General features: G+C 64.8%; 55 protein-coding genes, 4 tRNA genes and 9 pseudogenes (1 of these 68 cut by a window edge). 40 read left to right on the forward strand and 28 right to left on the reverse strand.

Features of this window, described 5'->3' with window-relative positions; translation table 11 throughout:
* The 3 genes in view from L6444_RS17720 to pcaH are tightly spaced (each overlapping or abutting the next) and all read right to left on the reverse strand, a layout consistent with a single transcriptional unit that may run on beyond the window.
* Positions 1–255, reverse strand: partial view of a lyase family protein gene (locus L6444_RS17720; RefSeq protein WP_236976233.1) — the 5' end (the start) only. Its footprint begins 957 nt before the window's first position; 255 of the gene's 1,212 nt are visible here — the first part of the coding sequence; the start codon lies at positions 253–255; the stop codon falls past the left edge of the window.
* On the reverse strand, positions 252–821 hold the full coding sequence (gene pcaG, locus L6444_RS17725) for a protocatechuate 3,4-dioxygenase subunit alpha (RefSeq protein ID WP_236984228.1): 570 nt from the start codon (positions 819–821) through the stop codon (positions 252–254). Before pcaG ends, L6444_RS17720 begins: the two co-directional genes overlap by 4 nt.
* Positions 808–1,578, reverse strand: coding sequence for a protocatechuate 3,4-dioxygenase subunit beta (gene pcaH, locus L6444_RS17730; RefSeq protein WP_236976239.1), 771 nt, complete (start codon positions 1,576–1,578; stop codon positions 808–810). The genes pcaG and pcaH overlap by 14 nt, the downstream gene beginning before the upstream one ends.
* A 385-nt stretch (positions 1,579–1,963) precedes the next feature.
* On the opposite strand from pcaH, the pseudogene L6444_RS30710 reads away from it, so the two are divergent.
* The 6 genes and pseudogenes from L6444_RS30710 to L6444_RS17760 all read left to right on the forward strand — a co-directional run bounded on the left by L6444_RS30710 (position 1,964) and on the right by L6444_RS17760 (position 7,283).
* Positions 1,964–3,644, forward strand: a pseudogene (locus L6444_RS30710) (PE family protein).
* A gap of 113 nt (positions 3,645–3,757) precedes the next feature.
* Positions 3,758–5,041 (forward strand): aromatic ring-hydroxylating dioxygenase subunit alpha, encoded by a 1,284-nt coding sequence (locus L6444_RS17740; RefSeq protein ID WP_236984230.1) that lies wholly within the window; start codon positions 3,758–3,760, stop codon positions 5,039–5,041.
* Positions 5,038–5,556, forward strand: coding sequence for a 3-phenylpropionate/cinnamic acid dioxygenase subunit beta (locus tag L6444_RS17745; RefSeq protein WP_236976241.1), 519 nt, complete (start codon positions 5,038–5,040; stop codon positions 5,554–5,556). Before L6444_RS17740 ends, L6444_RS17745 begins: the two co-directional genes overlap by 4 nt.
* Positions 5,553–5,786 (forward strand): dihydrodiol dehydrogenase, encoded by a 234-nt coding sequence (locus tag L6444_RS17750; protein WP_236976243.1) that lies wholly within the window; start codon positions 5,553–5,555, stop codon positions 5,784–5,786. The genes L6444_RS17745 and L6444_RS17750 overlap by 4 nt, the downstream gene beginning before the upstream one ends.
* Positions 5,783–6,568: a 3-(cis-5,6-dihydroxycyclohexa-1,3-dien-1-yl)propanoate dehydrogenase gene (hcaB, locus tag L6444_RS17755; protein ID WP_236976245.1), complete on the forward strand. Its 786-nt coding sequence runs from the start codon at positions 5,783–5,785 to the stop codon at positions 6,566–6,568. Before L6444_RS17750 ends, hcaB begins: the two co-directional genes overlap by 4 nt.
* Complete coding sequence (locus L6444_RS17760) at positions 6,561–7,283, forward strand: class II aldolase/adducin family protein (protein ID WP_255730666.1); 723 nt, start codon at positions 6,561–6,563, stop codon at positions 7,281–7,283. The genes hcaB and L6444_RS17760 overlap by 8 nt, the downstream gene beginning before the upstream one ends.
* Here L6444_RS17760 and L6444_RS17765 read toward each other — a convergent pair.
* A complete protein-coding gene (locus L6444_RS17765) occupies positions 7,271–8,035 on the reverse strand; it encodes an IclR family transcriptional regulator (protein WP_236976248.1) in 765 nt (254 codons plus the stop codon). The two genes, L6444_RS17760 and L6444_RS17765, sit on opposite strands and share 13 nt — an antisense overlap.
* 212 nt (positions 8,036–8,247) lie before the next feature.
* Between L6444_RS17765 and L6444_RS17770 the strand changes: the two are divergent.
* The 3 genes and pseudogenes from L6444_RS17770 to L6444_RS17775 form a co-directional block, all read left to right on the forward strand.
* Positions 8,248–9,516, forward strand: a pseudogene (locus tag L6444_RS17770) (PPE domain-containing protein); the annotation flags it as partial.
* Positions 9,517–9,660: 144 nt separating this feature from the next.
* A pseudogene (locus L6444_RS31205) lies at positions 9,661–10,086 on the forward strand (hypothetical protein); the annotation flags it as partial.
* Positions 10,087–10,206: 120 nt separating this feature from the next.
* Positions 10,207–10,998 carry a polysaccharide deacetylase family protein gene (locus L6444_RS17775; RefSeq protein WP_236976254.1) on the forward strand — a complete coding sequence of 264 codons (792 nt, stop codon included), beginning with the start codon at positions 10,207–10,209 and terminating at the stop codon, positions 10,996–10,998.
* On the opposite strand, the gene L6444_RS17780 is transcribed toward L6444_RS17775, so the two are convergent.
* A complete protein-coding gene (locus L6444_RS17780) occupies positions 10,982–12,634 on the reverse strand; it encodes an acyl-CoA synthetase (RefSeq protein ID WP_236976255.1) in 1,653 nt (550 codons plus the stop codon). The two genes, L6444_RS17775 and L6444_RS17780, sit on opposite strands and share 17 nt — an antisense overlap.
* Positions 12,635–12,742: 108 nt before the next feature.
* Between L6444_RS17780 and L6444_RS17785 the strand changes: the two genes are divergently transcribed.
* Positions 12,743–13,402 (forward strand): DedA family protein, encoded by a 660-nt coding sequence (locus L6444_RS17785; RefSeq protein WP_236976256.1) that lies wholly within the window; start codon positions 12,743–12,745, stop codon positions 13,400–13,402.
* A 1-nt stretch (position 13,403) separates the two neighbouring features.
* Here the strand turns inward: L6444_RS17785 and L6444_RS17790 are convergent, their stop codons facing one another.
* Positions 13,404–13,997: a TetR/AcrR family transcriptional regulator gene (locus L6444_RS17790; RefSeq protein WP_236976257.1), complete on the reverse strand. Its 594-nt coding sequence runs from the start codon at positions 13,995–13,997 to the stop codon at positions 13,404–13,406.
* A 159-nt stretch (positions 13,998–14,156) separates the two neighbouring features.
* Between L6444_RS17790 and L6444_RS17795 the strand changes: the two genes are divergently transcribed.
* On the forward strand, positions 14,157–14,582 hold the full coding sequence (locus tag L6444_RS17795) for an anti-sigma factor antagonist (RefSeq protein ID WP_236976259.1): 426 nt from the start codon (positions 14,157–14,159) through the stop codon (positions 14,580–14,582).
* A gap of 22 nt (positions 14,583–14,604) precedes the next feature.
* Here L6444_RS17795 and L6444_RS17800 read toward each other — a convergent pair whose 3' ends face one another.
* A complete protein-coding gene (locus L6444_RS17800; RefSeq protein ID WP_236976260.1) occupies positions 14,605–15,267 on the reverse strand; it encodes a TetR/AcrR family transcriptional regulator in 663 nt (220 codons plus the stop codon).
* 145 nt (positions 15,268–15,412) lie between these two features.
* On the opposite strand from L6444_RS17800, the gene L6444_RS17805 reads away from it, so the two are divergent.
* A complete protein-coding gene (locus tag L6444_RS17805) occupies positions 15,413–16,519 on the forward strand; it encodes a glutamate--cysteine ligase 2 (protein WP_236976261.1) in 1,107 nt (368 codons plus the stop codon).
* A 4-nt stretch (positions 16,520–16,523) separates the two neighbouring features.
* Here the strand turns inward: L6444_RS17805 and L6444_RS17810 are convergent, their stop codons facing one another.
* The 4 genes from L6444_RS17810 to L6444_RS17825 form a co-directional block, all read right to left on the reverse strand.
* Complete coding sequence (locus L6444_RS17810) at positions 16,524–17,306, reverse strand: sulfite exporter TauE/SafE family protein (protein WP_236976262.1); 783 nt, start codon at positions 17,304–17,306, stop codon at positions 16,524–16,526.
* Between the two features lie 36 nt (positions 17,307–17,342).
* The gene (locus L6444_RS17815) at positions 17,343–18,266 is read right to left on the reverse strand and encodes a hypothetical protein (protein ID WP_236976264.1); all 924 of its coding nucleotides are present in this window, start codon (positions 18,264–18,266) and stop codon (positions 17,343–17,345) included.
* Positions 18,267–18,588: 322 nt separating this feature from the next.
* Positions 18,589–18,879, reverse strand: coding sequence for a hypothetical protein (locus L6444_RS17820; protein WP_236976265.1), 291 nt, complete (start codon positions 18,877–18,879; stop codon positions 18,589–18,591).
* A 16-nt stretch (positions 18,880–18,895) separates the two neighbouring features.
* Positions 18,896–19,189, reverse strand: coding sequence for a putative quinol monooxygenase (locus L6444_RS17825; RefSeq protein ID WP_236976269.1), 294 nt, complete (start codon positions 19,187–19,189; stop codon positions 18,896–18,898).
* A gap of 200 nt (positions 19,190–19,389) precedes the next feature.
* On the opposite strand from L6444_RS17825, the gene L6444_RS17830 reads away from it, so the two are divergent.
* Both L6444_RS17830 and L6444_RS17835 read left to right on the forward strand, forming a co-directional pair.
* Positions 19,390–19,707 (forward strand): DUF732 domain-containing protein, encoded by a 318-nt coding sequence (locus L6444_RS17830; protein ID WP_236976271.1) that lies wholly within the window; start codon positions 19,390–19,392, stop codon positions 19,705–19,707.
* A 269-nt stretch (positions 19,708–19,976) separates the two neighbouring features.
* Positions 19,977–21,508, forward strand: a pseudogene (locus L6444_RS17835) (rolling circle replication-associated protein).
* A 602-nt stretch (positions 21,509–22,110) separates the two neighbouring features.
* Here L6444_RS17835 and L6444_RS17840 read toward each other — a convergent pair.
* Positions 22,111–22,623: a hypothetical protein gene (locus L6444_RS17840; RefSeq protein WP_236976275.1), complete on the reverse strand. Its 513-nt coding sequence runs from the start codon at positions 22,621–22,623 to the stop codon at positions 22,111–22,113.
* Positions 22,624–22,837: 214 nt separating this feature from the next.
* Complete coding sequence (locus L6444_RS17845; RefSeq protein ID WP_236976278.1) at positions 22,838–24,139, reverse strand: UBA domain-containing protein; 1,302 nt, start codon at positions 24,137–24,139, stop codon at positions 22,838–22,840.
* A 282-nt stretch (positions 24,140–24,421) separates the two neighbouring features.
* Between L6444_RS17845 and L6444_RS17850 the strand changes: the two genes are divergently transcribed.
* Together L6444_RS17850 and L6444_RS17855 are read left to right on the forward strand one after the other, a co-directional pair.
* Positions 24,422–25,075, forward strand: a complete 654-nt coding sequence (locus L6444_RS17850) for a CAAX protease (protein ID WP_236976280.1) — start codon at positions 24,422–24,424, stop codon at positions 25,073–25,075.
* A 162-nt stretch (positions 25,076–25,237) separates the two neighbouring features.
* Positions 25,238–25,985, forward strand: a pseudogene (locus L6444_RS17855) (DUF5131 family protein).
* Here L6444_RS17855 and tcmP read toward each other — a convergent pair.
* A complete protein-coding gene (gene tcmP / locus L6444_RS17860; protein ID WP_236976282.1) occupies positions 25,975–27,261 on the reverse strand; it encodes a three-Cys-motif partner protein TcmP in 1,287 nt (428 codons plus the stop codon). The pseudogene L6444_RS17855 and the gene tcmP overlap by 11 nt on opposite strands.
* 149 nt (positions 27,262–27,410) lie before the next feature.
* On the opposite strand from tcmP, the gene L6444_RS17865 reads away from it, so the two are divergent.
* From L6444_RS17865 to L6444_RS17895, 7 genes are all read left to right on the forward strand, one after another.
* Complete coding sequence (locus tag L6444_RS17865) at positions 27,411–29,243, forward strand: N-6 DNA methylase (protein ID WP_236976290.1); 1,833 nt, start codon at positions 27,411–27,413, stop codon at positions 29,241–29,243.
* A complete protein-coding gene (locus L6444_RS17870; protein ID WP_236976292.1) occupies positions 29,240–30,484 on the forward strand; it encodes a restriction endonuclease subunit S in 1,245 nt (414 codons plus the stop codon). Before L6444_RS17865 ends, L6444_RS17870 begins: the two co-directional genes overlap by 4 nt.
* Positions 30,481–33,117, forward strand: coding sequence for a type I restriction endonuclease subunit R (locus L6444_RS17875; RefSeq protein ID WP_236976294.1), 2,637 nt, complete (start codon positions 30,481–30,483; stop codon positions 33,115–33,117). The genes L6444_RS17870 and L6444_RS17875 overlap by 4 nt, the downstream gene beginning before the upstream one ends.
* On the forward strand, positions 33,029–33,430 hold the full coding sequence (locus L6444_RS17880; RefSeq protein WP_236976296.1) for a hypothetical protein: 402 nt from the start codon (positions 33,029–33,031) through the stop codon (positions 33,428–33,430). Before L6444_RS17875 ends, L6444_RS17880 begins: the two co-directional genes overlap by 89 nt.
* Before the next feature lie 14 nt (positions 33,431–33,444).
* Entirely contained in the window at positions 33,445–33,834 is a 390-nt protein-coding gene (locus L6444_RS17885) for a M48 metallopeptidase family protein (protein WP_236976298.1), read from the forward strand.
* A gap of 5 nt (positions 33,835–33,839) precedes the next feature.
* Positions 33,840–34,700 (forward strand): nucleotide-binding protein, encoded by an 861-nt coding sequence (locus L6444_RS17890; protein ID WP_255730669.1) that lies wholly within the window; start codon positions 33,840–33,842, stop codon positions 34,698–34,700.
* A 102-nt stretch (positions 34,701–34,802) separates the two neighbouring features.
* Positions 34,803–35,153: a hypothetical protein gene (locus tag L6444_RS17895; protein ID WP_236976308.1), complete on the forward strand. Its 351-nt coding sequence runs from the start codon at positions 34,803–34,805 to the stop codon at positions 35,151–35,153.
* Positions 35,154–35,167: 14 nt separating this feature from the next.
* Here the strand turns inward: L6444_RS17895 and L6444_RS17900 are convergent, their stop codons facing one another.
* Complete coding sequence (locus L6444_RS17900; RefSeq protein ID WP_236976310.1) at positions 35,168–35,590, reverse strand: NUDIX hydrolase; 423 nt, start codon at positions 35,588–35,590, stop codon at positions 35,168–35,170.
* 92 nt (positions 35,591–35,682) lie between these two features.
* Between L6444_RS17900 and L6444_RS17905 the strand changes: the two genes are divergently transcribed.
* From L6444_RS17905 to L6444_RS17945, 9 genes and pseudogenes are all read left to right on the forward strand, one after another.
* Positions 35,683–36,462 (forward strand): GntR family transcriptional regulator, encoded by a 780-nt coding sequence (locus L6444_RS17905; RefSeq protein WP_236976312.1) that lies wholly within the window; start codon positions 35,683–35,685, stop codon positions 36,460–36,462.
* A gap of 100 nt (positions 36,463–36,562) precedes the next feature.
* Positions 36,563–36,985, forward strand: coding sequence for a plasmid replication, integration and excision activator (locus L6444_RS17910; protein ID WP_236976313.1), 423 nt, complete (start codon positions 36,563–36,565; stop codon positions 36,983–36,985).
* Positions 36,982–38,304: an FtsK/SpoIIIE domain-containing protein gene (locus tag L6444_RS17915; RefSeq protein ID WP_236976315.1), complete on the forward strand. Its 1,323-nt coding sequence runs from the start codon at positions 36,982–36,984 to the stop codon at positions 38,302–38,304. Before L6444_RS17910 ends, L6444_RS17915 begins: the two co-directional genes overlap by 4 nt.
* Positions 38,297–38,617, forward strand: a complete 321-nt coding sequence (locus L6444_RS17920; RefSeq protein ID WP_236976317.1) for a hypothetical protein — start codon at positions 38,297–38,299, stop codon at positions 38,615–38,617. The genes L6444_RS17915 and L6444_RS17920 overlap by 8 nt, the downstream gene beginning before the upstream one ends.
* Positions 38,618–38,621: 4 nt before the next feature.
* Positions 38,622–38,858, forward strand: a complete 237-nt coding sequence (locus L6444_RS17925; RefSeq protein ID WP_065139020.1) for a helix-turn-helix transcriptional regulator — start codon at positions 38,622–38,624, stop codon at positions 38,856–38,858.
* Positions 38,858–39,841, forward strand: a pseudogene (locus tag L6444_RS17930) (site-specific integrase); the annotation flags it as partial. The gene L6444_RS17925 and the pseudogene L6444_RS17930, both read left to right, overlap by 1 nt.
* Before the next feature lie 145 nt (positions 39,842–39,986).
* Positions 39,987–41,615 (forward strand): annotated as a pseudogene (gene istA / locus L6444_RS17935) (IS21 family transposase); the annotation flags it as partial.
* Between the two features lie 40 nt (positions 41,616–41,655).
* Positions 41,656–42,544: pseudogene (gene istB, locus L6444_RS17940) on the forward strand (IS21-like element helper ATPase IstB).
* An 8-nt stretch (positions 42,545–42,552) separates the two neighbouring features.
* Positions 42,553–42,744, forward strand: a pseudogene (locus tag L6444_RS17945) (site-specific integrase); the annotation flags it as partial.
* A gap of 25 nt (positions 42,745–42,769) precedes the next feature.
* On the opposite strand, the gene L6444_RS17950 reads toward L6444_RS17945, so the two are convergent.
* Positions 42,770–42,841 (reverse strand) — tRNA-Val (locus L6444_RS17950).
* Positions 42,842–43,032: 191 nt separating this feature from the next.
* Between L6444_RS17950 and L6444_RS17955 the strand changes: the two genes are divergently transcribed.
* The 4 genes from L6444_RS17955 to L6444_RS17970 all read left to right on the forward strand — a co-directional run bounded on the left by L6444_RS17955 (position 43,033) and on the right by L6444_RS17970 (position 44,003).
* Positions 43,033–43,105, forward strand: a tRNA-Gly gene (locus L6444_RS17955).
* A gap of 25 nt (positions 43,106–43,130) precedes the next feature.
* A tRNA-Cys gene (locus L6444_RS17960) sits at positions 43,131–43,204 on the forward strand.
* A gap of 13 nt (positions 43,205–43,217) precedes the next feature.
* Positions 43,218–43,292 (forward strand) — tRNA-Val (locus tag L6444_RS17965).
* A 114-nt stretch (positions 43,293–43,406) separates the two neighbouring features.
* On the forward strand, positions 43,407–44,003 hold the full coding sequence (locus L6444_RS17970; protein ID WP_236976321.1) for a hypothetical protein: 597 nt from the start codon (positions 43,407–43,409) through the stop codon (positions 44,001–44,003).
* A 50-nt stretch (positions 44,004–44,053) separates the two neighbouring features.
* On the opposite strand, the gene L6444_RS17975 is transcribed toward L6444_RS17970, so the two are convergent.
* The 12 genes from L6444_RS17975 to L6444_RS18030 form a co-directional block, all read right to left on the reverse strand.
* On the reverse strand, positions 44,054–46,315 hold the full coding sequence (locus L6444_RS17975) for a hypothetical protein (protein ID WP_236976322.1): 2,262 nt from the start codon (positions 46,313–46,315) through the stop codon (positions 44,054–44,056).
* Between the two features lie 39 nt (positions 46,316–46,354).
* Positions 46,355–46,540 carry an HNH endonuclease signature motif containing protein gene (locus L6444_RS17980; RefSeq protein WP_309297853.1) on the reverse strand — a complete coding sequence of 62 codons (186 nt, stop codon included), beginning with the start codon at positions 46,538–46,540 and terminating at the stop codon, positions 46,355–46,357.
* 33 nt (positions 46,541–46,573) lie between these two features.
* Complete coding sequence (locus tag L6444_RS17985) at positions 46,574–47,665, reverse strand: phage major capsid protein (RefSeq protein ID WP_236976323.1); 1,092 nt, start codon at positions 47,663–47,665, stop codon at positions 46,574–46,576.
* A gap of 254 nt (positions 47,666–47,919) precedes the next feature.
* Positions 47,920–48,195, reverse strand: coding sequence for a hypothetical protein (locus tag L6444_RS17990; protein WP_236976324.1), 276 nt, complete (start codon positions 48,193–48,195; stop codon positions 47,920–47,922).
* Between the two features lie 332 nt (positions 48,196–48,527).
* Positions 48,528–48,839: a hypothetical protein gene (locus L6444_RS17995; protein WP_236976326.1), complete on the reverse strand. Its 312-nt coding sequence runs from the start codon at positions 48,837–48,839 to the stop codon at positions 48,528–48,530.
* A complete protein-coding gene (locus L6444_RS18000) occupies positions 48,836–49,297 on the reverse strand; it encodes a helix-turn-helix domain-containing protein (protein ID WP_236976327.1) in 462 nt (153 codons plus the stop codon). Before L6444_RS18000 ends, L6444_RS17995 begins: the two co-directional genes overlap by 4 nt.
* 68 nt (positions 49,298–49,365) lie before the next feature.
* Positions 49,366–49,926 carry a hypothetical protein gene (locus tag L6444_RS18005; protein ID WP_236976328.1) on the reverse strand — a complete coding sequence of 187 codons (561 nt, stop codon included), beginning with the start codon at positions 49,924–49,926 and terminating at the stop codon, positions 49,366–49,368.
* The gene (locus L6444_RS18010; protein ID WP_236976329.1) at positions 49,896–50,342 is read right to left on the reverse strand and encodes a helicase RepA family protein; all 447 of its coding nucleotides are present in this window, start codon (positions 50,340–50,342) and stop codon (positions 49,896–49,898) included. The genes L6444_RS18005 and L6444_RS18010 overlap by 31 nt, the downstream gene beginning before the upstream one ends.
* Before the next feature lie 276 nt (positions 50,343–50,618).
* Positions 50,619–50,777 (reverse strand): hypothetical protein, encoded by a 159-nt coding sequence (locus L6444_RS18015; protein WP_236976330.1) that lies wholly within the window; start codon positions 50,775–50,777, stop codon positions 50,619–50,621.
* 194 nt (positions 50,778–50,971) lie between these two features.
* On the reverse strand, positions 50,972–51,151 hold the full coding sequence (locus tag L6444_RS18020; protein ID WP_236976332.1) for a helix-turn-helix domain-containing protein: 180 nt from the start codon (positions 51,149–51,151) through the stop codon (positions 50,972–50,974).
* 85 nt (positions 51,152–51,236) lie between these two features.
* Positions 51,237–51,719, reverse strand: a complete 483-nt coding sequence (locus L6444_RS18025; protein ID WP_236976333.1) for a hypothetical protein — start codon at positions 51,717–51,719, stop codon at positions 51,237–51,239.
* Entirely contained in the window at positions 51,716–52,846 is a 1,131-nt protein-coding gene (locus L6444_RS18030; RefSeq protein ID WP_236976334.1) for a tyrosine-type recombinase/integrase, read from the reverse strand. The genes L6444_RS18025 and L6444_RS18030 overlap by 4 nt, the downstream gene beginning before the upstream one ends.
* Before the next feature lie 428 nt (positions 52,847–53,274).
* Between L6444_RS18030 and L6444_RS18035 the strand changes: the two genes are divergently transcribed.
* The 4 genes from L6444_RS18035 to L6444_RS18050 all read left to right on the forward strand — a co-directional run bounded on the left by L6444_RS18035 (position 53,275) and on the right by L6444_RS18050 (position 55,298).
* Positions 53,275–53,466, forward strand: a complete 192-nt coding sequence (locus tag L6444_RS18035; RefSeq protein WP_236976335.1) for a hypothetical protein — start codon at positions 53,275–53,277, stop codon at positions 53,464–53,466.
* The gene (locus L6444_RS18040) at positions 53,463–54,296 is read left to right on the forward strand and encodes a zinc finger domain-containing protein (protein WP_444980221.1); all 834 of its coding nucleotides are present in this window, start codon (positions 53,463–53,465) and stop codon (positions 54,294–54,296) included. Before L6444_RS18035 ends, L6444_RS18040 begins: the two co-directional genes overlap by 4 nt.
* A gap of 79 nt (positions 54,297–54,375) precedes the next feature.
* Positions 54,376–54,714: a helix-turn-helix domain-containing protein gene (locus tag L6444_RS18045; protein ID WP_236976337.1), complete on the forward strand. Its 339-nt coding sequence runs from the start codon at positions 54,376–54,378 to the stop codon at positions 54,712–54,714.
* A 248-nt stretch (positions 54,715–54,962) separates the two neighbouring features.
* Positions 54,963–55,298, forward strand: a complete 336-nt coding sequence (locus tag L6444_RS18050; RefSeq protein WP_236976339.1) for a hypothetical protein — start codon at positions 54,963–54,965, stop codon at positions 55,296–55,298.
* The last annotated feature ends 26 nt before the right edge of the window (positions 55,299–55,324 follow it).

A 55,324-nucleotide genomic window follows, 5' to 3' on the forward strand; every position in this document is an offset into this window, starting at 1 on the left:
GGGGTTGGCGCGTCGCCGCAGCAGGGCAACCAGGTCGAGCACCGGGTTTCCGCCGGCTTCGGCGCCGCGTGCCAACGGCTCGGTGTCGTCCTCCGCCAGTAGCTCGCCCAGGTCGGTCCTGCCGACCGGAGCCAGCCCGGCTTGGACCAGGGCGCCGAGCCAGGCGGACTCGACCGCCACCATCGCCCGAAGCAGCGCCGGATCGGTCATGAGCTCGCCGGCACGCTCGTCGCCGGGCCACAGCAGATTGGTCATCGCGACTCGTCGCAGTAGGCCAGGAACACCGTTTCGTCCGGCCCCTGTAGATGAATGTCGAAACGGAATATCGTTCGCCCCGAACAGCTTTCGTCGATGCACAGCAAGCCGGTGCGGCGCTGCGGGGGCACGGCGGACAACACCGGGTCGGTGTCCGGAGTCGCGCCGGGCAGGTAGGCGCGGGTGAACAGCCGATGCAGCAGCCCCCGAGCGAACACGGTAACGGCGAAATACGGCGACCGTCCGGCGGCCGTCGGGCCGGGAACTACCGTGCTGAACGCGTACCGGCCTTCGCCGTCGGTTGCCGCGCGGCCCCAACCGGTGAATGTCCAACCGTCGCGGCGCAGCGACCCCGAAGCCCGCGGGATGCGGCCGGCACTGTCCGGCTGCCAAAGCTCCACGAGCGCATCGGGCACCGCGACGCCTGCGCCGTCGAAGACCGTCCCGCGCAGCTCGACCGCGCCGGGAAACTCCGCGCACACCAGTTCGCTGTCGCGCGGGAACGGCAGTCCGATGCCGAAGAACGGACCTACCGTCTGGCCCGGCGTGCACTCATTCCTGGGCATCATGGGCGTCCCCGCGACCCAGCACGATGTCCCACCGGTAGCCCGTGGCATATTCGGGCTCGGTCACGTCGTGGTCGTAGCGCGCGATAAGCCGTTGCCGCGCAACGGGATCGACGACCGACGAGAGGATCGGGTCCAGGCCGGCCAGCGGGTCGCCGGGAAAGTACATCTGGGTCACCAGTCGTTGGGTGAAGGCGGTGCCGAAAACCGAGAAGTGGATGTGGGCGGGTCGCCAGGCGTTGTGATGGTTGCGCCACGGGTAGGGGCCGGGTTTGACGGTCTTGAATCGGTAGGAGCCGTCGGGTCCGGTCAGGCACCGGCCGGCGCCGGTGAAGTTCGGGTCCAGCGGGGCCGGGTGCTGGTCGCGCTGGTGACGGTATCGGCCCGCGGCGTTGGCCTGCCAGATCTCGACCAGCTGACCCACCACCGGACGGCCGGCTGAGTCGAGTACCCGTCCGGTGACGATGAGGCGCTCCCCGATCGGTTCACCCGGGTGCCCGGCGGTCAGGTCGGCGTCGAGGGGGTCGATGTCCTGGTGGCCGAAGCACGGTGCACAGCGTTCGATTTCGTCGGGATCGACGACGAGCAGGGGGTGGTCCGGGTGTCGCAGCACGCTGCTGCGGTAGGGCGGGTAATCCAGCCGCGGCTGAGTTTGCGGCACGCGCCCGCGCTCCTGCTGGGCGGCCAGTAGTTCGGCGGCAGCGATCTCCGCGCTGATGTCGGCTTGCGAAGCGACGCGCTGCGGTGCGGCGTTCACGAAGCGTGACGCTACTCGGGCCGGATCTCGCTTCGCGGCAGGCCGTCCTGCGCGCGCCGCGCTCAATCGGCGTGGCAAAGATCTCAGGCCCACGCCGGCGAAACCGACTCGGCAGCTCCCCGCAATCCGCTGCGACCCGTCGCCCGCCCCGCACCGCAGCGGCCGTCGGCGGCCTGCACGCCGACCCCGCCGAGGCGCTGAAGCCCTTGTCACACAACAACAGTGTGGTGACTGCGTTGACTGCTTCCGCGCATCCGGGGGCTGTTTGTACGGATTGCGACCGGAATTATCCGCATTCGGTAGCGACTGCGCCGAATGGCCGCTGCCGCGGGAGCGGCCGATGCTAAATTCCGCCTCGCCGGCAAACACAGGGATTGGAATCGCGATGTCATATGTAGTCGCCGCTCCGGAGTTGGTGAACGCGGCAGTCGGGGATTTGGGCAACATCGCCTCGTCGATCGACGCAGCCAGGTCGGCTGTAGGGGGTGCGACGACGTCGGTCGCCGCGGCCGGTGCCGACGAGATATCGGAGGCCATCGCGGCGCTGTTCAATGCCCACGCGCAGTCCTTCCAGGCGGTCAGCAGCCAGGCCGCGGCCTTCCACAACCAGTTCCTGCAGACCCTGTCGACGAGCGCGTCGTCCTACGCCAGCGCCGAGGCCACCAACCTGGCCGGCCTGATCGCCAACCCCCACTTCGAACTGTTCGGCGTCCTGCTCGTCGGTGACGGCACCAACGGCACCGCCGCCAATCCCAACGGCGGCAACGGCGGCCTGTTGTGGGGCAACGGCGGCACCGGCTACACCCAGACCGGCGCTTCCGGGCTGGCCGGCGGTCGCGGCGGCAACGCCGGGCTGATCGGCAACGGCGGCCGCGGGGGCAACGGCGGCTACGGCGCAGCCGGTGGCGCCGGGGGTACCGCCGGCTGGCTCTACGGCAACGGCGGCACCGGCGGAAACGGCGGCGCGGCGATGGCGGGCTTCAACGGTGGCTTGGCGGGAACCGGCGGAAGCGGGGGCGGCGGCCTGCTGTTCGGCAACGGCGGCGCGGGCGGCCAGGGCGGTACCGGGCTGGCCGGGACGGGCGTCACCACGCCCGGCGGCGGAACGGCGGCCGCCGGCACCGCGGGCACCAACGCCACCGGCACCACGGGTGTCACCGGCACCGGCGGCGGCACCGGCACAGACGGGACGCTGGGGCAGACCGGCGGCGCGGGGGGCAGCGGCGGCAGCGCCACCTCCTCCGGCAACAACGTCCAGAATTACTCCGGGACGGGCGGCCGCGGCGGCGACGGGGGCATGGGCGGCTCCGGCGCCGACGCCTCGGCGCTCAATGCGGGCGGTGTCGGCGGTCACGGCGGTTCCGGCGGGAATGCCGGCCTGCTGTTCGGCAACGGCGGCGCGGGCGGCCAGGGCGGCGCCGGCGGCGTCGGTGGGAGCGGTGGCACGGGCGCGGCGGGCGGCGGCGGCGGTGCGGGAGGCGCCGCGAGCGTCAGCTTCAACAACCAGTTCGCGAATGGGGTCGCGACCGGCGGCAACGGTGGCACCGGCGGCACCGGGGGACGGGCGGCGCTGGCGCGACCGGCGGTCTCGGCGGCGACGGCGGTAACGGTGGCCGCGGCGGGTTCCTCGTGGGTATCGGCGGCGACGCAGGAAACGGTGGCATCGGTGGTGTAGGCGGGGTCGGCGGCAGCGGCGGTACCGGCGGCGTTGGCGGTGCCGGTGGCGGCGCCGCCGTGACCGGCAATGCCACTCCTCTCATTGCCAACGGCGGCGTCGGCGGCGACGGTGGCACCGGAGGCGACGGCGGCACCGGCGGGGTCGGCGGCAACGGCGGCGCGGCCGGAAGCGCGGGAGCCGGCGGTCTGCTGGGCTACGCGGGCGCCAGTGGCTCCGGCGGGACGGGCGGGATCGGTGGTCACGGGGCGCGGCGGGGAGCCCGGGCGCAGCAGCCGCGGGTGGCGCCGCAACGGGTTCACTTAGCGCGGCCAAGACCCCCGGAGCGTCCGGCGATCCCGGCGATGTGGGCAGCTTCGGCGCCCAGGGCGCAACCGGAGCCAACGGCTGACCTGTCCGGCCAAGCGGCACGGTTCTCACTTCTCTACTGTTCGGAGATATTCTCTGTAGAGCAGACAGAAGGGGGTCGCGGTGACAGCCGTGTTCGAACATGTCCGCCGCGGCATGATCCCCGCGCACATCTACAACGACAAAGAGATCTTCGCGCTGGAGAAGGAACGGTTGTTCAGCCGTGCCTGGATGTTCGTCGGGCACGAATCGGAGATCCCGCACGACGGCGACTACGTGGTGCGCCGGGTACTTGACGATTCGTTCATCATCACCCGCGACTCGCACGGCCGGATCCGCGCCCTGTTCAATATGTGCCTGCACCGCGGCATGCAGGTGTGCCGTGCCGAAATGGGCAACGCCTCCAATTTCCGCTGCCCGTATCACGGTTGGACCTACCGCAACGACGGCCGGCTCACCGGTCTGCCGTTCCACCGCGAGGCCTACGGCGGCGACGCCGGCTTCGCTAAGGGCCAATCTCTATTGCCCGCACCGAGTTTCGCGACCTACAACGGGCTGATGTTCGTCAGCCTCGATGCGCAGGCCCCGCCGCTGACCGACTTCCTCGGCGACTTCGCGTTCTATCTGGATTTTTACAGCAAGCAGAGCGACCGGGGCCTGGAAGTGCGTGGGCCGCAACGGTGGCGGATCAAGGCGAACTGGAAGATCGGCGCCGAGAACTTCTCCGGCGACATGTACCACACCCCGCACACCCACGCCTCGATCGTCGAGATCGGGCTGTTCCGGGAACCCAAGGCGCAGAAACGCAAAGACGGCGCCACCTACTGGGCGCACCGCGGCGGCGGCACCACCTACAAGCTGCCGCCGGGCGGCTTCGAGGAACGCATGCGCTACGTCGGCTACCCCGACGAGATGATCGACCGGATCAAACAGGTCTGGTCGCCACGTCAGCAACAGGTGGTCGCCGACGACGGCTTCATGTTCTCGGCGGCCACCTGCTTTCCCAATCTGAGCTTCGTGCACAACTGGCCGAAACTGCCCGGCAGCGACCAGGTGCTGCCGTTCATCTCGATCCGGCAGTGGCAACCGATCAGCGAGAACGAAACCGAGGTGTACTCGTGGTTCGCGGTGGACGCCGCGGCACCCGAGCAGTTCAAAAAGGACTCCTACAAGGCGTATCTGATGTGCTTCGGGTCCACCGGCATGTTCGAGCAGGACGACGTGGAGAACTGGGTCTCGCTGACCACCACCGCGGGCGGCGCGATGGCCCGTCGGTTGCTGCTCAACAGCCGGATGGGCCTGCTCGAAGACGACAGCCCCGTCATCGCCGAACTGTCGCCGGAGTCCTTCCACGGGCCCGGACGCGCGCAGGTCGGCTACAACGAATACAACCAACGCGAGCTGCTCAAACTGTGGGCGCAGCAACTGGAGTCGGCATGAAGAAGCCGTTGCCGTTCAACGATATTCGCCACCTGGAGGCGCACCAGTTCCTGGTCGACGAGGCCTACCTGCTGGATGCCCAGCAGTACGAGGCGTGGCTGGACACCATGACCGACGACATCCGCTACGTGATGCCGGTGCGGGTCACCACCGCGCGCGGCGCCGGATTCGACACCTCGCCCGGGATGGACCATTTCGACGAAGACAAGTACTCGCTGAGTCACCGGGTGGCGCGGATGGGCACCGAGCACGCCTGGGCCGAGGACCCGCCGTCGCGGCTGCGGCACTTCATCACCAACGTGCGAACCTTCGAATGCGACGATCCCACCGAGTTGCTCGTCGAATCCGCCGAACTGCTGTTCCGCAGCCGCGGCGACGTCAACGAGAGCGCATTGTTGTCCTGCGGCCGCAAGGATGTGCTGCGGCGGTGCGATCACGGCTGGAAGCTGGCCCGCCGCAACATCTTTGCCGACGAGTCGGTGCTGCGGATGCAGAACCTGGCGGTGTTCCTGTGAACCCGGTCGGCGAGCCCATCACCGTCGCAAACGAATTCACCGAGGTGACGGTGCAGCGGGTGGACACCCGCAATGGGTCGCGGCTGCTGATCATCGCGCCGCGAAGTGGGCGGCAGATCACCCTGGACGCCCTAGAAGTCGAGGCATTGACCTGGCAAAATCCCCGTACGCTGGCGGCCATGGTGGGAAGCGCGCAGACCCCGTTGTTGCCGGACGACCCGCAACCATGACCGGCTGGCTCGAGGCAAAGCGCGCCCTGGTCGTGGGGGCGGGCTCCGGAATCGGCCGGGCGGTGCTCGACGCGTTCCTTGCCGAGGGCGCGGAAATTGCTGTGCTGGAACGTGATCGGGACAAGTGCGCACGGCTGCGCGAGGAGCTTCCCGACGTTGCGGTGATCGAGGGTGACGCCGTCACCCGCGAGGCCAACGAGCGTGCTGTTGCCGCGACGGTGGACCGCTACGGCGGCCTGGACACCCTGGTGAACTGCGTCGGGGTGTTCGACTTCTACCGCAAGCTCTCCGACATCGGCTCCGCGGCGCTGTCCCCCGCGTTCGACGAGATGTTCCGCACCAACGTGCTCAGCCACCTGCAGTCGGTCCAGGCGGCGCTGCCCCGGTTGCGCGAAGGAACGGGACCCTCGATCGTGCTGACCGAGTCCACGTCCGCCTACTATCCGGGTCGCGGCGGCGTGCTGTACGTGTCGTCCAAGTTCGCGGTGCGCGGGCTGGTGACGGCGCTGGCGTACGAACTGGCGCCGCAAGTGCGGGTCAATGGCGTCGCACCCGGCGGAACCTTGAACACCGACCTGCGCGGGCTGGCCAGTCTGGGCCTCGACGAGGTGCGCCTGGACGACTCTCCGGATCGCGCAACCGATCTGGCCGCCCGCACCCCGCTGCATGTCGCACTGTCCGGCGAGGATCACGCGTGGAGTTATGTGTTCCTGGCCTCCGACCGGTCCCGCGGCGTCACCGGCGAGACCGTGCACCCCGACGGGGGTTTCCGGCTTGCTTGAACAGCAGCGCTCGTTGCTCGCCCAGGCCTGCCGGGTCGCAGCGGCCCGCGGCCTGGTCGACGGCATGCTGGGGCATCTGAGCCTGCGGGTGGACGACGAGCGGCTGCTGATCCGGTGCCGCAGCGACACCGACACCGGAGTGGCCTACACCCGGCCCGACGACATCCGGCTGGTGACCTTCGACGGAAACCCCGGTGCCGCAGGCGAACTCGACGGCTACCGGGTGCCCAACGAACTGCCGATCCACACCGAGACGATGCGGGCCGACCCGCGGCATCGGGCCGTCGCGCACCTGCACCCGCCGGAGGTGGTGGCCGCGGACCTGGCCGGCATCACCCTGCGCCCCATCTACGGGGCGTACGACATCCCGGGCGCCCGACTGGCCCGTGGCGGCGTCCCCGTGTACGAACGCGCAGTACTGATCCGCAATGCGCGCCTGGGCCGGCAGATGGTGACGGCGATGGGCGACGCCTCGGTGGTGATCTGCCGCGGACACGGCATCACCAGCACCGCCGGCACCGTCGAAGAGGCCGTGCTGCAGGCGATCGGCCTCAACGAACTCGCCCGCATGTCGCTGCGGGTGCGCGCCGCCGGCGGAACCCTGCACGATATCGCCGACGAGGACTGGGACGACTTGCCGGACCTGGGCTCCGGTTTCAACGTCGAATCAGCCTGGCGGCACGAGGTCGCACGGTTGCGCGATCAACCGAGCTGATCGCCGATCTGCTTGGCGGCCTTGACAAGTGCGGCCGCCACTGCCGGATATTGCTTGGCCGGCAACCGGTTCTGCGGCGCCGCGGCATTCAGCGCCAGCAGCAGCCCCGGAGCCCGCGTCGGTATCGGCACCGCAACCGAGGCGACGCCTTCCTCGCTCTCCTCGCGGTTGGTGGCGTAACCCTGCGCGCGGATGCGGGACAGCTCGGCTTCCAGCCGGCTGCGGCTGCCGATCGACCGAGAAGTGATGGTGGCCAACGACTCGTCCGGAAGCAATTGGCGCAGTTCAGTTTCCGGTAGCTGAGCCAACAGCACCTTGCCCGTCGAGGTACAGTGCGCCGCCATGGTGCGGCCCAGCCGGGAGGCCACCCGCACCGCCCTGGGCCCCTCGATCGCCGCCACGAAACGCACCTCGGCACCATCGAGCATCCCGACGTGGATGGACTCCCCCAACCGCTCGCTTAGCTCCCGCATCACCGGCAGCGCGGCCCGCTGAATGTCGATCCGCCCGAAAATGGCGAAGGCCACGCTGGTCAGCGCCGGGCCGGGCAGGTACGCCTTGGTGGCTGGGTCCTGACGGACGAATCCGCGATATGCCAGCATCGCCAGCAGTCGGTGGGCGGTGGACGAGGCCACCCCCAGGTACCGGGTCGCCTCGCTGAGCCGGATCTGCGGTTGCTCACCCAGCAGCAACAGCAGCTTCAGCGCGTTGTCCACCGACTCGATCGGGTACTGCGGCGGCTCATTCCGCATTCGTCGAGCCTATCGCCCGAGCTGCGGGGTGCCCGACATGGTGGCCACTGCAACAGTTCTCGTCAAAACGGCATATTGTCCGCAAAACCCGGCTACCGTTTGCGCAGCGTCGCGTTGCCGGGTGGTCGGGGAATCATGACTGGTAGGCAACGCGGCGCGCTTTTGCGTCCGGCCGAACAGGCGGCTGATGGCAACCTCGAAAGGACTGAGCCATGAGTTTCTTCACGCTGCCTCCGGAAGTCAACTCGCTGCGGATGTTCGTGGGCGCCGGTTCAGCGCCGATGCTGGCTGCCGCCGCCGCCTGGTCGGGTCTGGCCGACGAGCTGGGCACCGCCGCCGAGTCCTTTGCGTCGGTGACCTCGGGACTGGGGCAGGCGTGGCAGGGGCAGGCAGCGGCCGCCATGTCCAACGCGGCGGCGCCGTACACGAGTTTTCTCAGTGCCGCGGCGGCTCGCGCGGCGGGAGCGGCCGGCCAGGCCGAGGCCGTGGCGAGCGCCTTCGAGGCGGCGCAGCAGGCGACGATTCATCCGCTGGCGGTGGCCGCCAACCGCAATGCGTTTGTGCAGCTGGTGGTGTCGAACCTGTTCGGCCAGAACGCACCGGCGATCGCCGCAGCGGAGAGCATCTACGAGCAGTTCTGGGCCGCCGACGTGGCGGCGCTGGTCGGCTATCACGGCGGGGCGTCGGCGGCGGCGACGGCCCTGACCTCCTGGCAGGACGCGCTGGCCGGCCTGGCCACCTTGAACACCAGCATCGGCAACACCGGCGCCTGGAATCTGGGCATCGGAAACCTCGGCAACCAGAATTTCGGCAGCGGCAACTGGGGCAATGCCAACTTCGGCAGCGGCAACGACGGCAACGCGAACCTGGGCAGCGGAAACCTCGGTAATGCCAACCTGGGCAGCGGCAACTGGGGCAACCTGAACTTCGGCAGCGGCAACGCCGGCTTCACCAACCTGGGCAACGGGAATGTCGGCAACCTCAACTTCGGCAGCGGCAACGGGCACTGGGACCAGTTCTCCGGTTCCTCCAACAACGGCAACCTCGGCAGCGGAAACTGGGGCGACAACAACCGAGGGTTCGGAAATCTCGGCAACACCAATTTCGGCAGCGGCAATACCGGCTCGTTCAACCTGGGTAGCGGCAACACCGGCGATAACAATGTCGGGTTCGGCAACAAAGGGCTGTGGAACGTCGGCTTCGGCAATCACGGCAACAACAACGTCGGCTTCGGGCTCACCGGCGACAACCAGGTAGGTATCGGTGCGCTCAATACGGGCGTAGGAAACTTCGGGTTCGGCAACACGGGCAACAACAACATTGGCTTCTTCAATTCGGGCGACAACAACGTTGGCTTCTTCAACTCCGGAAACGGCAACCACGGTTTCGGAAACGCCGGCAGCACCAACACCGGCTTCTGGAACGCGGGGTCGGTGAACACCGGCTTCAGCAACGGCGGTGACTACAACTTCGGCAGCGGTAACGCCGGCAGTCAAAATATGGGCGCCGGAAATGCGTTCTTCGGCAACGTCGGGTTCGGGAACTCCACATCCGGCAGCACCGGCGCGTTCAACAGTGGTTACTTCGGGGACTACTACTCCTACCTCGGCAACAACACCGGCTTCTTCAACTCGGGCTACTTCGACACGGGGATGTTCAATTCGGGCAGCGTCAATACCGGAATATTCAACTCCGGCAACTTCATTACCGGAATCGGCCACTCGGACACTCCGGTAGGGGCGGTCAGTTCGGGTTTCGGTACCTCCGGCACCTATGTGTCCGGTTTCTTCAACACGGGCAGCGCCACGTCCGGCTTCTACAATGTGTCGACGGCTTCGGACGGCCAGACATCGGGTTTCTTCAACACCGACGGCAGAGGCCTCGCGGGCTTCAACAACACCGGGCTCGGCAGCGCGGGTTTCTTCAACTCCGGCGACCACGTCGCCGGGATATCCAACCCTGGCGTCTACAGCTCGGGCGTGAACGTTTCGGGCAGCGGCAGCTCGGGCGGCTGGAACAACGGCGACGACCAGTCCGGATTCTTCAATTAGCCTGTGCCCGAACATCACAGCTTCATATAGAGTCCGGCGACACTGCACGAGCCTTCGCCGAGCGCCGCCGTACCGGCCTTAGCCTGATCAGCAATCTGCCGCAGATTCAGGAGAAGTCACGTGGGCGAGTTCGACCGGCGGCGACTCCTCATTGCGTTGGCGGCAACGGTGGCGGTCGGCGGACTCTCCCGGTACCCGCAGGCCCGTGCCGATCTGCGGCCGCTGTCACCGTCCCCGGACCCCGGATCGCGTGTCGAGTTGCCCGGCGGCGGCGCAGTGAAAACGTTGCCCGGCAACGGCAATCTGCTGGCGTGGACCGTCGATGACGGTTCCAACTCCGAGGTGGTGCGGCTCTACACCCAGTTCGCCAAAGACACCGGCGTGCGCCTGACCTATTTCGTCACCGCCAGCTACCGGTCGTGGACGGAGAACGCCGCGCTGCTGCGACCGCTCGTCGATTCGGGTCAGATCCAGCTGGGCAACCACACCTGGACACACCCTGACCTGACCACGCTGTCGAAAAGCCAGGTCGCAGAAGAACTCAAGAGCACCGATGCCTTCCTGCGGAATACCTACGGCGTGGACGCCACGCCGTACTACCGGCCTCCCTACGGCCGGCACAACGCGATGGTCGACGCGGTTGCCGCCGACCTGGGCTACCGGGCTCCGACGCTGTGGTCGGGCGACCTGCGGGATTCGGCACTGCTGCCCGAGGCCGACATCGTCAGGATGGCGTATCGGAGCTTCGTCGCCCAGAACATCGTGATCGGCCACCTCAATCATCCTCCGGTCACCCACGTTTACGGGCAACTGGTCGACATCATCCGGTCCCGCGGGTTGCACACCGTGACGCTCAACGACGTCTTCCTGCGACCCCAGAACCCGCGTCAGAACGTCAAAGGTTCTGCGTGACTTGCTGTTTAGCCCACCGGTAGTCGGCCTTACCGGACGGTGAGCGCTGCACCTCGGTGCAGAAGATCACCTCTTTGGGCAGCTTGTAGCGGGCGATATGCCGGGACGCCTCGGCGATGATGCTGTCGGCCAACGCTTTTCGGTCGGTCTGCGCGTCGGCTGCCGGCTGCACCAGTGCGACGACCTCGCTGCCCCACCGCTCGCTGGGGCGGCCGGTGACGACGACGTCATACACGGCCGGGTGCTCGTGAATCGCGGCCTCGACCTCCTCGGCGAAAATCTTCTCGCCGCCGGAGTTGATGGTGACCGAATCCCGGCCCAGCAGTTCGATTCCCCCGTCGGCTGCCCAGCGCGCCCGATCACCGGGCACCGAGTGCCGGATCCCCTCGATGACGGGAAAGGTGCGCGCCGTCTTCTGCGGGTCGCCGAGGTACCCCAGCGGGATCGGGCCCTGCTGGGCCAGCCAGCCGATCTCGTCGTCGCCGGGGGTCAGGATCCGCGTCAGATCCTCGCTGACGACCACCGCGCCCGGATTCGGCGCGAACCGTCCCGACCCGCTCTGGTTGCGACTGGAAACCTGGCCCATCTGTGCGCCGGACTCCGAGGACCCGCCCGCGTCCAGGATGGTCAACTGCGGTAGCAACTCCACGAACCGCTGCTTGAGGGGTGCGCTCAGCGCGGCCCCGCCGGTGACCAGCACCCACAGGCCGGACAGGTCGTAGGAACCGGCTTCGAGTTCGTCGAGCAGCGGCCGGCCGAAGGCGTCGCCGACGATCGACAACGACACCACCCGTTCGCGGCTCGCGATCGTCCAGACTTCGGCCGGATCGAGGTGGGTGGTCGTCGGGGCCATTACGAACGGCCGCCCGCCACACAGGTTGACGAATGCCGCCCACTGCGCCGCGCCGTGCATCAGCGGTGCCGCCGTCATCGAGCCGGGTCCGTCCGGCCGGGACCGCTCCACGATCTCGGCGAGACTGGCCACCGATTCGCCCGAACCGAAGGTGCGTCCGCCCATGGCATTCATGTAGATGTCGTGCTGACGCCACAGCACCGCCTTGGGCAGGCCGGTGGTTCCGCCGGTGTAGAGCATGTACAGGTCGTCCGGAGACGGCACCACGTCGGTCAGCGGCTCGTCGGAGACCGATGCCAGCAGTTCCTCGTAGCGCACCGCGCCCGGTAGCGGGTCGTGGCCGGATTCGTCGTCGACGTGGATCAGCCGCGGCCGTCGGTGCATCGCGGTCAGTGCGTCGGCGAGCGTCGGCGCAAAACGTGCCTGGTAAAGCAGGGCGTCGGCGCCCGCGTTGCCGATCAGGTAGACCAGTTCGTCGGCGACGTAGCGGTAGTTCACGTTGAACGGCGCCACCCGGGCCTGGTAGGCACCGATCATCGCCTCCAGGAACTCGTTGCAGTTGGCCAGGTAGATGCCGAGGTGGCTCTGGCCGGATTCGTGCGGGGCCAACTGGCGACGTTCCCGGTGTGCGCCCAATCCCCAGCCGTGCAGCGCCCGGGCGAAACGGCGGGCGCGTTCGTCGGTCTGGGCGAAGGTTAAACGCCGGTCGCCGAACACGATTGCCACGCGGTCCGGGTTGGCGGCCGCCACCGCCGAAAACACTTGGGCGAGGTTGAATTCCATGGCATCTCCTGCGCCGTGTGAGGTCGCGACGTCTGCGAGGGTATCGGCAGCACAAACTTTGATCCCGTTGCGCCGACGGAACTACCGCCGGTCAGGCATCCTTTACCCATGGATGCCCACGCCCTGCTGGATTCGATACCACCGCTCGCGGTCTATCTGGTGGTCGGTGGTGTGGTCGGGTTGGAGAGCCTGGGCATCCCGTTACCTGGGGAGATCGTCCTGGTCACCGCCGCGCTGATGTCGTCGCACCACGAACTGGCGGTCAACCCGATCGGTGTCGGCGCCGCCGCGGTGATCGGCGCGGTCATCGGCGACTCGATCGGCTATTCGATAGGCCGCCGGTTCGGGATGCCGCTGTTCGACCGGCTCGGGCGCCGCTTCCCCAAGCACTTCGGACCCGGGCACGTGATGTTGGCCGAACGCACCTTCAACCGGTGGGGGGTACGCGCGGTGTTCTTCGGCCGGTTCATCGCGCTGTTGCGCATCTTCGCCGGCCCGCTGGCCGGCGCGCTGAAAATGCCCTATCCCCGCTTCCTGGCGGCCAACGTCTCCGGCGGCATCTGCTGGGCCGGCGGCACCACCGCGCTGGTCTACTTCGCCGGCGAGGCCGCCGAGAAGTACATGTCGCGGTTTTCCTGGGTCGCGCTGGTTATCGCCCTGATCTGCGGCGTTACCGCCGCGATCCTGATGCGCGAGCGTACCTCGCGCGCCATCGCCGAACTCGAGGAAGAACACCAGCGCAAGACGGACGCTGCCGCGGCGTCCTGATTCACCGGTGCCGTTCGATCAGGTCGCTGGCCATCGCCTGGGCACGACGGGCCGCCTGTGCGTCGCCGACGGCGGCGAGGATGATGGCCCCCTTCATCAGGATCTGCCACGACCAGGCGAAATCCTCCAAATCCCGGAGTCCGGCGGCCGCCGCGCGCTCCCGTACGATCGCCCGGACGTTGTCGATGTGGGCGACGCTGGCCTGCCCGGCGGGGTGATCGGGGCCCAACTCCAGCAGCACGTTGATGAAGGAGCACCCCTCGTAGCCGTCGCGGTTCTGGAACCAGTCGTGCAGGACGTCGAAGATGGCCAGCAACTGATCTTCGGCCGTGCTGCCCCGCAGCGCCGACTGCTCCTCGACCAGGCCGTGGGTCCAGAGTTGTTCGCGACGCTCCAATACCGCCAGTACCAGCGCGTTCTTCGTCGCGAAGTGGCGGTAGAGGGTGGCTTTGGCGACCCCGGCACGCTCGATGACTTCGTCGGTGCCCACCGCGCGAATGCCGCGTCGGCTGAACAACTCGTAGGCGGCGCCCAGTATGCGTTCGCGGGCGGGGATGGCAGGCACGGAAGGACCCGTGGCGTCGAGGGATGGCATAACTTGTCTCAGCGTAATCACAGCTCCGACGTATAGACAGACCGCCCTGTCTTGTTATACAACTGAGATCCACAGGGCGATCTTCTGTCTGTCTTCAGACCGCAGGACGGGCAATCCATCGCGGCGCTAATTCCGGCGCCAGTCGATTAGGAGTGCACGATGAGCCTGGCTATTGCAGAAACCTTTTCCACTCACCTGACCTTGAGCACACGGCTGGTGTGCGAACTCGGAGATCCGCGCAGCACGCTGCGCGCGACCACCGACCGCAGCGGTCAGGCCGTAGTGATCCACGCCGGCGGCGAGATCGACGCCTGCAACGAGCGCACCTGGCACCGCCTGGTGACCGAAGCGGCCACCACCGCCACTGCGCCGGGTCCGTTCGTCGTCGACGTCACCGAGGTCGACTTCATGGCCTGTTGCGCGTACGCGGTGCTGGTCGAGGCCGCCGAACAGTGCCACGAGCGCGGTGTCGAGCTGCGCCTGGTGAGCCGCGCGCCGATCGTCGCGCGAATTGTGCAGGCCTGCGGGCTGGATTCGCTGCTACCGATCTACCCGTCGGTGGACGCCGCCCTGACTGGCCGCTAGCCAGTCCGGCTGCAGTAGGCGATCAAGCCGCCCCACCGCAGCGCGCGCCGTTCGCAACCAGTTCGTGGCCAGCCTCCGCCGGCGGCGGCCCCACCTCGAGCACGGATCGCACCGCCGCGCGCAGGTAGTTACGCACCACCGGCATGCCGTGTTGGTGCCCGCGCAGCCCGATCCACTTGGGCAGGTCGATGATGCAGGTGGCGATCAAGTCGACGGCGCTGACATCGCTTCGCCCCCAGAGGTTTTCGGCCAGCTTCGCCATCACGGCGGCGAGTTCGTTATCCAGCGCCCGCAACTGTTCGGCGACCGCAGGCGGCATCGGCTGACTCACCACGTCGGCGCGCCGAACGGTCATCAGGCAAGCAGAGGATCCCGGAAACATCTTCGGGTACAGCAGCGAAGTCTCCGCAGCGGCATGTACCGCATCGATCGGCGCACTGCCGGGTGCGTCCCTGGCCTCGTCGACCAGGCTCGTCAGCAGGTCCAGGAAGCGGCGTTCCGCGCGTATCCACACGCGGCCGAGCAATCCTCCACGCGACTCGAATGCCCGGTAGATCCCGCCGTTGGACACACCGGTGACTTTGGTGAGCGCGCGAATCGTCACGGCTTCGATACCGTCCTGGGCGACCAAGTCCTCGGCGGAATCCAGGACGTAGTCGTGGTGGTGCAGGCGGGGACTCGACACCGTCAGATCGCTCCTTCCTTGCGCATCCTGGCAATTGTCCCGAAGTGCACGGCTTCCTACAGGGAAATCGCAAAGATAGTCAAAGTAATTCGGCTCGGCGCTGCCCGGCAGGTTTGTGCCGCCGTTGCCCGGGTAGCTTGCGGGCATGAGCTCTGGACGCCCCTCGGACAACCTCCCGACTGTGGGTGTGGAGGAGGAATTCCTGCTCGTCGACCCGGACACCGGCGAGCCGGCGCCGCGGAACCGGGCGGTGGCCGTCGAGGCCGAACGCCGCGGAGTCGAATTGCAGCTCGAGCTGAGTAGCTGCCAGGTCGAGACCACCTCGCCCGTCGTCGACTCCGCCGGGGAACTGCGGGAGCAGCTCACCAGGTTGCGCCGCACCGCGGCTGAGGCAGCCGAAGCTGCCGGGGTCCGGTTGCTCGCACTGGGTCTGCCGCCGGTCACCCCGCACGAATTCCCGGTCACCGACACCCCGCGGTACCGGCGGATCGGCGAGCGATTCGGGATGGTCGCGCACGAGCAGGGTATCTGCGGGTGCCATGTGCACGTGCAGGTGCCCGACCGGGCGGCGGCCGTCCACGCCGGCAACTGGCTGCGACCGTGGTTGCCGACATTGCTTGCTTTGTCGGCGAATTCGGCGATCTACCGTAACGCCGACACCGGCTACGCGAGCTGGCGCAGCGTGCTGTGGCGGCGCTGGCCGGTGGCCGGTGCACCGCCGTACTTCGACTCGCCCGACGACTACGACCGCACGGTGCGGATGTTCGTCGACTCCGGGGTGCTGCTGGATGCCGGCATGGTCTATTGGGACGTACGACCGTCAGCGGACTTCCCGACCGTCGAGGTCCGCGTCGCCGACGTGCCGGCCACGGTCGCCGAGACGGTGTTGCTGGCCACCTTGATCCGGGCCGCGGTGATGACGGCCGTCGACGAGCGTGACCGCGCCGTCGTGCAACCGCCGCCGGGGGTGTTGCGGGCCGCGTACTGGAAGGCCGCACACGACGGATTGGACGGCAACACACTGGATTTGGTGGCCGGTCAGGGCGCCGTGCCGACCCGCGATCAGTTGGCCGCGCTGGTGCGACGCGTGCGTCCGGCGCTGGATGCGTTGGACGCTTACGGCCAGGTTGTCGACGAGCTCGACCGGCTGAGCAGGGACGGCAACGGGGCGATGCGGCAGCTGCGGGCCTGGCGCCGTCGCCAAGAGGTGATGGACGTCGTCGAGCAGGCCACCGCCACCACCGTCAGCTGAATCTTCACAGGGTGAGCAGCCGGTACAGGCCGATCAGCCCGACCACCACGATGCTGGCGCGCAACGCGTTTGGCGAGAGCCGACGTCCGTAGCGGGCCCCGAACAATCCGCCGATCAGCGAACCCACCGCGATCAAACCGGCGACCGGCCAGCTGATGCGATCCCAGGCGACCAGCGTGTAGCCAACCGCGGCAACGATATTCACCATCAGCGTGAGCAGGTTCTTGGCGGCGTTCATACGCTGTACGGATTCGGGGAGCAGCGCACCCATCACGCCGACCAGCAGAATGCCTTGCGCTGCAGTGAAATAGCCGCCGTAGACGCCGACCGCGAAGGTGCCCACCACCAGCGTCGCCATCCGCGCGGGGCTGACGTGATGCGCCGAACGTCCGGCCTGCTGGGCCCGTCGGCTCGACCAGGACTGGATCCGCGGGCCGAGCACCACCAGGATCAGCGCCGAGATCAGCAGCACTGGCACGATCCGGGTGAACACATTCTCGGGCAGGTGCAGCAGCAGGTAGGCGCCCAGCATGGCGCCGGTCAGCGATGCGGGGATCTGCCAGCGCAGCCGGTCCCCCTGGCCGCGCAGTTCGGCGCGGTATCCCCAGGTGCCCGACACTCCCCCGGCGACCAGACCGACGGCGTTGGACATGGTGGCCGTGACCGGCGGATAGCCGAGCGCGACCAGCGTCGGGAAGGTGATCAAGGTGCCTGAGCCAACGAGCGCGTTGATCGCACCGGCACCCAGACCGGCCAGCCCGATCAGCACCATGTGGGAAACCGACACCGGGAAACCCTAGACGAGCGGGCCGTAGAGCCGAAATCAGCGGCCGCTCAGGCGTTGTCGGCCCGAGCAGCCGCTGACTTGGTCGTTCAGCTGCCGGTGTAGGGGATCTGCGGCAGGTTGGGCAGGTTCTTCAAAGACGGCAGCGGGCCGCCCTGCTGGAAACAGCTGCACCGCGGCGTTCTGGCCGTTGGTGTCGGCGACCCAGTCGCGCACCTGGGTGTAGAGGGTGGTGCTGGCCTGGGTGGCCAGCTTGGCCGCGAGGTCATACATCGTCATGTTGGTGCCCGGGACCAGCTGGGCGCCGCGCGGGGTGTGTGGGCCGTCCTTGTTCAAAGTGCTGTGGCACTCCTGGAAGCCGGGCGGCGGCCCGCCGGCCGGGCAGCCCTCCAAGGGGAACTGCTGCGCGAAGTCGATGCTGTAGTAGCCGGTGTGCAGGTCGGCGGGGAAGTCGGCCGGGTTGCAGGTCGGGAAGATCTGCGGGGCGATCCGGTCCAGTTGGCCGATCGCGACATTCTCGTCGACCCAGTTGGAGTGCGCGTAGAAGTCCTGTTGGGTGTGCAGCAGGGCGCCGAACGCGGCCCGGGCGCCGGGCCCGTCGGCCTCGGTGTTGCCGTTGAGCACCGATCCGCTCAGGACTATGGGCGAGAAGGTGTCCCAGGCCTGCTTCGCCCGGTTGCAGATGTCGACCGGGTTGATCGAGTTGTCCAGGTGGCGGAACTCGTCGGTGGCGTAGGCGTCACTGCCCATCGCGCCACCGCCGGGCGGCGGGCCGATGAGGATCTGGTTGACCGCCAGCTGACTGACCTGGTCGCCGGGCAGAGCATTGCGCGTAATGGTCTCGTGGTACTTGACGTAGAAGGCCTGAGCCCGTGGTGCGAACACGCCGAGAGAAGTGACAGCGGCGAGGCCGGCCACAACCGCGACGAGGACGCCCAGCGGGTGCCTGCGGGTTAGCGTCATCAGAACTCCGTGCTAGTAGGGACCTTGAAAAACGCGTTACGTGCGTGTTTGTAGACGTTTCCTCAAGAACCCTACGAAATCAATAAGGATTCAGCGATATCAGCATGGGCGAATCCAACCAGAGGGTATTGGACAAGTGCCGAGTAAAGGTTCGGATTGCCGGCAACGCCAATCACCGACAAATCACAACCGCGCTAATACCCTTGTGCACCTTGATGATTCGATGTTTCGCGGCGAAAACCAGGAATCGCAACAATGGTCTTGGATAGGCGATTGATATGAACTCAATATGCGCGACCAGAGTGTGCACCTGCAATAGTTTCTAGAGGTACGGCAGTGTGGTGGTCCGATAGGTTTCGGAGACGTCGCCGAGGAGCTCGGTGAATTTGGCCTGCAGGGTCGCGGTGGCGTCGCCGACCGGCCGGTCGCAGAACCTGCAGTGCGCGACGAACTGCACGTGCTCGCCGTCGCCCGGCCAGAACCGGCGTGGCCCAACCGCAGCCCCGGGGTCGTACTGGACCGACTGATGCGCGCTCTCGCGCAGGATCCGGCCGACGGGATGGGTTTGCGGGCATTCGAGTTTCAGCGTTCCGATTCCTTCGGAGAAGCTCATCGCCGGCCGCCTTCCGCTACACGTCGCTGGCCGTGTACCGGGTCTTGACCGGCGGCGCCGCCAGCAGCGGAGGAAGCTGCGTCAGACGGCCCTCGCCGGCCCGGAAACGGCGGTACGCCTCGTCGTGATCCACCGACTCCCAGACTTCGTAGATCAGCCAGTGCGCCTCGTCGTCCTCGTCGATCCACACGTCGGTCTGCAGATTTCCTCCGAACGCGCGGGTGTCCTGCAGGGCGCGGCCCATCAGCTCGCGGCCCGCCGATACCGACTCGGGCTTGAATCGCAACTCGAGAATCACCGTGACCGACATCGTCGCCTCCCCTTCTGCCGCCGACGAGCGGCGCCGAGCGGGATCGTACTTCGCGCCAGGCCGGCATCGTCAACCGGCGTCGGCGCCACGTCATTCTTTGAATTTTGTTCGTCTGGATTTCGCCTTACGTCATGCGGATGCCGCTTCGAACACACAGACTGACGCCGTCAGCGACCACGCGCCGAAAGGAACCGCGTCAGATGCCACTACCGCGCTGGATGCTGGGACTGCCCATTCTGGTCGCGGCTGCCGTGTTCAGCGGCACCGCGACGGCCGGCGCCTCCCCGGTTGACGACGCGTACCTTGCTCAGCTTCGCGCTGCCGGTTTCGCGTGGGGACCCGAACACGACAATGCCGTCGTCGGGATGGGTCATTTGATCTGCGACGACCTGTACTGGGGCTGGTCGCCGGACCGGATCGCCCAAGAGGTGCACGCGAACCTGGACGGCAGGGGCGTCACGTTCGGCCAAGTCTCGTCGATGATCGACATTGCCCGGGCGAATTACTGCAACTGGTAACGCCGGGCGCGCTGCAACGGGTTACGAGGGTGGTCCCGGCTGGGATCGAACCAGCGACCTTCCGCGTGTGAAGCGGAAAGAATACCCACTGGCCTGCGGATTATCTGCGTCTGTGTGTCGTATGCGCCGCATTGAGCTGCGCTGACGTATCCAGTCCGTCCGGCGAACGGACATAAACCGGACACGGTGCTTGCACTCCCAACCAGGAGCTTCCGGGTTGCCGCGCGCGTTGTGGGCGGCCTTGGCGGCTCCGGGGAGCAGGCATCCCGATGCCCAGCATCGCGCCATCAGCCGCCGCACCGACGCCGTCGACGCCCGGCGTGGGATCGGCATCACAACAAGCGTCGTTACGGCACGGTTCTGCCGGTGCCCCGTTTGACGGGAGGTCGCGAGCGCCCGAGGCCGCCGAGGCCGCAGGGCGCGAGAGCGACAGTGGTCGGCCGGACGCCAACCGGGGCGCCGGCTTCAATTCAACCCGGTCACGACCGGCGGGCTTGTTATATGTGCCGAAAATGTCCGCGACCCGTTGCTGGACGGGATCGCGACCGGCGACCTACGGGCGGTCGACGCATTGGGGCTACGGTTCCCGAGCCCCGAGATGGTCACCGCGGCTGCGGCGCTGTTCGAACCGGCGGCACCGTGGGCTTGTGGTCCCGGGCGTCGCGGCACCGAACCTGAATCCGGACGGTTTCGCATCACCGTCGGTCCTGGCGTCGTACGACTCGGGTGGACCAATCCTGTCCGGGTCGAGAAAACAGCAGAACGGGCCGTCGGTCATCACCAACGTGACGTTGACGACGCGAAGCTGCACGTCAGAAATGACGTCGCACTCACAGCTGGGGACCGTGATCAGACCGTCGTGTCTTCGACACGACGGAGCATTTCGGCGGCCGATTACCGCGGCGCTGGCGCTGTCATCACTGAGTGGTCCCGCAAATCACGGTCGGCGATGTGCCGCACCTTCGCCGAACTCGACTACAGCCCACTCGTCGAGTGCGGCCGCATCCCGGCCATGATCACGCTTACCTACCCCGGCGACTGGGAGGTCGTCGCCCCGGACGGGGCGAGCGTGAAGCGCCATATGGTATTGTGGCGCAAACGATTTCAACGAGAGTATGGCGAACCGGCTCGCTACATCTGGAAATTGGAATTTCAGCGGCGCGGCGCACCCCACATTCACCTGTGGATGGCACCTCCGATGTCACCCGGTCGCTCTGGGCGTAGCTTCTCCCAGTGGCTGTCCGAAGCGTGGGCTCTGGTCGTTGACCACCCCGACCCGGTTCAGAAAGCTCGCCATCGGCTCGCCGGAACCGCCATCGACGTGCGCAACGGGCTGAAAGCCTGCGACCCCAAGCGGTTGGCCATCTACTTCACCAAGCATTCATCACCAAATCTACACGGCGACAAGGAATACCAGCACATCGTGCCCGAACTGTGGCGGCGTCCCGGACGCGGCCCCGGACGGTTCTGGGGTGTGTACGGACTCAAGAAGGCCATTGCTGTCGTCGAAGTCGCCCAGGATGCGTACCTGGCTGCTCGGCGGATTGTGCGGCGATGGTCACGCAGCCAGGCGGTGTACGGCGATTCGGCCAGCAGCTTCCCGACTGCCGTCGTGCCCCGCACAGCCACGCGCCTGGTTCCGCGCGTCGACCGTGAAACCGGCGTCGTGGCGCATCGTAGGGTGCGACGACGGCAAGCCTTCTGCAACCAAGGCGGCCTCGCCGGCGGATACGCGCTAGTGAATGACGGTCCGGCCTTTGCCTCTAATCTTGCCGCGGCATTGTCGGCGGCCCGCCCGTGAGTGAAAGCCTGGCAACCTCAACACTTCCCACGACTTCCACCTTAATTTCTTCGCCCGGCAGATTATTTCGCTTGGCCGTCGCATAAGCCAGTTCCGCGTCTTACAGTTGCGACCATGGTCACTCCTCCGGTCCTGCTCCGGACATCATCGCGACGCCCACCGGCCTGGCAACGCTGGTTGCTCAACGCGATGTACAACTTCGATCGATACACGATCGATGACTGGCTGGGTCTCATGAGAGACCATCTCCAGCGGCCCGGGGGTGCCACCACGATGCAGACCGCTCGTTACACCGTTGATGTCTTGCGCCACGTTAGGGCGCTCACATCGGCCACCGCGAGCCTTGCTTCACACGGCGATCCCGCATCCCGCTCCCAATTGGCCGACGCCGCTCTGGACCTAAAGAGCGCTCTGGATAGGCTCCATGAAGCACGAGATGAGCTGCTGAAATCCGCTGGGGCCGAACGCGTTACTGATGCTGATTAAGGACGGCATCCGCGAACCTGCCAAACGATCCGGACGCAACGCGTCGAGGATGTCGATGCGCGACAGTCCCGTGCCAGCGCTTTCCCAACGTCCGAATCAACCGGGCGTAGATGAGTTCAGCGTGGAGCAGGGATGTTGAGGTTGATCGAGTCGTCCCCATGCTCAAGAGGTGAGTCCATTCTTGCAATGGAGACGAGAGATACCTGGCCGTTGAGGGTGAATGTCCCACCGCGCCGGTGTTTGCGTCGGAACCGATTCCACTTGGGCCAGACGGACGAGTGCGCCGCCATCACCGCGTCGACACACGTCACCCATCCCGGCTGCCTGAGCGCGTTCGCCAATGCGCTGATGACCTCGTCTGGCACACCCGTCGTGGGCTTGTGTGCCGCCAGCCCAGCTTCTTGCCGGGTGTAAAAGTCGTTAAGCGCCTCGCACGAATATCCGATGAGGATGCGTGTACCGTCCTCGGCCGCCGCGTTGTTCAGGATGCTGAGGCGATCGAGGAGGTAGGCGCCGAGGGCGTCGGCTTCGGCGGCTGCCGATGCCTCCGCGGAGTGCATGTCTGCCCGCGTTCGCGCGTAGTGATGAAACGCTGCCGGGTCTGTGAGTATGTCGGCGACCATCAGCATGTCCGTGAGGGATAAGACCCAGGTCGGGTGTTTGACGTCGCCGGCCACTGCCAGCCCGCCAGAAGCAAACGGGTCAATGCGCTCGAACGTGACGATGACCGCGGTGCCGCCGGATATGTCGCCCGGAAGCCGCTCGACCGCCCGCCCGTTTTCAGTGGGTGCGAACGACCGGCCGCTCTCATCGAGGATGTAAGTCAGGGCGCGATCGGTCTGGTCAAGTGCCTTGCCGAGGATCTCCTTGACCTTTGTGTCGACTCGGCCGGGGGGCGCCGCGCCGACCAGATTCGGTCAGTGCGATCGCCTTCGCCTCGACTACCAGCGGCCACTCGGCGGAGACGAGGGAATCGATCTCTCCCCGGTCTCCGGAAGCGAGTGCGTAGTGCTGTGTCGAGTGGACGTTCCCAGTCCCGAACACCCTCTCTAACGCGCCGGCGACCAAGCGTTCGTGCGCGTCCTGGCGGTGCTTGTAGTACTTCTGCGGGTCGAAGCCGTCGCGCTTGGGTTCCACGGCGAGACGCTGGTGGATTGCGTCCGACAGCGACCATGGGTCCGGAACGAAGTATTTCCCGTCGTCGAGCTTGATGCAGGGATGGGTGCGCGCCCGGTTCTGGTCTCCGGGCTCGCGGAACTCCGGTTGGCAGCCGTACTCCGTTGAGAAGAAGTCCAGCATCGCGGTGATCTGCTCCACGGCAATGCCGGTGCTGGCCGCTACTTCGTTGGGGTCCCACAGCGTTATCCCGTCGAATGCCTTCCGCATCGCTTCCCCGACCGCGGGGTTTCGCGCGCCGCTGTTCAGTGCGGCGGTCACTGCGTCGAGCGCCGACCTGAACGCCTGGTTCTCCGATCGGATGTGCCGCCGAGTAGCCCGAATCACGTCCGCGGGGTCGAAGCCGAGTCCGGTTATGTAGTAGTCGCGATGTCGTCCGAATACCTCGGCGTCGATCTGTTCGAGATGTACCGCGTAGCCGGGCATCCTGTCTGCCTGGTACTCCAACCTCAGCTGCTGCAGTAGAAGTTCACGGTCTCCGTCGTCGGCGTCGGCGTTCGCGAGGGACGCGGTGATCATGCGTGCTTGGTCGGCATCGAAGATGTCGCTGATCAGTTGCCCCACACGTTGCGTTACCTCGTGCGGGGTGTCCGCGTCGCCGGCGGGATCCACGGACAGTGCGACACCCACCAGGTACTCAACCTTGGCCGCCCACGTCGATGTGGCATCCCCGTCGGCGAGGCTCTCCGCACCGGTAAAGGCGACCATCATGGCCGGTACTACCACCGAGTTGACGAGCTGGGTGAGGTCCCGACCAGCCATCAGGTCGCGGAGCTCGTCGATTAGCGCGGTCAGGGCATCAGCCTGTGCCCGGAGCGCTTCCAGCATCTCGTTGATGACCGCGTCACGTTCGGGTCCCGGCGGCAGCGACGTCCGCGCTACTCCGAAGCCAGAAGTACTCGTCGTGGATTCGTACAAGGCGTCGGGATCGAACGGTCGATTCTGCGGGAATCCACCAAGCCTGGCCACATCCTGATCGTAGATGCGGCACTTCGTTACCAGCTCTTAGCTGTGGGTTTGCCCCGGTAATCATCCGAGTATCGGACGATTACGGTGAAGTCTCGTAACCGCTCGCCGGCGACACCTGATCACCGCATTAGAAACAAAGAACCCGGGTCGACCGCGAGGGTCGAATACCGGGCTCTTCTGGAATCTCAACCAGAACATCCGAGGGATGCCACTCTGGCCTTTGTATAGAACAGTCTACATGGCGGCCGTGTCGACCACCAACGCCGTGATATGACTGCCTGCGTGGCGGTGCCGTACGGGCCTTGGGTCGAGAACTGGTTGAGCTCCGAGCGGTTCGCAACGTACTTGAGAATGGCCGGCCACCACAGGCCACGCGCCCTGGCGCTGTACGAATGGAGCACCAGCCTGAACGCTGCCCTGCTCCACGATTTCGCCCACTTGGAGGTCGGACTGCGAAACATGTACGACGCCGCGCTGATGGGGGCGGTCGCGGCCGGCGACAGCCACTGGCTCGACAGCGCTTCGGCAGCTCAGCTATTCCCGAGGAATGTAGCGGGGAACGCGCGAACACATCAGGACATCGCCATCGCACGTGATAATGCTGGCGGGACCGGAGCGCCGGCAGGCAAGGTGATCGCCGAGCTAATGTTCGGGTTTTGGGTCTTCCTGACCGCACGTCGGCACGAACCTCTCGTCTGGCTACCGCACCTGGCACACGCTTACCCCAGCGGAACTCGCCGCGCGCAACTACACAACGGCTTGAGCGACCTGTTGAAGGCTCGCAATCGGGTAGCGCACCACGAGCCGGCGACTGTGCGTTCCGGGCGCGAGATCGTCCGCCGAATTCGCGGTCACGCCAGATATGTCTCGCCGGAGCTCGCTCGGCACATCGATGCGACAAGCACCGTCGAACAAATCATCCGGAACCGGCCGTAGCCCTTACCGATGTGCAACGCAGTACCACCAAAGCGAAGAACAATCCCCACTTGCAGCCCTGGACGCAAGCGACGCGCAGCGAATTACATCGATGTAATTTTCTGTCGGTACCCGACCATAGGGTGACGGTGTACGAAAACATGGCTAGCTGAGGAGGCCACGATGGCGGACCGTTCGGCGATCGAGTGGACCGAGGCCACCTGGAACCCCGTCACCGGCTGCGATCGCATCTCCGACGGATGCGACCACTGCTACGCGATGACACTGGCCAAGCGGCTCAAGGCGATGGGCTCGGCGAAGTATCAGGTGGACGGAAACCCGCGCACCTCGGGCCCCGGCTTCGGGCTGACGGTACATCCGCAAGCGCTCGACGAGCCGCGGCGGTGGCGCAACTCCCGGGTGGTGTTCGTGAACTCGATGTCCGACCTCTTCCACGCCCGGGTGCCGATTGAATTCGTTCGCGACGTGTTCGACGTCTGTCGCGACACTCCACAGCACACCTACCAGGTGCTGACCAAGCGCAGCCTGCGCCTGCGCCGCGTAGCCGACAAGCTCGATTGGCCGGAGAACCTCTGGATGGGCGTGTCTGTGGAGAACGCTGACGCTCTGCCCCGCATCGACCACCTCCGCGAGGTGCCGGCCGCGGTGCGGTTCCTATCCTGCGAGCCGCTGATCGGACCGCTCGACGGCATCGATCTCACCGGCATTGGATGGGTAATCGCCGGTGGCGAATCCGGTCCTCGGTACCGGCCGATCCAGCTGTCGTGGGCACGGGGGGATCCGGGACGCCTGCACCGAGGCCGAGGTGCCGTTCTTCTTCAAGCAGTGGGGCGGCCGCACCCCGAAAGCGGCGGGACGTGAACTTGACGGTCAGCTGTGGGACGAGATGCCCGAGGCCGCTACGGGTTAGGAGCCGTCGTCTTGCGGATAACGTGCTGGTGCGGCTTCGACACCTTGGTCACGTGTTCGATCTCGCCCGACTTCACCAGAGCGCGAACCGCCGCCGTGTACGCCGTCTCCTTGGCCTCACCGTAGAGGTCTCCGTACACCTCCTTCACGTGCCGGACCACCTCCTTCGGTTGCCCGTCGGCAGTCACCCGCCGCAAGTTTTCGGTGATGTGCGCAATCGCTTGAGTGTGTTCCCTCTCAAACTGATCTGCCACGGCGTCCCACAGTGTTCCCTGCGGTTCATCGGGGTCCGGCCCCAAGAACTCAATCCATCTCTGTCGCGCCTTTGCGCCGGCGGCTCCGAAGACCCAGAACCCGTGTGGGTCCTGGGTGAGGAATATCAAGTAATAGACGGGCTGGTGATGGACCTGGCGCCGTACCGGTGCGACGACGTATCCGTACCCGGTTCCGTCGATCAGATGCTTGGCGTACTCGATCGCGACGTTCTCCGCGGCTGACTCCCAATCGCGCCCGCCAGATGCCTCATGCGACCTCAGCGCCACACCTCGCCACCACTCACCGCCGCACACGGCGTCTGCCTTCGCGACACCGCCGAGGTCGAGTTGGCCCTTCTTCAACTGACCGCCTGCTCGCCGGATCAGGTCGGCGTTGAAGTTCAACAACAACTCGGTCCGCGGCCACTTGCCCCGTGTACGGAGGATGTCCCTAATGGAACTCATCGGGAGCACGGCTCCGCAAGGATCAAGGAAGACGAACAGACTGGCTCCGGCGGCCAACTGCAACGCCTCGTCAATGTAATCCCCGCATTCGCCGTGGTGGCTGTCGATGCGGATACCTCGGGCGCGGTACTCGTCGGCCACCGCGTCGAGGGACTCGTAGTCCTCACGGTTTTTCTCAATCAGGAGAAGGTCGATCTGGGTGGTGTTCCTGGCCTTCTGCGCGGCGAGCATCATGTGCTCAGCGGATCCTGCTTCACCGGTGTCGAAGCGACCTCGGCCGGCGAACCCGTCGAAGAGCACCGCTCGCTTCGGCTTGAGCTTGCTCGCTGTCATCGTCGCGAATCTGACGACGTACTGCTCGAGGATCGCGTGCTTGTAGACCGATTGCGGCCTGGGGCTTTCCAGCAACCCTGCGTCTGTACCGGTGGGCATCGGCTTTGCATCCCGGCCGATCAGCGCCGCATCGACCAAGCCATCGACCCCGATGATCGAGTCGATGCGGTCAACATGCGAAGTCTCCCAATCTTCTTCATGCGTCCAATCGAGCAGCTCTCGCACATCTCATCGGTGCCCATCGCTTCATCCATCATTTGATCCACATCCATCACGTCCGCCTCGAACGCTCCAACATCCACTGCCATGGTCGGCCCTGGCGACCCCCAGGCCAATGATTGCATTTGTCATATCACTATGCAAATATAACATACATGACGGATCCACAGTCCATTCCGGCGCTCCTCCAGGCCATCCGTGCTGCACTCGACCTCACGCAGGCCGAGTTGGCCGAGCGGCTCGGTGTCTCCTTCGCCACGGTGAACAGGTGGGAAGCCGGTTCCAGCAAGCCACAGAGAGCCCAGCTCGCCAAGATCAACGCTCTGGCCGAGGATGCTGACGTCGACGCCAGCGATTCCCCACTCGCCGGTGGAGCGATAGTCACCCGTCGCCGTGGCCGCCAAGCTAAGCCAGCGACTCCGACCACAAAGCCAATGGAGCAGATGCTGTGGGACGCCGCTTGCTCGATCCGAGGCGAGAAGGACGCGCCGAAATTCAAGGACTACCTGCTGCCGCTGCTATTCCTTAAGCGCCTTTCCGATGTCTTTGACGACGAGATCGACCGACTCGCCGAGGAGTACGGCGACCGTGACGTCGCCCTGGAGATCGCGGACAACGACCACGACCTGCTCCGCTTCTATCTCCCGCCCGAGGCGCGTTGGGCCGTCATTAGCGGACGCGCGCAGTACGACTGGCCTGACGACGAGCGCGGTCGGTCTACACGACCACGCGACATCGGTGAGCACCTCACCAAGGCAGTGCGAGCCGTCGTCCGATTCAACCCGAGTCTCGCCGGAGTCATCGACGTCGTGGACTTCGCGGCTGAGCGCAACGGTGAGCGGGATATCAACCCCGCCAAACTCAATGGCGTCGTCGAGACCTTTTCCGACCCGCGTTATCGCCTAGGCCTCGCCGACGTGCAGCCCGACTTCCTTGGCCGCGCATACGAATATCTCCTCCGGAAGTTCGCAGAGGGCTCGGGCCAGAGTGCGGGCGAGTTCTTTACTCCAACCGAGGTCGGATTCCTCATAGCGCGCATCCTGAGGCCGAAGCCAGGACAGACCTGCCATGACTACGCTTGCGGTTCCGCCGGCCTGCTCATCAAGCTCCAGCTCATCGCGCGCGAGCTCGACCTGACCGCCAAGATCCCACTCAAACTGTTTGGCCAGGAGCTACAGGCCGAGAGTTACGCCGTCGCCCGGATGAACGCAATCATCCACGACATGGACGTCGACTTACGCCGCGGCGACACCATGATCAATCCCAAGTTCCGGACATCGTCGGGATCGCTCGACCAATTCGATCTTGTCGTCGCAAACCCGATGTGGAACCAGCCTTTTGACCCGAGCATTTTCGAGGACGACCCGTACGACCGTTTCATCAAACACGGTGGCGCAACGTCAGGCAAGGGTGACTGGGCCTGGCTCCAGCAGACGCTCTCGGTGCTCAAGGACACCGGCCGTGCGGCGGTCGTCCTCGACACCGGTGCCGTAACGCGCGGCTCGGGCTCGAAGAACGAAGACAAGGAACGCAACATCCGCAAGTGGTTCGTCGACCGCGATCTCGTCGAGGGCGTCATCCTGTTGCCCGACAACCTCTTCTACAACACGACGGCCGCTGGCGTCATCGTGGTGCTCAACAAGCGCAAGCCCGAGTCTAAGAAGGGCACGATCACCCTGCTCAACGCGAGCAAGCGGTTCACCAAGGGCAAACCCAAGAACCACCTCGCCGACGAGGACGTCTTGGATCTCGCGAGGCTCTACAACGCAGGCGATCCTGCCGAGGGGGAAGTTGCGGTCATCGACCTCACCCAGATCGCCGACGCCGATTACAACCTCAGCCCTAGCCGGTGGGTTTCCGCTGTCGCCACCGATGAGACAGGCGACCTCGGTGATTTGCTGACGGAGTTCGAGCAGTGCATGAGCGCAGAAGCGGATCTCGAGGGCAAACTCCATGGAGCACTCGCGAGTTTGAGGAAGCTGGCATGACCGAGTCGGCTGCCCTCCTCAGTGACCTCTGTGACTTGATCAGTATCCAGGTCGACCCGGCGACGATGCCGGAGTCCCCTTATCTGGGCTTAGAGCACCTTGAACCTGGCCGTCTTCGAGCGACCGGCTTCGGGAGAGCAAGTGATGCCACGAGCCAGAAGGCCGCATTCGAGCCGGGTGATGTGCTCTACGGAAAGCTGCGGCCGTACCTCGACAAGGCGGTGCTCGCGGATCGCGCTGGAGTTGCCACCACGGAGTTGTTAGTCCTCCGACCCAAGTTGGGCGTGAGCCCGGAGTACCTCGCATGTGTTGTTCACTCACCTGCTTTCGTCGAGTTCGCTATGCAAGGTGTGACCGGAGCCCAACATCCCCGAACTTCTTGGGCGCACGTCAGGGCGTTCGAGCTGTCCGCCCACGACCGATCAGAGCAAGCATCCATCGCGAAGCTCCTGTGGAGCTTGTTCGAGCTAAGGATGAGAACGGAACAGGGCATCGCTAGTGCTTCCTCCTTGAAGCGGGCCGCGATGCAGCAGTTGTTCTCGCGGGGCCTGCGCGGGGAGGCGCAGAAGGAAACCGAGATCGGCCAAATCCCTGAGAGCTGGGAACTTGTTCCTTTGGGCGACCTCGGTCGAATCGGGAATGGTTCGACCCCGAAACGATCGACTAGTGCTTACTGGGACGGTGGGACTTTCCCATGGCTCAACAGCGCCAAGGTCTACGACCGTGACATCCAGGATGCAGACCAGTTCGTGACTGACGTCGCCCTGAAGGAGTGTCATCTGCCCGTGCTTGAGCCGGGAGCGGTTCTGGTGGCTATCACTGGACAAGGCAAAACCCTGGGTAATGCGGCCGTCCTCGGTATCCGCGCAACGATCAACCAACACCTCGCCTATCTTCAGACGGACCTTGAGAAGGCTGAACCAAAGTTCGTCCGCGCATACCTTGAGACTCAGTACGACCACTTGCGTGCGGTCGCTTCCGGCGGAGGTAGCACGAAGGGGGCGCTGACGTGCGGCTTCCTCCGTGGGATGACGGTGCCGCGGCCGCCAACCATCATCGAGCAGCAGGAGATTGCCGACGTGCTGGACGTTCTCGACCGCAAGATCGAGCTGCTCGGCAGTAAGCGCGACGTGCTGGACCGGCTCTTCAAGGCGTTGCTGCACAAATTGATGACCGGCGAGATTTCGGTCGACGACCTCGACCTGAGCACATTGCCGTCAATCGACGGGACTGCAGCATGAGCCAGATCAAGATCTCCGAGGCCAAGTCGGTGCAGTTCCCGATGGTGAAGCACGCCTCAGCCGTGGGCTGGGAACAACTCACACCAGAGGAAGCTGAACGCATGCGTCGCGGTCGGGCCAACATGCTGTTGCCCGAGGTGCTGGAGAACAAACTGCGGCACTTCAACCCGTGGCTTACCGAGGACCAGGCCCGCGCGATCGTCGAGAGCATTGAAGCGCTGCCCCCCACGATCGAGGGCAACCGAGAGGTGTTGCGCTGGCTCCGAGGCGAACGTCAGTGGCACGACGAGAACGAACAGCGCCAGCGCCCGGTTCAGGTTGTCGACTTCGATCTACCTCACGAGAACGCCCTGCACGTCACATGGGAGTGGAAAATCGAGCCGCCCGCCCGGGCAAAGGGCAACCGCGCTGACGTCATGTTCCTCGTCAACGGCATGCCGGTCACCATCGTGGAGCACAAGAACCCGAAGGACCGCGACGCACTTACCAAAGCCGTGACCCAGCTTCGACGTTACGAGATGGAGACGCCAGAGCTCTTGGCTCAAGCGCAGCTCCACAATGAGACCCACCTGATCGACTACTGGTACGGCGTCACGTGGAACATCAACCGCCGCATGCTCTTTAGGTGGAAGCACACGAGCGACGAGTCCTACCGCGATGCCGTACAGGCGTTTTTCGAGCCGCGTGACTTCCTGCGCACTTTGCGCCAGTGGGTGCTCTTCTACGTCGAAGATGGTGAAACGAAGAAATCGGTCCTTCGCGAGCACCAGCGAGGTGCAGTCGATGCCGTGGTCGAGCGGTGCGCCGACCAGGCAAAGAACCGGGGGCTGATCTGGCACACACAGGGCTCCGGCAAGACCTTCACCTTGCTAACGGCGGCGCAGTTGATCCTCAGCCAGAAGGACCGCTTCAAGAACGCAACCGTCATCCTTGTCGTTGACCGCACCGAGCTGGAGGGCCAGCTCAAGGAGTGGGTCGACAGACTGCTCGGCGAGATGCAGGCCAACGACATCCCGGTTCGGCGTGCCAACAGCAAGGATGACTTGCAAGACATCTTCGATTCCGACTTCCGTGGCCTGGTCGTCTCGATGATCCACAAGTTCGAGACAATCCGGAAGGACAGCTCCAACCGCGACAACGTCTTTGTCTTCATCGACGAGGCTCACCGGTCGGTCGCTGCTGACCTCGGCTCATACCTCATGGCGGCGGTCCCAAACTCCACCATCATCGGCTTTACCGGCACCCCGGTCGGCGGGACACAAGGCGGTGGCACAAGTTCGTTCCAGATCTTCGGATCACAGGACGAAATGGGCTACCTGCACAAGTACTCGATCATCGAGTCGATCGAGGACGAGACCACTCTGCCGATCAAGTACATGCTTGCGCCGTCGTCGATGTCCATGGCACCAGAGGACTTAGACGAGCAGTTCTACGCCCTTGCGTCCGACGAGGCCGTCACTGACATCGATGAACTCAACAAGGTACTGCAGCGAGCAGTTGGACTGCGCACCTTCCTCGGCTCTGACAGCCGCGTGGCGCAGGTGGCTGAGTTCGTCGCGAACCACTTCAATGAGAACGTAGATCCGCTGGGGTACAAGGCATTTCTCGTCGCGGTCGACCGTGAGACGTGTGCGAAGTATAAGCGCGCGCTCGACAAGCTGCTGCCACCCGAGTGGTCCGAGGTGGTCTACAGCAAGAATGCGAGCGATGTCGTCGACCGTCCCGACGTACATGAGCTCCAGCTTTCCGATGACCGCGAGAAAGAGGTGCGCCGGCAGTTCAAGAAGGCCCATCAACAGCCCAAGATCCTTATCGTCACTGACAAGTTGCTCACCGGCTACGACGCGCCGATCTTGTACGCGATGTATCTCGATAAGCCGATGCGTGACCACGTCCTCCTCCAGGCGCTCGCGCGCGTGAACCGACCATATGTCGACAGCGAGGGTGTGCAGAAGAAGGTGGGTCTCGTCGTAGACTTCGTTGGCATTTTGAAAGAACTTCACAAGGCGCTGCGGTTCGATTCCGCCGATGTCGAAGGCGCCCTGCAAGACCTCGATGTGCTGATGGCGGATCTGCTGCTGAAGATCGACGCTGCTTCCACCGAGTACCTGCAGGTCACGAGCGGCCAAGGCGATGACGAGCAGTTAGAAGGCATCGTTTACGGCAAATTCGTATCGGAGGACGAGCGCAAGAAGTTTTTCGACGACTACCGCGACATCGAGGCGTTGTGGGAAATACTACTCTCGCCCTCAGCGGAGTTGCGCGACCACATCGCGACGTACAAGCGCCTATCTGTTCTATACGCGGCTGTGCGAAACGCCTACTCCGAGGCGACCACCTTCACTGCCGATCTGGAGCACAAGACCAAGCGTCTGATCGAGGAGACCGCAACTCAGGAAGGTCTGGGTAGGTTCACCAAGGTTGCCACGTTCGACGTCCCAACATTGGAGGCACTGAGGGGGGACGACGGACCACCTGAGGAGAAGGTCTACAACCTGTTGCGCGGCTTACGCAAGGAGATGGAAGACAACCCCCGCAGCCGCGGTGGCGCTCCAGGGCATCAAAGAAAGGGCCGACCGCGTCATCGAAAATCTCGAAGAGCGAAAGATCAACGGCCTTGCCGCTTTAGATGAGCTCAAGGCAATTGCGGAGGAGAAGGACAAACTGCGCGAGTTCGCCAGGCAGAGCGGACTATCGGATCGCGCCTTCGGCATTTTCTCGGCATTGAGAACCGAGCATTCGTTGCGTGAGCTGAATGTCGATATCCAGCGGGTCGCAGTGAGCATCGAGGTAGCGGTGGATCAGTTCCCGCACTGGCGGCAGAATCCCGACGAACGGCGCCGCTTGCGCAGTGGCCTCTACAAACCATTGCTGGATAGTCAGGTGCCTGCGAAGTCCTGCGCCGAGATTATCGATAACGTTATGACTGTGCTGGAGAAGGTCTGATGGCAAGGCCGAGGATGCCGCTGACCGCCGATCAAACCCTCACCCGCAAGGCGATGGCGTGGGCGACCAAGATTCGGGTGAATCCTTCACGCATCGTGATCGCTGAGCTGACTACAAAGTGGGGCTCGTGCGCACCGGACGGTGTGATCACCCTCGCACAGGATCTTGTTGAGATGCCCGCGGCCTTCCAGGATTACGTCGTCGTTCATGAACTGCTCCACCTGCGATACCGCTCCCACGGGAAAGCCTTTACCGCGATGATGACTGCGTTGGTTCCCGGTTGGCGCGAGCTGGAGGCATCGAGCCGAATTAGGGGAGGTGCACAGATGAATTCCGCGGAATTGTCGGGGCGCCCGGCCACGGTCGAGTTCGGATTCGGGAAAAGGGATGTGCCGCGTGTCTGAAGAAAATGCGAAGAACGCCAAAAAGAGTCTTCGTCGTCCACGGTCGTAACTTGGGTGCGCGAGACGCGATGTTTGACTTTCTCCGGGCCATAGGTCTTGAGCCGATCGAATGGTCGACCGCGATCAGCGCAACAGGATCGGCGAGCCCCTACATTGGCCAGGCGCTCGATGCCGCGTTCGAGATGGCGCAAGCCGTCGTCGTTCTCCTAACGCCTGACGACATTGCGTACCTACGACCGGAGTATGCCAACGGCGAGGATGACCCCGAAAGGACTCCGACTCCGCAAGCCAGGCCAAACGTGCTGTTCGAAGCAGGCATGGCGATCGGGCGTCACCCCGAGCGAACCGTTCTTGTGGAGCTCGGCTCGTTGCGCGCGTTTAGTGATGTTGCGGGCCGGCACGCCGTAAGGCTGGACAATTCGTCGCAGAAGCGCAACGACCTCGCGAACCGCCTCAAAGACTCTGGCTGCGACGTGTCGACTGCGGGGGCAGACTGGCTGCGCACGGGCGACTTTACGTCACCCAATGCGCCCGACATGCCGATGGGACGCCGGGTCCCCAGCGCATCGGGACGCCCTCGCAATCGTTTGGATGCCCAGTATCTTCGGCGCGGCTCCGGCTCTGACGTTGTTCAACTCATAAATCGAAGCGGTCAAGACCTTTTCGACCTGCATTCGCCTAACGTCAAGGATTTCAACGCGGCGCTCAGGGGTTTCCCGGTCTCGCGATTGCCCGCATCAAAATCCGTGAGCTTGCGAGCGCTTTTATCGTCGAGTTCACCGGACAGGTTCGACTTGCTGGTCACGGGCCGAACCGAGGAGAACGAGGAATTCACCGAAACACTTTTCCTGGACCTCAATGGGTAGGCGTTGATGGACATACCGATTTCGTTTCCCCTCGACGACGATGGTTTCCTACGTCGCGAGTGTCCAAGTTGCGGTGACGAGTTCAAGTGGCATCACGGGCCCATGGCCAGCCGACCTGCTACCGCGATTGATCCCGCGGAGTACACGTGCCCGCTTTGCGGGATGACTACGCCAAACGATCAGTGGTTCACCCAAGAGCAGGTCAAACATCAACGCGAGACGGTTGAGTTCTACGCGGTGGACGTGGTTAATGACGAGCTGAAACGTGCATTCGGAAAGAACTACACACCTGGTAAGAACACGGCGCCACCGCCGACACCGCTTCACGAACCGAACGACATGGTCATCATTGAGCCTCCCTGCCATCCATGGGAGCCCGTGAAAGTTGACGAAGTCCGCGCGGACACCGGCCCGCTGTACTGCCTCTTCTGCGGTGAGACCTACCGCGCATGAAACGCATTCGCCCCCTACACGAGGTTGACCCCGTCATGCACTCGTGACTGGGGAGCTTCCTCGAAAGCGTCCAACACACGCACACTGAACGCTGGTGCCATCACAGACTGCACTTCTTGCTTTGTCATCCAACGGATTTCACGAGCTTCCTCGGTTGTGTGCGGCTCACCCTCGGTGGGCCGACAGCGATACACCAGCGCAACGATTCCGTGGGCCAAATTCTTATAGACACCGGTGATGCGCTCAACAGTCACAGCAAGTCCGGTCTCTTCCAGTACCTCGCGCTGTACGCCGGCCTCGAACGATTCGTTGAGTTCCAAGACTCCCCCGGGCGCCTCCCAGTGCCCGTTGTCATCGCGTTTGATGACCAAGACGCGGTCGTCGTCGCGGACCACGATGCCAGCTACGCTGACAGAGTGCTTCGGTGTGGCTGCCATGCGAGACTCCTACTCTGGCTCGACTCCAGTCGTGACATGGACGTGTCGTTTCCCTAGACTAGTCGCCTAGACATGTAGGGGAAGGCTCTCAGGTGCTACAACTTGGCCAGATCGATCGGGCGGACGATAAGCCGCCGTATCGACAGATCGCCACCATGCTGCGCGAAGCCATCATCTCTGGCCAGCTAGAAGCTGGTGGACGTCTGCCCTCCGAGGCCGCGTTGATCGATCATTTCGGGGTCGCCCGGATGACAGTCCGCCAGGCAGTGCAGCAACTGCGTTCCGAGGGATTGGTGATCTCCGAGCACGGTAGGGGCGTCTTCGTGCGGCCCGCTCCCCCAATTCGGCGACTTGCATCCGATCGCTTCGCGCGGCAACATCGCGCCGGCGGTAAGGCCGCATTCACCGTCGAGGCCGAAAAGTCGGGCTACATGCCACAGGTCGACAACATCACTGTGACACGCGAGAAGCCGAATCCCACTGTCGCCGAACGTCTTCGGTTGACCCCAGACAACGATGTTGTCATCCGATCACGGCGATACCTCGCCGACGGACGCCCCGTCGAAACCGCGATCTCATACATTCCCGCCGCCTTCGCCGAGGGCACCAAGATCGAACAGACCGACACCGGCCCTGGCGGCATTTACGCACGGCTCGAAGAAGCCGGCCACACGCTCGCTCGATTCACCGAGGAAGTCGGCGCACGGATGCCCACCCCCGAAGAACGCCGCGCCTTGCAACTTCCGGCGGGGGCGCCCGTCCTGACGGTGGTTCGGACGGCCTACGACACTAATGACGTGGCAGTCGAGGTGTGCGACACGGTGAAGGCGGCGTCGGCCTACCTGCTGGAATACGACTTCTCAGCGCGCTGAAACCTCGCGAAACGACCAAGCGCGGCACAATGCTTGACTTACTCCTCTAGACGACTAGGCTAAGTAGTCATCTAGCCAAATCCAGTCGAAAGGTTTAGCGATGTCCATTCCCAAATGGCTCCAGATCGGCCACGAGCAAGTCTTCTCCCTCGGCGCGTTCCTCGTATCCGAGGTGACGCCGATGATCGACTTCGACAAGTCCTCAGGCGAGAACCGCGTGCAGGCGAGGGACCGTGACACTGGTTTGCCGATGTGGCAGGTCGAAGTGCTTGACGGTGATCCCGCCGCACCGAAGCGGAGTCGAACGGTGACGGTCAAGTTCGCCGCACCAACGCAGCCGTCTGCGCCCACCAATTCCAGCGGAACGCCGTTCACTCCAGTGGTTTTCGAAGGCCTGATGGCTTTGCCGTATATCGAGCGGTCGGGCGATTTCTCTCGGATCGCGTGGTCGTTCCGCGCCTCTGGTATGACGGCACCAGGCAAGCCTTCCGCTGCGTCGAACTCGGGTCGGGTGTCGGCATGAATCCTGATCCGTTCGCGCCGGTCGATCCCGACACCCCGCTGCGGTTCGACCACGTGCTGGACTTCCTCACCAGCTTCGTCTTGTACGCCGCGGTCATCGTGGGCGTCATTGCCGCCGCTCTCGTTTACTGGCGCCTGCACTCGCCGGAAACCTACGAGGAACGGTTCGCGACACCTGCCCGGCTCATGCGCTGGCGCCTCTGGGCACACGTCTCGTGGCAAAAGCTGTGCAAGCGCTGCGGCTTGTCGACCTCTGAGCAGGTCATGCGCCGCGACAAAGAAGGACGACAGGTCTCGTCGACGCGTTGGTTTCATCCAAAGCTGTTGGGAACAGACGTGTCCCAAACCAGCCTTCGTCTGACGGTGCGCACCAGGATGGGCCAGACCGTCGAAGACTTAGAGCGTGCCGTCCCAGCGATCCGCGACGCTGCGGGCGCACACTCCGCGCGGTCGGTCGTCGTGTCTCCCGGGACGCTTCGGATCGAGCTGGTCATGCGAGAACAGCTGTCGACGGTAGGTCACGCGGCACCGCCGACAGCGGTAGCAACGGCGCGAGTCACGCTCGGGCGATGCGAAAACGGGTCCCCGTGGACCCTGCCAGTTAGCGGGCGACACACCCTCACCGTGGGCTGCTCAGGTGCAGGCAAAGGCTCCATCTTCTGGGGCATCGCATGTGGCCTCGGTCCTGCTGTCGCCGCCGGTGTGGTTCGCCTGGTGGGAATCGACCTGAAATACGGCATCGAATTATCGGTCGGCTCTGATCTGTTCACGAAGACCACCACCACGGAAACCGATGCCGTGGAAACCCTTGCCGCGCTGGAGAAGTTGATGGACCAGCGCGGGCAACGTATGGCCGGACACTCACGCCAGCACAGCGCGACTCGTGATACGCCGTTGGTGTTGCTCCTGATCGACGAACTCGCCGGTCTGACCAACTACTTGTCCGATCCGGCCATGTGCAAAGCGGCCAAAGCATCGTTGTCGCGGATCTTGTCCAAAGGCCGCGGCCTGGGGATCGTGGTGGCCGCATTCGTACAAGACCCTCGTAAGGAAATCATCCCCATGCGGGAATTGTTCACCCAGACCATCGCGCTGCGGCTGCGTTCACGCGACGAAGTCGCGATGGTGCTCGGCGACGGCATGGTCGACAAAGCGCCCGCGCACCGAATCAGCCCCAACCAACCCGGTACCGGCTACGTCGTCGCCGAAGACGGACAGGTGACCAAGGTGCGATCCGACTTTTGGAGCGATGACCAAATCCGCGCCACTGCAAAGCGATACGGCCGAGCACGCACACCCGGAGGCAAGCGCGATGAGTGACGACTGGGCTATCTTCAAACTGCCCAGCCAAGATCAAGTGGCGCGGCATGCAAGAGATTTGATCCACCGTGCCGACCTCGTCCGCAGAGACGGATGGGACCAATACCGGCACATCTGGTCGTGCGGCGAAATCATCGGCACCGCTCTGATCTTGGGTGACCATGCCGAACTCCAGCGATACAGCGAGACAACGGATTCCGCATTAGAGCGGTGGGCATATGACCTGTGGGGTATCGCCGGCGGTCAATCCGACGTCGATGCCGGATTACAGCGCACGCGCGCCTGGTTCGACTCGATCCGTGCAACGAGGTGAAGCGATGGTCACTCACGGCCTCCGGGAGGCTCTCGTCGCCGCAGGCAACTTCCCTGAGCTGCTAACCGCAGAGCAGGTCTCAGCCTTGCTCGGCGTCTCGGCCGCGACGCTCAACCGTTGGGCAGCGCTCCGCGAAACGACCGGCGAGCAGATCGGCCCGCCCTGCTACACCCTGTCGGAGCGGGTGCGCCGCTGGGACTGCGCCGAAGTAAGGTCCTGGCTCAAGCAGGTGCGCCGGTAATGGCCGGCAACAATCCACGCGGTATCCGGAAGCGACTCAACGGCGCCGGGGAGCCTCGCTACCAAGTGCGCTACCAAGTCCGCGATCCGCTGACACCGTCCGGCTGGGTCGAGACGTCAGCCACATTCCCGACCCTGCGGGAGGCAAAGGCGTTCAAATCGGAACGCGACAACGAGGCGGCGCTCGGTGCACGTCGGTTCGATCCACGCCTCGGACGCACACCGCTGAGCCGGATTTGGACGCAGTTCTCCGATTCCAAAAAGCCCGCGGTGTCGCCGAAGACATGGAGCGGCTACTCCCAGCACTGGGAACTCCGTATCGGACCCCGGTTCGGTCATATGCCCGTCGACGAAATCACCCGCACAGACGTCCAGGCGTTCGTTGACGGCTTGACCGTCGGCCCCTGGGCGAAAGTTTCCACGCTGCGACTGCTGCGTTCGATCCTTGACGTCGCCCACCAGGACGGCCGAATCCACCGCAACCCCGCCATTGGCGTCGCAGCGGGTCGCATTCCCGAGCGGGAACGTCACCGATACCTCAGCGCACCGGAGGTCCAGACACTCGCCACCGCCTGCGGGGACCAGGGCGATGTCGTGACCATCCTGGCCTACACCGGCCTGCGCTGGTCCGAACTCGTCGGCCTCCGCGTCAAAGACATCGACTTGACCGCCCGCCGCCTCTACGTCCGGCGGGCCGCACCTGAAGTCGAAGGCCGCATCGTCATCGGTCCGCCAAAGACCCGAGCCGGCATCCGAACCGTCCCGCTCCCCCAAGCCGTCGTCGACATCTTCCAGGGGCGCATCACCGGTCGGAACCCCGAAGAACCTGCCGTCACATCTCCCAATGGCGCGATGTTGCGGTCCAACAACTGGCGCCGGCACACGCACTGGAACAAAGTCCTAAAGAAAACCAACCTCGCCCCATTGACGATTCACGACTTACGCCACACCTACGCCAGCCTGGCCCGGAAATCAGGTGCCGACTGGCTATGACAGTTTGATTCAGGACCGGTGTGACGGCCTGATTCAGGACCACCTTCTTTCAGACCGGTGTGTTGTGACGGTTTGATTCAGGACCACCCTCGACGGTTGGCGTGTCGATTATTGGCTCGCTGTCGGAGGGTTCCGGATGGGAAGTCGTGTGGAGCTGTTCGCCCAGATACGTAGGGACGCCCGGGTCGAGGGTTTGGGTATTCGGGCGCTTGCTCGTAAGTACAAGGTTGGCCGGGATACGGTCCGGCACGCGTTGGCGAATCCGGAGCCGCCGAGGCGGAAGACACCGGTGCGGGAGTCGCCGAAACTGGGCCCGCTCAAACCTGCGATTGATGCGATGCTGCGGACCGATCTGGATGCGCCCCGCAAGCAACGCCACACTGCGACAAGGATTTGCAATCGTCTGGCCGATGAACACGGCGTTGAGGATGTGTCGTATTCGTCGGTGCGTGACTATGTCCGGGTCCGTCGTGCGGAGATCATCGCCGAGTCCGGTAAGCAGGCGCAGGAAGCGTTCGTGCCGCAGGAACACCCGCCCGGCGCTGAAGCTGAGGTTGATTTCGGCGAGGTTCACGTCATCCTCGCTGGTGTCAGAACCCGCTGCTACATGTTCGTTTTTCGAATGTCGATGTCCGGCAAGGCAGTCCATCGGGTGTATGCGACTCAGTCCAGCGGAGTTCCTCGAAGGCCACATCGAAGCATTCGACGTGATCGGCGGCATCCCGGTGCGCCATATCCGCTACGACAACTTGAAGTCTGCGGTCACCTCGGTGGTGTTCGGCCGCGGTCGGGGCAGGGTCGAGAACGACCGGTGGGTGCTGTTCAGATCGTTCTACGGGTTCGACCCGTTCTACTGCCAGCCGGGAGTGAAAGGCGCCCACGAGAAAGGCGGAGTCGAGGGCGAGATCGGACGTTTCCGCCGCACCTGGCTCACGCCCATGCCGGAAGTGGACTCGCTGTCAGAGCTCAACGACTACATCCGCCGCTGCGAAGCACGTGAGGATCATCGGCGGGTCACCGGCCGGCTGCACACCGTGGGCCAGGACTTCCAGACCGAACGAGAACATCTCGCCGCTCTGCCTGCCGAGCGGTTCGACCCGGGCTGGTGCTGCATCCACGGTGGACCGGTCGGCGCTGATCAGCGCGGTCGGCGAAGTACTCGGTTCCCGCCCGGTTGATCGGACGCAAAGTCAGGGTGTCGCTGCGGGCCTCGGAGTTGGTCGTCTTCGACGGCCGCACTATCGCCGCACGCCATGAACGCGTCACGACCCGCAACGGGCAATCGATCAACCTCGACCACTATCTGGAGGTGTTGCACTGCAAACCCGGCGCGTTGCCCGGCTCCACCGCGCTTGCTCAGGCCCGCGCCGCCGGCACTTTCACCGCAGCGCACGAGGCGTTCTGGCAGCAGGCCCGCCGCGTCGACGGCGATGCTGGCGGGACTCGCTCGCTAATCGACGTGCTGCTGCTGCACCGCAGCATGCGCGCTACCGATGTGATCGCCGGGATCCACGCCGCCCTGTCGGTCGGTGCCGTTTCAGCGGATGTGGTCGCGGTCGAAGCACGCCTGCATGCCGCCGGTGGTGGTCTCGAATCAGACCGTCACGCCGGTAACCATGCCAATACCGTCGATTACCGGGTCGTCAGTCTGACCCAGCGCCGCCTGGCTGATCCAGCGACCGTGATCGCCGGCCTGCCACCCGACACCCGGCCGCTGCCTGACGTCGCGGCCTACGACGAGCTGCTCCAACGCAGACCCCAACAACACCGCCACCCGGTGACGGAATGGAAGGAACGACTGGATCATGAGCACGGCCACGAAAGTCACCAACACCCTGCGCCGCCAACGCGGGATGACCCCACAAGCGGCCCAAGCCGCCGTCGATTCCGCATGCCGACGCCTGCGGTTGCCGACCGTGCGTGCGGTGATCGACGAAGCAGTGAAAGTCGCCGAGCGTGAACAGCTCACCTACCACGGCTTCCTCGCCGAACTGCTCCTGGCCGAATGCGATGACCGGGACCGCCGATCCACCTTGCGGCGAGTCGCAGCGGCCGGGTTTCCACGTCAGAAATGGTTGGGCGACTTCGATTTCGACGCCAACCCAAACATCAACGCCGCCACCGTACATACCGTCGCCCAAGGCGATTGGATACGCCGAGGCGACCCGCTCTGCCTGATCGGCGACTCGGGCACCGGCAAGTCCCACCTGCTCATTGGTGTGGGCACCGCCGCCGCCGAGCAAGGCTTCCGCGTCCGCTACACACTGGCGACCAAACTGGTCAACGAACTCGTCGAGGCCGCCGATGAAAAGCAACTCGCCCGCACGATCGCCCGCTACGGCCGCGTCGATCTTTTATGTATCGACGAACTCGGCTACATGGAACTCGACCGCCGGGGCGCAGGTTGCTGTTCCAAGTACTCACTGAACGCGAGGAAAGGCGTCAGTAGCCATCGCATCCAACGAGAGTTTCTCCGGCTGGACCAAAACCTTCACCGACCCCCGACTCTGCGCCGCGATCGTCGACCGACTCACCTTCCACGGCACCATCATCGAAACCGGCACCACCTCATACCGGCTCAGCCATACCCGCGGTAGCAGCTCGCGATCACAGCCTACGAAGACGCCTGAGCCACCACCTCCTCGCCGAGGTGGTCCCGAATCAAGCCGTCACAGTGGTCCTGAGTCAGGTTGACATAGAGAGCCGACCTTCGCTACGTGCAGAAGACCATGGGCCACTCAACGCCGACCGTCACCGCCAACATCTATAGCGACCTCTACGCCGACGAGCTGGACCAGGTCGCAACCAACCTCGATCAGCTACATGCGACTGAGATTCAAACACTCAAGACCGGACAAGAACCGGACGAGTCAAACCAACCACCGAGTGCATAACCCGTGTCAATGCAGGTAGACGTAGTGGTCCCGGCTGGGATCGAACCAGCGACCTTCCGCGTGTGAAGCGGACGCTCTTCCACTGAGCCACGGGACCGGCGCCGAGAGGCGAACGACGTCGAACACTAGCACGACCGTCGTACCGGCCGGGCGGGCCAGGTGGTCCGGAAGGGTATGGCGAAGGGTGTGGCGAGCATCGCGACACGGCGCGGACCAAGGAATTTGTGTGCGCTCGCACACTGGACTATCGTCGTGCTTCGCACCGGGCGACGATCTCGCCCGTTGCGCGCGGATGTAGCGCAGTTGGTAGCGCATCACCTTGCCAAGGTGAGGGTCGCGGGTTCGAATCCCGTCATCCGCTCGGTGCAAGTGGCATCAACCCCAGCGGTGGAGTGGCCGAGTGGTGAGGCAACGGCCTGCAAAGCCGTGCACACGGGTTCGATTCCCGTCTCCACCTCCAATTTTTGCTCCCAGCGCGATTAGCTCAGCGGGAGAGCGCTTCCCTGACACGGAAGAGGTCACTGGTTCAATCCCAGTATCGCGCACCAGCATCACCGCAGGTCAGACATCATTTTTAGATTTCCGATCCGGCCTCGTGCCCATGATGTGCCCAACAGATGCGCCGGCTGCCTTCTCGATCACCACACGAGAGGGGTTTGCCCATGACCACCAACTATCCCGTCGACTCGACTTACCACGCCTGCTGCGATGGCATCGGCACCCACACGGCCGCCTGCGGCGCGGGTCGGTTGTCGGACCATTCGGGCAAAGTGCACACCATGACCAACACCACCACTCCCGAATCCCCCACCCAGACATGGCGCGATCTCGTACGCCGGCTCACGCCGGAGCAGGTCGCTGACCTTGAGGAATGGGAACGCCGCGGCGGGGACTGCACTCCCGACGCCTACCGCGAATGGCTGGTCGGCGAAGCGCGCGACTACATCGCTACCAACGAGCGCGATGCCGAACTCTCTGCCCGTATCCATCCACCCGCTGGCGCCAAGTCAGTCGACGGATGGAACAGCATCGATAAGCAGACCGGCCGCCAGTGCCGGCCGGTGCGGTGGGCCACCTACGCCGCCGGCCGCTTGTCGGTCGATATCGATGGCTTGCAGGACGAGACCGGCGCCGTTGATGGACCGCACCTGACGGTCTTCGGCCTGGAGGACGGCGGGGCGCTCACGATTACTGATGCGCGTCAGTTGGCTGTTGCCCTAGTCGCGGCTGCTGATGAGATGGAGCGGCTGACCGCCTGATCGCAACGAACACGAGCGGCCCCGGGCATCCGAACTGCTCGGGGCCGCCATCACGCCCACGCCCACTCCACTTTCCTTGCGGCCCGTTCTCTTTCTTTGCGCTGCGCGACGACGAACGCGTCTTCGACGCGGGCAGTTTGGATGTTGAAAACCGTTTGCGGTCCAGGGCGCGGGGCAGCGCCGACACTGTGCACACTGTCCGCCGCCCCCGCGGCCGGGGCCGGGGTGAGGGCCGCGGGCTGCACCATCGACGCCGGGGTCGCACCACCACCTCCACCGCCGCCGGAACCTCCGATCGAGATGCCGCTGACGAACTTCGAGATGCCCTGCAGCCAGCCGGGCGAGCTGGGGACACCGAACGCGTCAAGCGCCGCCCCTACCTGGCCGGACACCGCGGCGCCAGCTGCTTGACCGAAAACACTGAGGTCGGTACCGCTTTGGGTCGCGCCGACACCTTGGCCGAGGCTGCTGAGCCCGAATCCGGCCATGTCGCTGAACGACGTCGGCAGCGCGAACCCGCCCGACGAACCGCCCGCCCCAGACGACGCCGGGGTTGCGCCGGCCGCGGCGCCGGTGGACGCGTCCTTGAGCCCCGCCGGGGTGGCCGCATCATCACCTCGACCTTGGCCGGGCCTGGTCGCGCCACCCGAGCCTTGCAGAGCCCCGAGGAGGCCGCCGGTGATGCCCGGGCCCGAGAAGATGTGGACGTGGTCCATGTGGTTCTGCGTCGGTGAGCCGCGGTCTTCCATGTCGTAGCCGCCGCCGCCCGGATAGTAGAGATGCTGCCGCCAGATCACCCATTTCAGGTCGATCGCAGCAGCATTCGCGAGCGCGAAGTCCTTGACAGCGTCGCCCTTGGCTTTGTCGTTGCCGACCATCACGTCCAGGGCACGGCCGGTGGAATGCTCGCCGTACTTGTCGGCGGGCCGGTAGCCGCCGATGTCGGCGATCCCGAAACGTTCCGCGATGATCTTGCGGAGCTGCGCTGAACCGGCGACCAGGCCACCCGAGTCGAAACCCGGCAGCGACTTAAGCCAATCCCACAGCGGCACACCAGCATTGACCATTTGCAGCAGCGGGAGATTCTTCGCGGTGTCCTCAGCGTTGGTGAGGAACTCGCCGTTGGACACCCGCACCGTCGCCGGCAATCCGAGGATACTGTCCGACGTTCCAGTGCCCGGGCCGCGGATCATCCCGTTGAGAACATCGGCCATGCCGCCCGACGCGCGGCCGGGGAGTTCGGGGCCTAGTCCTCCTTGACTGACCGGAATGTCGTACAGGCTCTGTGAGCCCTTGCTCGGATTGACGCCCGGCACCGGCGGCGGGTTGTCCTCAACGCTGCGCTGCGTCGGCGGCAGATTCTGCGGGTTCCCCTTCCACCGGTTTGCGGCGTCGAACCGAGCAGGATCGTTGCTTAACAAGTCGGACAGGTGGTCCAGTGCAGGCTGCGCCTCGTGCAGCGCGAGAACAATTGCCGAGATCGGGCCTGCCCACTTCGCCAAATTCGCGGCGATACCGGGAGTGACGCCCTCGATCTGCCCGGCAAAATCCTGGACTCCCGCTTTGGCTCTGACGAAGTTCCCTTGCAGTTCCCCAGCTTTCTGGGCGGCTTCAGAGAGCGGCTGCGGCCACGATGAGATGTCGATACCCAGTTGCTTTGCGACCGGCGCCATCTGGGTTATGGCGTTAGCCACGCCCTGCAGCCCTCCGCTGGCGTCCCCTTGCCTAATACGGGCTAGAGCGTCGGCCATACCCCGTACGCCTTCGGCGGCCGGAGTCACATTGTCCGCAACTTTGCGCAGCCACTCGCCCACAGGGCTGTTGCCGATCGCCTTTCCGATCGTCTCGCCGATCGCGCCGCCGATTTTCTCGCCGATTTTCCTTTTCAGCTCATCGACCGGCATATCCATGTCATCGGCCGCGTCCTGCAGCGCCTCGTTGATCGTGTCGCGCAACACCTGGCCGACACCCTGACTGGCCTCCTGCGCCTGCCTCTTGACCGGGCCGGGGTCGATCTTCGTCTCAATCCGGACCTGCGGCGGCTTCGACTTCTTGACCGCATCGGCGACCGACTTCTCAACCTTCGCCGGCTCGACCTTCGGCTCAACCGGAACTTCCAGCGGCTTCTTCTTGACCGCATCGCGCACCGACTGGTCGAGCTTCTTCGCCTCACTCGACCCAGAATCCGGCCACTTCGGCTCAACCGTGACCGGAATAACCTGGCCCGCGATCTGCTTCTCGATCGCCTCCGAAACACCCTTAAGGCTGGGGATGATCTGAAGGACAGCATAGCCAATTGTGGTGTCGCTCATGCGATTTCATCCATAGTTACTCGGTCCGACATGCCGTTTTCAGCCTCTCAGACGGGTCTTACCCCGCCGGCTATCCTGTGCCGTTTTCTCGGAATGATGCTTGCGGCAAAGGCTTTGGAAATTCGACGGGTCGTAGCGGCGTGAGTCGCCCTTCGGCAGCTCCGCCAACGGGACGATGTGGTCGACGACGTCGACCAGGCGCGGGCAGCCGGGCACCGCCCACACACGCGCGGCGGAGCAGATGGCATGACGAGACTCCTACGAAGACGTCAGGGTGGCCTTGACGACACCGAGGGGCTGGTAGACCGACGTTCCGAACCGGCCTTCACAGCGAGCACGAACGGTGTTGGTTGAGAAGTCCGTGGCGTTGCTCACCTCCGACCACTGCAGCGCCACGCCGCTGGTGTCGGTGTCGACGCCCACGGCACCTGTGGCCAGGACGTGCCCCGTGCCCGATGCCTCGACGTTGGCCACGACGACCGGGACGCCGAACAGTCTTCGACTCGCCGCGTCGTACGGCAGGCTCATGTGCTCGATCGCGTTGGTGGAGGCCACCTGAAGCTCAACGCTTTCCCAGTCGAGCGGGTGGAGCACGATGCCAGCGGGGCTGAACCCGAGGGCCTCGAGCTTCGTCAGGGACTTGCGCAACGTGACCAGGGGGCTGGTGGCGTAGGCCTGCGTCTGAATGCCGCTGGTGCCGTTGATATCGGCCAGCACCTTCGATTCCACGGCGGTCTGGATACCGTAGGCGAGTTCGTGCTCGACGAAGGTCTTCAACTCGGTGGCATCGACGAACCAGTACCTTGGGACACCTTCGCTCAGGTGCGCGATGACAGACAGCGAGCCGTCGATCGGCACGATGGTGTACGTCGATGTCGGCTTGACCGCGCCCTCGGCGACGACGGCCGCCGCGTTGCTCCTCACCGACTGCCTCAAATACCGGTAGGCGGGCTGGCCGTGCTTCTTCACCGGCAGGATGTTCAGCAGCGACGTCGCGGGCCGGTTCATCGGGATCGGCGTGGCCGTGAGTTCGGTGTCGACGAACACCGGGCTTCCGGTCGCAAGCCCCTTCTGCCCGAGGCCCGACGCCGCCTTGGCCGACCAGGACTTGCCGAACGACAGGAACTTGCCACCCGTGCCGCCGCAATCGCCGCCGGCCTCAGCCGCCATCGCGTCGAGCTGGCCCATGATGTCCGAAGTCTTCGCGGCACCCGCGTCGTAGGCCTTCAACGCCGCCAACGCGTCATCGACGATCTTCTTCTCGGAGGGGGTGAAATCGCGGCCCTCGTCGATTGCCTTCTGCGCGAGGTCATGGACTCTCTTGCGCAGTTGGTCCCGAAATTGGTTCATCTGTCAGCGCCTCCTCGACGCAAATCCGCGCGCGAAATGCGCGCACTGAAGTGGATTCGCTTGGAGGACGGACGGATTGGGCTGGTCCCCGGAGGACGGACCCGTGTACCGCTGGTCAAGGCCAAGGCTTATCCCCCCGCGACGATGGATGAGGGCTTGACCGCTGGCCACTCCGGGCGCCGGCTGTACGGACCGACCCCGGGGGCGGACGGGCTGACGCCCCCACCACATCCCCACAGAAAGAGACCCCCCGATCATACGTCGCCGCCCTGACAATGCGGCGCATTCTCCTCGTCGTCGGCAAGCCGGCGCACGAGCGCGATCCAATTTGCCAGGAACTTCTCCGGATCCTCGAGCCCCCGATCGAGCACATGATTCAGCGCGGCGGCCTGGGCCAAGATGAGCCGATCGACGTCCTCCGCGGTCTCGCACTCCGCGGCCAGCAGCGGCAGCACGTCGTCATCGCCACGGCGCCGGGCCAACGCCAGCCGCAATCCGCGCTCAACGTCGCGGTACCCCGGCAGGATCACTTTGCCGCCTCCGGCCCGCGTTCATGCAACGTCCTGTGCATAAAACTCCTCAATTTATCCACCATTTTCGGCTAAAGGTTTGCTGTAGCAGGGTTGGATTTTGCTCCGCTAGGCAGAGGGTTTGCTGCAAAACGGCACCCCCTGGCCCAAATAACCCCCCCACCAGCACTTTTGTGCAAAAAACAGCCGCACCACCGGGCCGCGGGGCGTTTGTGCTGGTCAGAGCGATGCGGACCCCCTTACCCCTGACCTGCGGTTTTGCCGCTGGCTTGTTTGCTGCAGCGGAGGTTGCGCAACGACCAGGTTTGCTGGGCGTGGATATGCATGCTCGGTTATGCATAGAGCTGGCCGTCGCTGTTGTCGGGGTCCGCGTCGAGGTCGGCGTCGATGAGGGTGCGTTGGAGTGCTGCGCGTGTGGCGTCCGAGCCCTGCAGCAGCATCAGTGCGACGACCAGGTTGCGGGTCTGCACGGTGAGGATGGCCAGGGTGGCGTCCAGTCCTGCGACTGCGGCGCGGGTGAGTGCCCGGTGGACGTGCTTGGGGTTTGCGTCGAGTAGGCCGAGTGCGAGTTGCGCGCCGATCGCCTGGTGGTTTGGTTCGATCTGGATGTCGAGCATCTGCAGTTGGGGTTGGCGTTCGGTCATGCGGTGGGTTGCCTTTCGTTGAGTGCTCGGCGGACGGTGCCCGCGCTGCTGCCGGTTGCTGTGGCGATCGCGCGGTAGCTCAGGCCTTTCTGGTGTAGCGCGGCGAAGCGTTCTGCCCGCTGCGTCTTTCGGTCGGCGGCGGTTGGGGTGGCGGGTGGGCGGATGATGCGGCCGGCGACGACGCCGTGGGGTTGTTGGTCTGGTGTGAGGTTGTCGAGCCAGTCGCGGCAGGCCATCAGCGCCGGGCATTGAGCGCAGGCGTCGAGGGCGTCGTGACGGGCTTGTCGGACGGCTGCTGGTGGTTTCCGTTTCCGCCAGGGGGTGCTGGTGGCGTCGAACAGTTCCCACTGTCCGAGGCATCGGGCGCCGGGTAGCGGTGGGAGGGCGGCGGCCAGGGCGGCGAGCATCTCGGGCAGCGATGTGTGCGCGGTTGACGTGGGGTCTGTGTTCTGGCTCATGGGGTTTGTCCCTTTCATCGTTTCCCCTACCCCCCCTCTCTATAAGAGAGGGGGTAGGAACGTGATTGCTATTGCCGTGATTGCCGTGATTGCTCGCGTGACTTCTCTTCTTGCACTGCTCCGTTCTTTGTGATGGGTGTGATCGATGCGTGATACTCGGAATCGGGGAAAGGCGGCGTGACGTCTCTACCAGCGGTTTTGCCGATTTCGTGAATGGGGCGTGATTGGTTCTCAGCCAGGAACCACGCGGTGCTCTGACGCGTCTCGCCACCGCCGCGACTGCCTTCGATGCGCACCAACACCCCTGCCGCGGCCAGCTGGTCGAGCTTGCGGCGGGCTTTCTCGACGTCGGCCCGCGAGGGTGTCGTCTTCTCCGTGATGGCCTGCGCGGCGCCCTTGGCCGTCAGCCCGTCGACTCCTGACGCGCGCACGAGCGCGACAAGATCGACCGCGTGATCGACGGTCATCTGCCCGCTGGTCTGGTCGTGCAGAAGCCGGTAGGGGCCGACCTCATCAGCAGGTTGCTTCACGTGCCGGAAGCTGACGATCGGGTCGCCGGGTTCGCCGCCGAGCAACACGACCGATCCGCAGCCCGACGTCAGCCATGTTGAGCCGTAGACGTCGTCCACCGACGGGGCGCCGCGTGGTGTGAGGGGGTTGCGTTTCTTGGTGTGTGGTGCAACTCCATCATCTGACACCCTTGGGCCAGCACGGTTTGTCGTGCCCGGTTCCATTGCGCGCCAACGCGGTCCTCGCTGAGGCTCACGGCCGCGTCCTTGAGGGAGTCGACGACCACAACCCCTGCGCGGTAGTAGTCGACCATGCGGGCGAGCGTGCCCGGGTTGGCGGCGAGGTCGCGTGTCGGCGGGCCGCGCCACACGTGGAGCCGCTCGGCCAGCACTTGGCGGTCGGCCTCTCCGAAGATCCGGCCCGCGGCCCGCGCGATCTGGTGTGGGCGGTCCATCGCGAGGTAGAGCACTCGGCCCACGTCGGTGCTGACGGGCAGACCGAGCAAGCGACCGGATCCGAGGCCGAGGAGTTCCACGCACCAACGCCAGGGCCAGCGTCGTCTTACCGAGGCCTTGGCCGCCGGCCAGCATGAACGCCTCACCGGCCGACCACAGCACCGAGTTGTCGCGGCCCCAGATCGCGGGAATGCCGGCCGGCGTGTCCAGCACGAACTCGGCGCCGCTGACGCCATACTCGGGCGACGGCGCCGGGTCGACGTCCTGATCGAGAACAATCACGGCGGACGCCTCGACGGCGTCGAACCGTAGCCGCTCGGCGATCTCCCGACCTCGAGCGAGTAGGTCGTCCTCGGTCATGCGATCTCGCCGCCGCTCGCTTCGAACAACAGCTCGGCGAGTTGACGTTCGTTACCGCCGCGTCGGTAAAGCGATTGCAGCACTTCGATTTTGAGAAGCGGCACTTGGCCGGCCCTGAGGAGATGCAGAGCGGCATCGCGGCCCGCATCGATCATCTTGTTTGACAGCGGCGGCCGAGAGCATGTGCACGGCCACGGATCTGGGCATCCGCAGTCGAGTGGTGCGACGCGTCGGCGGGCAGCGCGTCGCCGTTTCCACGCGGCCACGCCGTTATGCTGGGGGCGATCCGCTGCCGTGGATTCTGACGGAGCCGCCTCCCGGGCAGTGAGGCGGCTCCTTCGTAGGTTCCTCATGCGCGCCCGATCGGCTGCAGAAGGGCGTCGAGTTCATCGGCGTCGACCTTGATGAGCCTGGGCCCAACGCGGTAGCCGGTGAGTCGGCCGTCGGCGATGTATCGGCGGATGGTGCGCGGGTTGACGCCGAGATATTCGGCAGCGTCGTTGAGGGCGAGGTGACGTTTCGCGGACATGTCGAAACAAGCTCCTTGACTTGTTTCGGCAGCCCAACCGTGTTCCCCTCGCAGGGGTTTCGCGCACCGCTCCGGACTAGTTGTGTCAGTCTAAATCAGCATGCGCCCAAAATGTCTGCTTAACGCCCGGTGTGTCTGCGACCAGAGCGGCCAGCTGGACTTTGTCGATTGTGACTTCACCATGATCGCGGCACGAGTAGAAGCCTAGGCACTCGATCGGAGCAACGGCGCGGGGCAGATTCGGCCGACGCCGAAAGACGATCTTGCGATCGGCACCAGTGCCGACGTATCTCAGAATTTGACTCTCACGCTCAGCGATCTCAGCCTCGAGCTCTGCGACCGTGGGCGCTGCCAGCGGATACCAATCCACGATCGGCTCGGGGTGCTCGTTCTTGCTCATCGCTAGGTAGCGGCCTTGGCCGGTCGACTTCACTTCACCAATCGGCCTGCGACACTTCGGTTTTCCGTACCCACAACGGACGATCACCAACGGGATTTCATCGAGGTGCTCTATCCACCATTCCGCCATGCCCGGCCATAGACCTTCGTACCGGTGAGTGTCTGTCACGGCATACCTCCGTTCTCGGCGATCTTCGAGAGCAGAGCGGCGATCTGGCGGTCGCGGCCCTGGGCGGCGTGCTGATAGCGCATTGCGGCCTGTGGTGTGGAGTGGCCGAGGCGGGCCATGAGTTCGGCGAGGCTGGCTCCGGTCGCCGCCGCGAGCACCGCGCCGGAGTGGCGCAGGTCGTGCCAGCGGAGATCCTTGCGGCCCGCGGCTCCACGCGCTTTATACCAGTGCCGGTACAGCGTCGATGGCTGCAGGTGCCCGCCTGACTCGTTCGCGAAGATCAGCGAATCATGTTTTCCACCAACATATTTCGATAGATGCGTCTCGATTTGCGGAATGATGTGCGGCGGGATCGCGACGTCCCGTACGCCGGCGTCGGACTTCGGCGTCGTCACGGCGTACTCCCCCTGAGTCCGGACGGCTGCGCGTCGAATCCTGATCACCTCAGCCGACAAGTCGATGTCGCCGCGGCGGAGCTCGACGGTCTCGCCGAACCGCAACGCGCACCAGGACGCCAGCATCACCATCAGTTGCAGCCGTTCGGGCATCGCAGCCGTGACGGTGGCGAGTTCGTCGATCGATGCGGGCCGGATCTTGTGCACGCGCTTGGAGCGGCCTGCGCCGGTGATCCGACACGGGTTCGCGTCGAGCAGCTCGTCTGTAACCGCGCTTCCCATGATGGTGCGCAGCAGCGAGTAGGCATGGCTGCGCAGCGTTGGCCGATCGGCCAGGGTCGCGGTGTACCAGTCGCGGACGTCCTTCGGCTTGATCGAGGACACCTGCCGGTTGCCGAAGGTGGGCAACAGGTGGTCATCGAGAATCTTGGTGTAGTGCTCGCGAGTGCGGGCCTTGATGGGGCGGCCGGCGACTTGGCGGCCGTCGAGCCAGCCGGCGGCGTAGGCGCCGAAGGTGACAGGGTCGGGGCGGTCGTCGTCGGTGGCGTCCCAGACCTTGCGGTCGATGTCTCGGCGCTTGGCGACGACGTAGGCCTCGGCGTCGATGCGGGCGGCGAAAGTGTTCGGTGCTGGCCGGCGGATCCCGTCAGGGCCGGTGTAACGGACTTGGTAGCGGCCCGATGGCAGCTTGCGGATGGTGGCGAAGGACCGTTTGTCGCGGGTGGCTGCCATGGGCTCTCCGAGTGTCCAGTATCGCGGAAATGTATCGCGCTCGTGCCCGATACGTGCCCAATCACTGTACCGCCGTGTCCGCTTGCGTCATTTCATGTCACGCGATACTGTCCCGAGTGTCGCCTGATCAGAGGACTTCTTTGCAGGTCAGACATCAGATCGAGAAACCGCAGCCAGCCAACTTCAATCCCAGTATCGCGCACCAGGTTTCACGCAGGTCTGACCGAGTTTCTCAGACCAGCATCGGTCGATATGGGCCAAATGTGGGCCACACAATTACCGCGCTAGCAACCCGACAGACGGGAGCTAGCAGCAGTGCCACACCCACCACTCCCCCAGCCCCCGGCGCGTACACACTGAGCACGTGGGCAGATTGGGATCACCAGTACCGCGTCGTTTGGACGCCGGACGTCGCCGTCGCGGACTGCTTGGTCACCGGGTCGGCTATCCAGTTCCCGGACGGCAGGGTCGGTGATGGTCACCGTCGTCACGATGACCGTGACCCGGAGCCGCCGCTGGTGATGGTCGGCGAGCATCAGTTCACCACCGCTGAGGCCCGGGAGTTGGCGGCGGCGGTGGTGGCTACCGCTGACCGGATCGACGGGTGGGTGACGCGATGACCGCGACTGAATCTCACCCAGCCCTCGCCCACGGGTGCCCGTTCTGCGGTGCTCAGCCGGGCAGGCCGTGTGTGACCCGCAATAGCGTCCGCGAAGCCGAATGGCCGCACCGCCGTCGTACCGCGGCGGCGAACCCCACGCCCCCGCCGGCGGTCAAGCAGGCGTTGTGCTGCCAGTGCGGCCAGCTGCGTACCTACAAACAGGCCAAAGCAGAACGCGGACCCTTTGACCCACTCGACAGGTGGCGGCGGCGGTGGGTCGGCTCGCTCAAGTGCTCGCACTGCGCGGTCGTCACCAGGCACGCGCTTCTGATCCCGCACTCGTGCTCGTATCGGGACAGCGACGAGCGCGAACAGGCCCTGGCGCTCGGCGATGCGCCTCGCACGCAAATGGAGCAACTGACCGACCTCGAACGGCTGCGCCCGGAGTACCGCGCCGCGTTTCCGCAGAATCCGAACCTGCGCCACCTGTGGCGGGTCAGCGACGAGGCCGCCGCTCGGCAGGCGGGCCAGCGGCAGGTGGCCACGCTGTGCGGGGGCACCCATCAGCTGCTTGGTGACCACACGCTGGCTCGGGCGGAACGGCTCAAGCCTGAGTATCTGGCGCCGGCCCCGGTGCGCGCCGATGAATACGAGGATCTAGACACTGGAATGTCTTGGCGTGACGGGGATTGCGTGGACTGTCTGCGGGTGTACAACGCTCAGGTGCTGAGCAAGCGCCGACGAGATCTGCGGGCGCGGCTTGTTCGGGCGTTCGTACTGGCCACGAAAGATGCGCAGTCGATCGAGAGGCTCTACGCCGCGCTGGGTGAGGCCGTGCCAGATTGCTGACAACGGCAAGGGTGACGATGTGGACGGGGGCAGGTATGCAACGTGGCCCCCGTTGTCGACGGAGGTAGCGTGGCCCAGCGTGGACGAACCCTCCGATGCACTTCCGCACGGGCCGGATCAGATATCTGATGCCGCCGCATTCAGGACCTACAGCCTTGAGCAGGTTGCCGCGATGATCCTGCCTGCAGAGCTGAAAGATGGACGCCGCTGGCTTGCCGACCGGCTGAACCGAGGAGAAGCGCGCGGGTACAAGATCGGACGGACCTGGCGGATGACCGAGGCGCACGTCGCGGAACTGATCGAACGCTGCAGCAACACCCTCAGGGAGCCCGAGCCGGCGCCGACTAGGCCGGCGAATTCCATCATCGACGGATTGTCGCCCCGGGCACGCAGACGCGTCCGGTATCAGGGTCCGTAAGTACTCGGCGGGATCCGCGTGCTGTTAGTTCTCAGGCAGCGGCGGCAACTGCTCGTTAGGGCAGCGTTCCAGGTCGCTGTTGATCAATTCCTCGGCCAGCGCGTCAACGTCGTCGGGTTCAGGTGTGCAATTCTGCACAGCTGATATTTCCTGCCGCAACAGTCCTCCCGATTGGTACCCGTGGCTGACGTTGCTGTCCAGTGGATCTCCAGTAACGAGAGCTCGGCTCCCCGTGCCACAATCGCGGAATGGGCCCCGTGTCGATACTCGAGCGCGATATGTACACCGAGGCTGCCGCGGCTCGGTTGCTCTGCGTGCCGCAGCCAACGCTGCATTATTGGCTTGAAGGTAAGTCCTACCGCGGTCGGACCTATGAACCTGTGATCCGGGATCGGCCCACAGGCAAGAAGGTTGTGACCTGGGCGGAGTTCGTGGAGGCAGGTCTGCTCAGCCAATACCGCAAGAAGAGTGTGCCGCTGGACGAGGTCCGACAATTTATCAAGTACCTCCGCGACAAGTTCGGAGTGGCGTACCCGCTTGCGCACGAGCGCCCCTGGATGGCGGGCAAAAAAGCTTGTCATTGAAGCCCAGGAATATGTGGATCTCCCAC

Source organism: Mycobacterium kiyosense, from assembly GCA_021654635.1.
GTDB classification, from domain to species: Bacteria; Actinomycetota; Actinomycetes; order Mycobacteriales; family Mycobacteriaceae; genus Mycobacterium; species Mycobacterium kiyosense.

Bases quoted from the DNA above. Each gene is read 5' to 3' on its own strand.
- pcaG (WP_236984228.1), bottom strand. From the start codon at position 821: ATGCCCAGGAATGAGTGCACGCCGGGCCAGACGGTAGGTCCGTTCTTC.
- L6444_RS17740 (WP_236984230.1), top strand. From the start codon at position 3,758: ATGATCCCCGCGCACATCTACAACGACAAAGAGATCTTCGCGCTGGAG.
- L6444_RS17745 (WP_236976241.1), top strand. From the start codon at position 5,038: ATGAAGAAGCCGTTGCCGTTCAACGATATTCGCCACCTGGAGGCGCAC.
- hcaB (WP_236976245.1), top strand. From the start codon at position 5,783: ATGACCGGCTGGCTCGAGGCAAAGCGCGCCCTGGTCGTGGGGGCGGGC.
- L6444_RS17765 (WP_236976248.1), bottom strand. From the start codon at position 8,035: ATGCGGAATGAGCCGCCGCAGTACCCGATCGAGTCGGTGGACAACGCG.
- L6444_RS17780 (WP_236976255.1), bottom strand. From the start codon at position 12,634: ATGGAATTCAACCTCGCCCAAGTGTTTTCGGCGGTGGCGGCCGCCAAC.
- L6444_RS17785 (WP_236976256.1), top strand. From the start codon at position 12,743: ATGGATGCCCACGCCCTGCTGGATTCGATACCACCGCTCGCGGTCTAT.
- L6444_RS17790 (WP_236976257.1), bottom strand. From the start codon at position 13,997: ATGCCATCCCTCGACGCCACGGGTCCTTCCGTGCCTGCCATCCCCGCC.
- L6444_RS17795 (WP_236976259.1), top strand. From the start codon at position 14,157: ATGAGCCTGGCTATTGCAGAAACCTTTTCCACTCACCTGACCTTGAGC.
- L6444_RS17805 (WP_236976261.1), top strand. From the start codon at position 15,413: ATGAGCTCTGGACGCCCCTCGGACAACCTCCCGACTGTGGGTGTGGAG.
- L6444_RS17815 (WP_236976264.1), bottom strand. From the start codon at position 18,266: ATGACGCTAACCCGCAGGCACCCGCTGGGCGTCCTCGTCGCGGTTGTG.
- L6444_RS17820 (WP_236976265.1), bottom strand. From the start codon at position 18,879: ATGAGCTTCTCCGAAGGAATCGGAACGCTGAAACTCGAATGCCCGCAA.
- L6444_RS17825 (WP_236976269.1), bottom strand. From the start codon at position 19,189: ATGTCGGTCACGGTGATTCTCGAGTTGCGATTCAAGCCCGAGTCGGTA.
- L6444_RS17830 (WP_236976271.1), top strand. From the start codon at position 19,390: ATGCCACTACCGCGCTGGATGCTGGGACTGCCCATTCTGGTCGCGGCT.
- L6444_RS17840 (WP_236976275.1), bottom strand. From the start codon at position 22,623: ATGCTGATGGTCGCCGACATACTCACAGACCCGGCAGCGTTTCATCAC.
- L6444_RS17865 (WP_236976290.1), top strand. From the start codon at position 27,411: ATGACGGATCCACAGTCCATTCCGGCGCTCCTCCAGGCCATCCGTGCT.
- L6444_RS17870 (WP_236976292.1), top strand. From the start codon at position 29,240: ATGACCGAGTCGGCTGCCCTCCTCAGTGACCTCTGTGACTTGATCAGT.
- L6444_RS17875 (WP_236976294.1), top strand. From the start codon at position 30,481: ATGAGCCAGATCAAGATCTCCGAGGCCAAGTCGGTGCAGTTCCCGATG.
- L6444_RS17885 (WP_236976298.1), top strand. From the start codon at position 33,445: ATGCCGCTGACCGCCGATCAAACCCTCACCCGCAAGGCGATGGCGTGG.
- L6444_RS17890 (WP_255730669.1), top strand. From the start codon at position 33,840: ATGCGAAGAACGCCAAAAAGAGTCTTCGTCGTCCACGGTCGTAACTTG.
- L6444_RS17895 (WP_236976308.1), top strand. From the start codon at position 34,803: ATGGCCAGCCGACCTGCTACCGCGATTGATCCCGCGGAGTACACGTGC.
- L6444_RS17900 (WP_236976310.1), bottom strand. From the start codon at position 35,590: ATGGCAGCCACACCGAAGCACTCTGTCAGCGTAGCTGGCATCGTGGTC.
- L6444_RS17910 (WP_236976313.1), top strand. From the start codon at position 36,563: ATGTCCATTCCCAAATGGCTCCAGATCGGCCACGAGCAAGTCTTCTCC.
- L6444_RS17915 (WP_236976315.1), top strand. From the start codon at position 36,982: ATGAATCCTGATCCGTTCGCGCCGGTCGATCCCGACACCCCGCTGCGG.
- L6444_RS17920 (WP_236976317.1), top strand. From the start codon at position 38,297: ATGAGTGACGACTGGGCTATCTTCAAACTGCCCAGCCAAGATCAAGTG.
- L6444_RS17925 (WP_065139020.1), top strand. From the start codon at position 38,622: ATGGTCACTCACGGCCTCCGGGAGGCTCTCGTCGCCGCAGGCAACTTC.
- L6444_RS17970 (WP_236976321.1), top strand. From the start codon at position 43,407: ATGACCACCAACTATCCCGTCGACTCGACTTACCACGCCTGCTGCGAT.
- L6444_RS17975 (WP_236976322.1), bottom strand. From the start codon at position 46,315: ATGAGCGACACCACAATTGGCTATGCTGTCCTTCAGATCATCCCCAGC.
- L6444_RS17985 (WP_236976323.1), bottom strand. From the start codon at position 47,665: ATGAACCAATTTCGGGACCAACTGCGCAAGAGAGTCCATGACCTCGCG.
- L6444_RS17995 (WP_236976326.1), bottom strand. From the start codon at position 48,839: ATGACCGAACGCCAACCCCAACTGCAGATGCTCGACATCCAGATCGAA.
- L6444_RS18000 (WP_236976327.1), bottom strand. From the start codon at position 49,297: ATGAGCCAGAACACAGACCCCACGTCAACCGCGCACACATCGCTGCCC.
- L6444_RS18015 (WP_236976330.1), bottom strand. From the start codon at position 50,777: ATGATCGATGCGGGCCGCGATGCCGCTCTGCATCTCCTCAGGGCCGGC.
- L6444_RS18020 (WP_236976332.1), bottom strand. From the start codon at position 51,151: ATGTCCGCGAAACGTCACCTCGCCCTCAACGACGCTGCCGAATATCTC.
- L6444_RS18030 (WP_236976334.1), bottom strand. From the start codon at position 52,846: ATGGCAGCCACCCGCGACAAACGGTCCTTCGCCACCATCCGCAAGCTG.
- L6444_RS18040 (WP_444980221.1), top strand. From the start codon at position 53,463: ATGACCGCGACTGAATCTCACCCAGCCCTCGCCCACGGGTGCCCGTTC.
- L6444_RS18050 (WP_236976339.1), top strand. From the start codon at position 54,963: ATGGGCCCCGTGTCGATACTCGAGCGCGATATGTACACCGAGGCTGCC.